Origin of the sequence: Variovorax beijingensis, from assembly GCF_003951285.1 — a bacterium.
GTDB classification, from domain to species: domain Bacteria; phylum Pseudomonadota; class Gammaproteobacteria; order Burkholderiales; family Burkholderiaceae_C; genus Variovorax; species Variovorax beijingensis.
The window spans coordinates 111334-169004 of record NZ_RXFQ01000004.1 but is presented as its reverse complement, the minus strand read 5'-3'; the positions used below and the strand labels follow the sequence as shown (position 1 = coordinate 169004).

Sequence of the window (57671 nt, the reverse complement as noted above, 5' to 3'; positions counted from 1 at the left end):
GGAGTTTTCGACCTTTCCGTCGCTGCTCCTGATTGCGACGCTGTTTCGGCTGTCGCTGAACGTGGCGGCCACGCGCCTCATTCTTTCCGATGGAGACGCGGGCCGGGTGATCGGCGCGATTGGCGCGTTCGTGGTGGGTGGCAACTATGTGATCGGCCTGATCGTGTTCTTGATTCTGATCGTGGTGCAGTACGTGGTGGTCACGAGCGGCGCGCAGCGGGTGTCCGAGGTGGCGGCGCGCTTCACGCTCGACAGCATGCCCGGCCAGCAGATGAGCATCGACGCCGACCTGAACATGGGCTTCATCGACCAGGCCGAGGCCCAGCGAAGGCGCAAGAACATCGAGAAGGAAGCCGGCTTCTACGGCGCAATGGATGGTGCGAGCAAGTTCGTGAAGGGCGACGCCATTGCCGGCATCATCATCCTGCTGATCAACATCATCGGCGGGCTGGTGATTGGCGTCATGCAGCACGGCATGCCGTGGGGGCAGGCGCTGCAGACCTACACATTGCTAACCATTGGCGACGGCATCGTGACCCAGGTGCCCGCGCTCGTGATTGCAGTGGGTACCGGCATCATCGTGACGCGCTCGTCTTCCGACGTCAATCTGAGCCGCGAGGCGCTGCGGCAGGTGAGTTCGTTCCCCAAGACGCTGCTTCTGGTTGCCATGGCCCTGGGCGGGCTGCTCTTGCTGCCCGGCATTCCGGTGTTGCCGACGCTCGTGCTTGCCATGTGCTTTCTGCTGGCCGCAACCATGCTCTACCGCGCCGCCAAGGCCAAGGAATCGAATCCCGCTTCGGCCCTGCCTGACGGCGCAGAAGGTTTGCAGCACGCCGCGGACGGTTCGACCGCCCAGGCAAGCGACGACCCCTACGCGCAGATGCAGGTCGAGCCCATCGAAGTGCATCTGGGAAGCAACTGGGTGCCGGTGGTCAACCAGCCGGGCAGCGTGTTCATGGAGCGGGTTGCCGCGTTCCGCAAGCAGCATGCGCAGGAGTTCGGCCTGGTGCTGCCGCGCGTGCGCTTCAAGGATTCGGCGCGCCTGTCCGCCGACCGCTACGAGATTCATCTGGACGGCGTGATCGTGGGCAAGGGCGAGGCACGCGCGGACCGGCTGCTTGCGATTCATCCGGCGGGCGATACCAAGTCGGTGCCCGGCGAGCCCACGCGCGATCCGACCTACGGGCTGCCGGCGCTGTGGATCGAAGAAAGCCAGCGCAGTGCCGCGAGCCAGGCAAGGTACACGCTGGTGGACGCGCCCACGGTGTTCATGACGCATCTCACAGAAATGCTGCGGCGCGAATCGGCCACGCTGCTGACGCGCGCAGAGGTCGACCGGTTGCTTGCGCGCGTGCGGCAGAGCCAGCCCGGCCTGGTCGAAGAGCTGATTCCGACCGTGCTTTCCTCCAGCGACGTACAGAAGGTGCTGCAGAACCTGCTGCGGGAGAAGGTCTCGATCCGCCATATCGAGGCCATTCTGGAAACCCTTGCCGACGCCGGCCGCACCACCCGCGACGCCAATCAGCTGACGGAGATCGTGCGCCAGCGGCTCGGCCATGCCATTTGCCAAGGCTTGCTGGGCGATTCGGCCTCGCTGCAGGTGCTCACGCTCGATCCGGCGGTGGAAAGCCAGTTCCTGCAAAGCATTCACGCGGCCACCGAGGCGGGCGGGGCGCAGCCCTTCGTTCTGGACCCGCGCATGTCCGAGCAGCTGATGAAGCGGCTGATCCAGCAGGCCGAAAGAATGATGAAGAGCAATCTCCTGCCGGTACTGCTGTGCGCGCCCGAACTGCGCCGCCACGTGCGGGCGCTGTCGGAGCGCGTGATGCCGCACCTGCGGGTGCTGTCGATGGCAGAGGTTCCTCACACCATCGAGCTGAAGTCCTTCAGCATCGTCCAACTTTGAGACACCAGAAAGCAAATCCATGAGCGACGTACTCGCCATCAGCCTGAACAGCATGCAGCAGGACATGGCACGCCTGGAGCGCATCAGCATGAACATGGCCAATGCCACCACCCCGGGCTACAAGCGCGACGTCGCCAGCTCGCTGCCGGTGGGGGCGGGGGCGTTTTCCGATGCGCTGCGCGAAGCGCGGGCGAGCACCTTGGCTGGAAGAGCGGCGGGGTCTCCCGCGGCGGGCACCTTGCTCGTGCAGACCGATGCGCGGCCGGGCAGCCTCAAGTCGACCGGCCAGAGCCTCGACGTGGCACTGACCGCAGCGGGGTTCTTCGAGGTTTCGACCGACGCCGGCCTGGCCTATACGCGGCAGGGCAGCTGGCAGCTCGATGCGCGCGGGCGCCTTGTCACGGCGCAGGGCCATCCCGTCATGGGAGTGGGCGGCGAGATTGTGCTGACTCGTCCCAACCCCGTCATCGATGCAAGCGGCCAGGTGTTCGAAAGCAAGCCCGGAGGCGGAGCGGAGCCGACGCCGGTCGGGCAACTCAAGGTGGTTCGCTTCGAGAACACCGACGACTTCCAGCGCATGGGTGGCGGGCTGATGCGCACGGAGCAGCAGCCCGCGCAAGTGGCAGAAGCCGATGTCCAGCTCCGACAGGGCTTTGTCGAGAACTCCAACGTGAGCTCCATGCAGGAAATGGCGCAGCTGATCCAGTCGATGCGGCATTTCGAATCGATGCAGCGTGTTGCGCTGGGCTACGACGAAATGATCGGTGGGGCGGTACGCAAGCTCGGCGAGCTCTCGTAAGAGCCCGCCGCCAGCCATCTTCAATCTTCAACGGAATACAACCATGTTCGATGCCCTCTACATCAGCGCGACCGGGATGCAGGCCCAGCAGCTCAACGTCGACACCATTGCCAACAATCTGGCCAACGTCAACACCACGGGGTTCAAGAAGAGCAAGGTCGGTTTTTCGGACTTGATGGTTCGCGAGGCGGGCCGCCTCGGGCAGACGCAGGAAGGAGCCGGCATTCTTGGGGCCGAGAGCCGCCTGGGTGCGGGTGTCGGGATTGCGTCGGTATCGAAGCTCTTCGACATGGGCGACCTGAAGAAGACGGAGTCGGCGTTCGATGTTGCAATCCAGGGCGAAGGCTTCCTGGAAGTGACCATGCCCGACGGGTCGAGCACCTTCACGCGCGGCGGGACTTTCAAGGTCAACCGTGACGGGCTGCTGGCAACCTCCGGCGGGTTTCCTTTGAAGTCCAACATTGCCATTCCGGACAACGCCCAGAACATGCAGATCGACGGCGACGGCCGCGTGCGTGTTCAAGTGGGCGGGCAGAGCACGCCCATCGAGGTCGGCCAGCTCGATCTCGTGCGCTTCACCAGCCCGACGGCATTGCTGCCTCAGGGCGACAACCTCTACCGATCGAGCACGGGCTCGGGAGAAGCGATTGCCGCCAAGGCCTCGGAAGATGGCATGGGCAGCTTCGCGCAGGGCTTCCTCGAAGGCTCGAACGTCAAGCTGACAGAAGAAATGGTCAACCTGATGGTGGCCCAGCGCGTGTACGAGGCCAACGTGAAGGTCATGCAGGCGTCGGACGAGATGCTGGGGATGATCAATGGCCTTCGCAAGTAGTTTGCCCGGTTGGATCGCCTCGGCCCTGGGGGCGGCGGCGATGTCGACGCTGGCGGTTGCAGGGCCTTCGCCCGACCGGGGCGCCGGGTCGGCGAGCGAGCCGTCGGTCTCCATCGAGTTGCGGCCATTGGTCCGCGTCGAACGCGCCAGTGTGCGGCTGGGCGACATCGCATTTCTTACGTCGCGCGACCTGCCGACGCTGCGCCGCCTGATGGCGTTGCCCATCGGAACAGCTCCGCGGGCGGGGTCGCCGGTCACGCTTGACCGCGACACCGTTGTGCGCTGGGTCGAGGCCCGAAGCGGCCTGCAGTTTGCGGATGGCGCCCCCGGCATCCGTTGGGGCGGTGCGAGCGAGACTTCAATCGAGACCGCTGCGCAGGAAGTGCCTGGCGAAGCCGTGGTCGAGGCCGCGCGCTCCGTGCTTCTGGGCTGGCTGTCGCAGCGCAGCGTGCGAGCCGAAGTGCAGCCGGTGTCTTCGGCGCGCGACCTGATCCTGCCCGCGGGCGTGCCGGTGCTGCGCGTGCGGCCGCTGGCAAGCCAGTCGCAACCATCCAGGCGCATGCTTGTGTGGGTCGACGCCTGGGTGGATGACCGTTTTGTGCGCACCACCGCCGTGACCTTCGAAGTCAATGCCTGGGCGCCGCTCCCGGTTGCCACGGAAAGCATGAGAAGCGGCTCCCAGGTCGATGCAGTATTGCTGCGGGGCGCCACCGAGTCGCGCGAAGTCGACCTCACGAACATCAGGCACGGCACGCCCGTGTCATCCGGTGCCGAGCTCGACGCGGGGCGGCAGCGCTTGCGCAGGCCGCTGAAGTCCGGCGAGGTGCTGACCAATGCGCACCTCGAGCCAGCGCCTGCGGTGGTGCGCGGAAACTGGGCGCATCTTCAGGCCGGCAGCGGTGCCGTGTCGGTCGAGAGCCGCGTCGAGGTTCTGCAGGATGGCCGCACCGGCCAGCTTGTTCGCGTCAAGGTTCCGGGGTCGAGCGGCGAGGTACTCGCGCGGGTCACCGGGCCTGGCCAGGTGGAGGTGCAGCCATGACGCGCAGGCATTTTCAATGCGCTCGCGCGGCCTTGGCGGCGCTGGTTGCCGGCGCGGCATTGCTCTGCACGGCGCCGGCCGTTGCCGAAAGCCTTTTCCAGGAAAACAGCTTTCGCCCTCTGACGGCGGACAACAAGGCGTTCCGGGTGGGCGATTCGCTCACCGTGCAGGTGTTCGAGAACTCGTCCGCCTCGACCAGCGCCAATACCGGCACACGGCGCGCCAATGACATCAGCGGCTCGGTCACGCAGACGGGCAATCGGGTCGTGGGGCAGCTGGGCATCGGCGTAACGGGCGAATTCGACGGCGGCGGGCGCACGCAGCGCGCCAACAAGCTGCTTGCGACGCTGACCGTCACGGTCAAGGAAGTGCTGGCCAACAACGAGCTGCGCGTTGCCGGCGAGCAATTGCTCACGGTGAACGACGAACTGCAAAAGGTCAACCTGGAGGGCCGTGTGCGCCCGCAGGACATTTCCGATGGAAACGTCGTGCTCTCCACGAGGCTCGCGGACGCCCGCATCACCTACGTGGGCGAGGGCGATGTGGCCGACCGCGCACGCCGCAGCGCATGGCGGCGGATCTTTGACTGGCTGGGACTGTGATGACCCCGATGACTTCTTTGGCGCCGATCCGCCTGCTTTGCTGCGCACTGGTGGTTGTTCTGCTGGGCATCGGTTGGCCGGGGGCTCAAGCGGCCTCGTCCGACGCTGTGCGCGTGAAGGACCTCGGCAAGCTCAAGGGCTGGCGCGACAACGCGCTTTTCGGCACCGGCATCGTGACCGGCCTTGCCGGAACAGGCGACTCGCCCTCCAACCGCACCACGCGCCAATCGCTGGCCAACGTGCTGTCGCAGTTCAACCTGACCATTGCGCCGGAGGCCGTGCAGAGCCGAAACGTCGCCGTCGTGATGGTGAGCGCCGCATTGCCGACCTTTGCCCGGGAGGGCGACACGCTCGACGTGACCGTGAGTTCCGCCGGCGATGCGCGCAGCCTGGTGGGCGGCACGCTGCTGATCACGGCGCTGAAGGGCGCCAACGGACGCGTTTACGCGCTGGCCCAGGGCGGCCTTTCGGTAGGGGGTTACCGCTACGACGCCAACGGCAACGTGGTTCAGAAGAATCACCCCACCGCAGGTTCGATTCCCAACGGCGCCACGGTGGAGGTTGGCCTCAACGCCGAGATGCTCGATGAACGGCAGAGCGTGACCTTCGTCCTGTCCGAGCCCGACTACACCACCGCGAGCCGGGTTGCCGCAGCCATCAACACCCAGCTGGGCAGCGGCATGGCAAAGGCTCGCGATGCCTCGGGCATCGAGATCGCGGTGCCGCCGGCGCAGCGCGATGAACTGGTGACCTTGTTCACGCGCATCGAGAACGTGACGGTCGAACCCGACCGGCGCGCCAAGGTGGTGATCAACGAACGCACCGGCACGGTGGTTTCCGGCGGCGACGTGCGGATATCGAAGGTGGCCATCTCGCACGGCGACATCAAGATCGCGATATCGACCCAGAACACGGCCTCGCAGCCTTTCAACATCTTGAACGGCGGGCCGGACATCCGAACGGCCATCGTCACCAATACGCGCGTCGATGTCGACGAATCCAACGGGACCGGCTTCGTGGCCGGGAGCAACACCGTCTCGGACCTCGTGCAGTCGCTGGCCCGCATGAAGACCAGCACACGCGACGTCATTTCCATCTTGCGTGCGGTCAAGGCCGCGGGCGCCCTGCATGGCGAACTCGTCGTGCAGTGATGGGTCCTGGCGCTGCATCACTCTTACCACCCCTTCATCAAGCATCCGGAGACAAGGTATGACAGACGGAATCGAAGCCGTGACCCGATCGGCGCTGGCCATGGCGCTGGACGCCGCAAGCCTGCGCCAGCAGGCGATCGCGACCAATATCGCGAATGCGAACGCCGTTGGCTATGTGCCGCAGCGCGTGAGCTTCGAAGACCAGCTTGCCGATGCACGAGGCGCGCTGGCGCAATCCGGCCGGCTCGATGCATTCGCGCTGAGCCAGGTCCGCCCGCGCATCGAGCCGGCCGCGGACGACCTGGGCGTTCCCGCGCAGGTGCAGCTCGACGCCGAAGCCGCGGACATGGCACGCAACGCCGTGCACTACCAGGCGCTGGTCAAGGGCCTGTCGCGGCATTTCGCAATTCTTTCAATGGCCGCCGGCGACGGCAGGAAATAGCCGTGGACTACACCCAATCCTTTGCCATCAGCGCCATCGGCATGAACATCGAGCGCACCCGCGTCGATGTCGCCGCGCTCAACCTGGCCAACGCCAACACCGTGCAGGGCGTTGGCGGCACCAGCTATCAACCGCTTCGCGTGATTGCCGAAGCCCGGTCGCCGGGCAGCGAGGGCGCCGCCGCATTCGGGGCGCTCGTCAGCCAGGGGCTGGATGCGGCGGATGCCGTGCAAGGCAGCCCGCTCGTGCGCGTCGTGCCGACGAACGCGCCGCCGCGGCTCGTCTACGAACCCGGGCATCCGCTGGCCAACGAGCGCGGATACGTCGCATACGCGGCGGTCGATACGGCCACCGAAATGGTCAGCATGATGAGCGCGACGCGCGCCTACGAGGCGAACGTTTCGGCCATGAACACCGCGCGCACGCTGGCGCTCAGGGCGCTCGACATCGGGAGCAACGCGTGACGGCTTTCTTGCCCATCGAGGCCTTGTCCTCACTGTCGGCGCAGGCGCAATCGCTGGTGGCGGCAGCCCAATCGCAATCGGTCGCGGGCGCCGTGCCGGGCATGCTGCCAGGCGCCTCGAGCTCCACGGGCGAATCGGTTGCCGGTTCCTTCGGGCAGATGGTGTCCGACGGCATCTCGCAGGTGAATAGCAAGCTCATCTCGAACCAGGTCGACCTGCAGAAGCTCGCGCTCGGCGATGCGCAGAACCTGCACCAGCTCATGATCAATCTCGAGGAAAGCCGCGTGTCCTTCCAGATGATGATGCAGGTGCGCAGCCGCCTGCTCGAGGCCTACCAAGACATCATGAAGATGCCAATATGAACTTCTGGCAAGGATTGACGCAGCGCGCGCGCATCGGCCTGGTCGGGGGAGTGCTGGCCATTGTGCTGGGCATGTCGGCTGCGGCATGGTGGGTGTTCCACACCGAGTACCAGGTGCTGTTCGCGGACCTGAAGCCGCAGGATGCACAGGCCATGACCACCGAGCTCGATCGGCTCAAGATTCCCTACCGCCTGGGCGACAGCGGCACGTCCATCCTGGTGGACAAGGCCACCGTGCACGCCACCCGCATCAAGCTGATGGGCAAGGAGCTTCCGCTGCAGGGCACGGTCGGCCTCGAGTTGTTCAACAACACCGACTTCGGCATGACCGAATTCGCGCAGAAGATCAACTACCAGCGCGCGCTGCAGGGCGAACTCACCCGCACGATCCAGTCGCTGTCGCAAGTGCGAGAGGTGCGCGTGCTGCTGGCCTTGCCCGAGCAGGGCTTGTTCAAGCAGGCGACATCGAAGGCCAAGGCATCGATCACGCTGACCCTGCGCCAAGGGCAGACGCTGCGCGCCGAGCAGGTGACCGGTGTTCAGCGCCTTGTGGCCGCCGCGGTGCCGGGCATGGCGACGCAGGACGTGACCATTGTCGACAGCCATGGTGTGGCGCTCACCCGGGCGGAAGGCAACAGCGCCGAACTCGAAACGAGCAGCGCGCGGCTCGATCTGAAGCGCGACACCGAGGCCTACCTGTCGCGCAAGGTCGCGGCCGTGCTCGATCGCAGCTTTGGCGCAGGGCAGGCATTGGCAAGTGTCGACGTGATGCTGAACATGGACCAGATCCGCACGACCACGGAAGACGTGCTGCCTGCGGCCACGCGCTCGGGCCTGCAGTCGACCGGGGTCGTCGTGCGCGAGCGGGAAGTGCTGCGCGACGCCGGCGCGGCGCTCGACGCCAGGGCCGGCGACGTGGGCGGACCGCGCAGCGGCAGTGCGCAGCGCGACGTCGAATACGCGGTGGGCCGGCGCGTGGAGCAGGTGGTCAGCCAGCCCGGATCGATCCGGCGCATCCAGGTGGTTGCCGTGGTGCGCAAGACGCTGGACCCGGGACAGGAAGATCAATTGCGGAAGGTGATTGCCGCCGCGGCCGGTGCATCCATCGAGCGCGGGGACACGATCGTCGTGCAATCCCTGGCTGGCGGCGCGATGCTGGCGCCTGATGCCGCCGCCGGAGCAGCGGACGGATCGCACGCGGCGCTGGCGCCCGAGGAATCGGACGAAGCGCCGGTTTCAGCCAATTCGCTGGACAAGGCCAGTCCAACGCCCGTGCAGTGGCTGCTGGGTGGCGGCTTGATTGCAATGCTGGCCGTGTGGCTGCTTCGCGCCGGACGGCGTGGTGTGGCGGTGCGTGAAACGCCTCAAGGAGCGGCGCCGCTTTCGGAAGCCGAGCGCGCGGCGGCGTTGCGCCGGGTGCGCGACTGGATGCGCGAGCCGGTGTCCTCCGCACCTGCCGGAAACCCCGCGGCACCCGGCCCGGCCGGAGCGAGGAGGCCCAGTTGATGATCCCCCGGCACGGTCCGTCGTCGAACGGGGAAGAGGGCACGGGCTTGCCTGAAACCGGCGGCGCGCGCCATGCGGCGCTGCTGCTGCACGCCATGGCGCCCGCTGATCGGGCATGGATGCTCAACGCCCTCGCGCCGTCGGAGCGGGAAGGCCTGCTGGGGCTGCTGGCCGAACTGGAGGCCCTGGGGATGGAGCGGGACCCGACGCTGATCGCGGAAGCCACGGCAGGTGCGCCGCAGCCGCCGTCGCTGCCGTTGTCGGACGAGGCGGTTCTCCTGGCACTCGAGGGATCGCAGGTGCATGAGCTGGTCGAGTGCCTGCGCGCCGAGCCACCCGGCTTGATCGCGCGTTGGCTGCACCTGGCCGATTGGCCGTGGCGGGAGGAATTGCTGGCCGCTTTGGAGCCGGCGCAGCGGCGGCGCGTCGATGCCGCCCTGTCGGCCATGAGTGCCGAAGACTCGACGCCGCCAGCCATGCGCGCCGCCTTGATCGAAGCGGTCGCAACGCAAGTGCGCGGGCCAGTCGCCGCTCGCGGGCCTGCGGGAAAGCCGTGGCGAAAGCTGAAGCATTCGTTCGACCGGCTGCTGCGTGGCCGCGGGGCGCGTTGGAGAGCCGGCGCATGACCGACAAGATGCCGCCGCAACCGGCTTCGGCGACCGAGCCCGTCGCCGGCGCGCCCGCGCGGCCGAGCGTGGTGTTGCGCGACGTCGTCATGCAGGGGCAGGTTGCGCTGACGCGGCCGCGCAGCCGCGGACCGAACGTGCAGCCGTTGCAGGTACGGGCTCCGGCGCCGAACCTGGTGCCGGTCCAGCCTGCGCGCAAACCGGAAGAGGGAGGCACGGCCGCTGCAGGGCACGGGCTCCCCCAGGCCCATGCTGCCGCGGTGGCCATGCAACCCGGCGACGAAGCCCGGCGCGGCTACGAAGAAGGGCTTGCCAAGGGCATCGCGGAGGGACGTGCACGCAGCGCAGAAGAGGCTCGACAACTGGCCACGCAGACGGCCGAGAAAGCAGAGCAGGAACTGCGCGAGCATGCCGATCGGCTGACGCAGGAACTGAAGCAGCAAGCCCAGTCGGCCTACCAGGCGCGTGTTCAGACGCTGGACAACCTGATCGCCGCGCTGCCGCCGCAGATCGAAGCGCGCCTGGCCGCCGCGCAGGAAGACATGCTGGCGCTCTGCTTCGAGGCCGTCTGCCGGATTCTGGGCGAACGCGCCGCAACGCCAGAGGCGGTGCAGGCGCACCTGGAGCATGCCGTCGGCGGGCTGCGCAGCCGCCGGCTGGTGGCGGTGCATCTGCACCCTGACGATCTGGCGGCGCTCCAGAGGGCGCAGCGCGATGCGCCGTCCGCCCGCTGGGGCAGCGAGGACGTGCAGTGGATCGCAAGCCCGGACATCGCGCTGGGCGGATGCGTGCTGCAGTCGCCCGAAGGCGGGCTCGATGCCAGGTTCGAAACCCAGCTGCATGCGCTGCGGGACCTGCTGCTCCACTCCCGCGCGTCGCTGCGATCGCAGGGCTCCTGAGATGAACGTGCTCGCCGCGAGCCGCAAGGCACTACAAGGTACCGATCTGCGTCGGCGTATCGGCTGGGTGCGCGAGATGCAGGGCCTGGCCATCGACGCGCTCGGGCCCGATGCCGCCGTGGGCGAGCTGTGCCGGATCATGGTGCGCTCGCATGGCGGCCCGGCAGAAGGCGGCGCGGCGCCGGCCAGCGTGCTGGCCGAGGTGGTGGGCCTGAAGCCCGGCCGGGTCACGCTGATGCCCTATGGGCCGGTGGAAGGCATTGCGGCAGGCTGCGAAGTGCATGCGCTCGGTGCCGATTCGCAAATAGGCGTGGGTCCCGCCATGCTCGGCCGCGTGATCGACGGGTTCGGCGAGCCGCTCGACGGTCTGCCCAAGCCAGTTGCAATCCAGCGCCGGCCACTCAAGGCGGCGCCGATCAACCCGATGCAACGCCCGCCGATCCGGCGCATCCTGGAAACGGGGGTTCGAGCCATCGACGGCCTCTTGACGCTGGGGCAGGGCCAGCGCATCGGCATCTTTGCCGGAAGCGGTGTCGGCAAGAGCACGCTGCTGGGCCTGCTGGCGCGTCACGTCAAGGCGCAGGGCGGCGCGGACGGGAGCGGCGGCATCAACGTGATCGCGCTCATCGGCGAGCGCGGCCGCGAGGTGCGCGAGTTCATCGAGAAGCAGCTCGGACCGGAAGGCCTCGCGCGTTCGGTCGTCGTGGTGGCGACCTCCGACCAGCCCGCGCTGGCCCGGCTGCGCGCGGCCTATGCGGCGCTCTCCATCGCGGAGTACTTTCGCGACGAGGGCCGAAACGTGCTGCTCACCATGGATTCGATCACCCGCTTTGCCATGGCACGGCGCGAAGTGGGGCTCTCGGCCGGCGAGCCGCCGACCGCACGCGGCTATACGCCCTCGGTGTTCGCCGAACTGCCGGAGCTTTGCGAGCGTTGCGGCATGGCGCCAGGCGGCGGGTCGATCACCGCGCTGCTCACCGTGCTGGTCGAGGGCGACGACCTCAACGAGCCGGTGTCGGATGCGCTGCGCGCCATTCTCGACGGACACATCGTGCTGTCACGGCAACTGGCGCACCGCGGACACTACCCGGCCATCGACGTGCTCAAGAGCGTGAGCCGCCTCATGCCCGAACTGGCGGACGAGGCCCAGCGCTCGCTGGCAGTGGCGGCAATGCAGCACCTGGCCGTGCTGGAGCGCAACCGCCAGATGATCGACATCGGTGCCTACGAGAAGGGTGCCAATGCCGAACTGGACCGGGCCATCGACACCGAGCCCGGGCTCCAGGCATGGCTGCGGCAAAGCGTGGGTGGCGTGGGCCGCATGGAAGCGATCCACGACCTGCGCGCCATCCTGGCGCCGGCTGCAAAACCATGAGTGCCAGCACCACGGCTCCCTCCGCGGCGGTGCGCGACGTCGACGTGCGCGGCTTTGTCTATTCGCTCGAGCCTGTTCGCCAGCGGCAGCAGTGGCGGCTGGACAAGTCGATGGCGGAACTCGCGCAGGCTCAGCAGGTGCTGGCCGGCACCGAGGCGCGGATGGCGCAGATGCTCAAGACGCATGACGAGCAGGCCCGGACGGTCGGCCAGGCGCTGCTCGAGCGCCTCGATCCCGCGGCTCACAGGCGGACCCTGGCGTATCTGGCGCAGCTGCGCGGCCAGTGGGCGCAACTCGATGCACAGCGCGAGGAACAGCGCCTGGCCCGCGACCGCTTGCGCCGGGAGTGCCTGGAGCAGCAGATGCGCCTCGAGGGGCTGACCCGGCACAAGGAGAATGCATTGACCGAATACGCGGACGAAGTGCGCCAGCGCGCCAGCAACGAGCAGGACCGCGACTGGCTTGCACGGGCGGCTTTCACACACGCTGCGACCGGAGCAGGCGAATGACGCCCGCCGACAACATCGCAGCGCCATCCGGCACGGCTTTGTCGGCGCGGCGCAACATGCCGCAGGCAGCCGCAACGGGCGACGAGGCGGCGCAGCGGCAGCTCGCCTGGCAGCGCGAGATGGAACGGGCGCAGCTGGCAGGCTGGTTCAAGCCGGGCGCGGCGGACACGCAGGAGGCTTCGGCGCCTGCCAGCAAGAGGCCGCAGCAAAGCCCCCAGGACAAGAGCCGCGAACAGCACCGCGAAAAAAGCCATGGTCCCGCACAGGAAAAAACGCTGCCGCCAGCCCTTGGCGTATCGGTGGCCGCCTTGCGACCGGCTTTGCAGGGCAGCCCGTGGATGTCCCTCAACGGCGAAACGGTTGCGGGCCTTCCGGCGCAGGGCCCGGGGGCAAGAGCTCTTGTGGAACGGCAACCCGTACCCGAGTTCGATTCGGCCGCGGAAAGCAGATTGCGCCTCGGCGTTCGAACCTTCGAACGCCTGGCGCCGCATGCCGCTGCGGCTTCTGCCCCGGAGGCCGCCGCTTCGCAGGACGAGGCGGCGGATGCCGCGGCAGCGCCCCAGGCGGCAGCCGAAACCTTGCTTGCGCCGCTTCGGCTGCATGAAGAAACGAGGCTGCGCGGGCAGGCCGTCTGGATCGCCATGCGCGCGGACGACCAGACGCTGGTTTCGATGCTGCCGCGGCTCGTGTCCGACCTCGAGCGCGGCATGCGCGAGCGCGGCCAGCGCCTGCATCAGGTGGTGTGCAACGGCCGCCTGGTCTGGCGCGACGGCGTCGCAATGCCGGGCGACAGCCACTCAAGTACGTTCGATTCAATTGACCCCAAGGAGGCGTGATGGCCATCGATGCAATTAGCGGTTCCGCTGCAACCAACCTCCAGGCCAGCAGCCTGGGCATGGAGGATTTCCTCAAGATCCTGCTCACGCAGCTCACCTACCAGGACCCCCTGAAGCCCATGGACAACCAGGAGTTCATGGCGCAGATGGCGCAGTTCACGAGCCTGGAGCAGACGCAGCAGCTCAACAACAAGATCGAGACGCTGATCACCAACCAGGCCGCGCTCCAGTCGGTGGGACTGATCGGAAAGACGGTTGACGTCAACACGCCGACCGGCGCCGTCACCGGCACGGTGAGCGCGCTTTCGCTGTCGGGCGATGCGCCTCTCTTGACCGTTCGCACGGCCGCAGGCGCCATGCTGGAAAACATCTCGCTGAGCCAGCTCGCGGCCGTGCGCTGAGCGCAGCGGCCTCAAACTTCGAAGGATGACCCATGCTTGAATCCATCTATGTCGGAATGACCGGGCTGCTGGGCTATTCGCGCGGACTGCGCGTCATTGCCAACAACACGGCCAACATCAACACGCCGGGCTTCAAGAGCTCCAGCCTCCAGTTCGCCGACATGTTCTACAGCGGCGGCAACCTGGGCGGCGGCAGCACCAGCCAGAACCGGGACCAGGTCGGCTTTGGCCTCAGCACGGCCGGAACATCGCTGTCGTTCAAGCAAGGCGAGTTGCGCCAGACCGGCAACGACCTGGACATGGCCGTCGACGGCCAGGGCCTGTTCGCCCTGCAGGACGCGAACGGGAAGACCACCTATACGCGGGCCGGCCAGTTCAAGTTCGATGCCGACGGCACGCTGGTGAGCCGGGTCAACGGCGAGAAGGTCATGGGCCTGGACGACCGCGGCGGCCTGGTGGCCATCACCCTGGCGGGCCAGATGATGAGCCTGGGCCGTCCCACTTCCCGCGTGGAGTTTTCGGGCAACCTGTCGAACACGGTCACCGAGCAGACCATCGGCGGCATCGCCGTCGTGGATGCCAGCGGTGCCAGCCACACGCTGACCATGAAATTCTCGGTCGTCAGTGCGACCCAGAGCGGCACCACGATGAAGGTCGAGCTCATGGAAGGCACCACGGTCGTGAGCACCGGGCAGATGGTATTTGTCGGCGGCAAGCCCACACCCGAGACCGCGAAGATGCAAGCGGCCTATGCCCCGGCGGGGCAGCCACCGATGGCGTTGACGCTGGATTTCAGTTCCGATGTCGTTCTTTTTGCGGGGCAGACCTCGCTCAAGGTCGATTCGCAGGACGGCATTGGCCCGGGCGCGCTGAGCGGCACCACGTTCGATGCCGACGGAAACCTCACGCTGAACTATTCGAATGGCTCGACCGTCAAGGGTGCGCGCCTGGCCCTTGCGCGCTTCGACTCGCCCGACGCCGTGGGATCGCTGGGCGACAACCAGTTCGAACAGCTGGACGAGAACGCGTGGCACTTGGGCGTGGCGGGCGAAGGCGCCTTTGGCAAGGTCAGCGCCGGGCGGGTCGAGATCTCGAACGTCGACCTGTCGCAGGAATTCAGCGACCTGGTGATCATGCAACGCGGCTACCAGGCCAGTTCGCAAATCATCTCGACGGCCAACGACATGCTGCAGGAACTGTTCTCGATGAAGAGCAAATGAACGACTCCTCACTTCTCGATCTTGCCGAGTCGGCGCGCAGGGCTCGGCCCCTGCGAAGCTGGCAAGGCAGCCAAAAGGAGGCGCTGCGCCTGCGGCTTGCCGCGCTTCATCGGGCGTGGAGCGACGAGTGGCTTCCCGCGCGCGAGGATTTGCCGGCGGAACCGGAAATCCACGTGGACGAGCCCGGCCGCACCACCGGACTGGCGGCGTCGGAAGACATGGCCTGCTGGGCGTTTGCCGCAGCGGAGCGCCGCGTGCCTGCGAGCTTGCCGGGCCTCGAAGCCATGACAGTTGCGGCGCCCGACGCATCAGCCGCAGCGCTGCGCGCCATTGCCGGCCGCATGTTCGCGTCCGACGCGGGCGGAGCCGCTGGATCGGCGCAAGGCACCGCCCGGATCGCCACTGCTGTCGCGCGGGCCGCCTGGGCCGACTGGTTGCGCCGCATCGAAGTCTTGCTGGCGGGATTCGGACTCGAGCCTCAGCAGACCGAAGGCTCGCGCGAAGGCAACGCGCTCTCCAATCCCTGGTCCGGCGCGCTCAGCGTGCATTGGCCATGGTGCGGCGGTGTCTGGCGGCTCGGCTTGCCGCATGGTGCCGTTGCAGCCGTGCTCGCAAGCGAGCCGGCGGCAGCCAGGCCGCCCCTGCGCTCCGGCGATCACCTGTTGCCGAAAGAGCCTCTGGACCAGGCCCTGGCCGATCGGCGCGTGGCGCTGCGCGTCATGCTCAAGGGGGCCGAGCTCAACCTGGGGCAGCTTCAGGAGCTGCGGGTCGACGACGTGGTTCCGCTCGAGCATCTGCTCGATGCCCCGGCGCACGTGGTCGGCGCAGATGGTGGGCGGGTATGCGACGGCTGGCTTGGGCAAAGCGACGGGCGAATGGCCATCGAGCTGGCCGTGTCCGCTCCTCCCGCAGCAGGCACGGGCCTGCGCATGAACACTCAACAATCGAAGGAAAGAGAACAATGACCCAAGCCTTGGAAGGAACCGCCACCGACAACCGTGTCGGCGCATCCACCGGCGCAGTCGAAACGCGGGGCGAGGGCAGGACGCGCGTTGCGCAAGGCGCGGGCAACCTGCCCACCGCGCAGATCATTGCGCTGCCGGACCTGCATGCCGGCGGCGAGGGCGATGCCGCCAACCAGGGCGGCGATGCGTCGATCCTCAAGGACTGGAATCCGCTTCACCAGATCAAGGCCAGGCTGCAGGTCTGCGTGGGCGAGGTCAGCCTTTCCGTCGGCGAATTGCTCGGTGCCAAGGAGCACCAGGTGCTGCGGCTCGACCGGGAGATCGACCACCCGGTGGACCTGACCATCGAGGGCAAGGTGGTCGCGCGCGGCCAGCTGGTGGCGGTCGACGGGCACTTTGCGGTTCGCATCACCGAACTGCCGGTGGCGCTGGGCCTGACGTCGGGAAGCTGAGGGATGAATCGAGCGCAGCCGCGGTTTTCCGCGGCCCATCGAGCCGTCGCGTGCCGGTGGGCCCTGGCGTGCTTGGCCGTCCTGGCGGGGCTGCTGTGCGCCGTGCCGGCCAGTGCGCAGCAAGGGCAGGGCGGCGCAGCTGCATCGAGCGGCAGCACCAGCTTGCCGTCCAGCATTCCGGTCAAGCGGGATCCGCCGGGCGCGCTGGACTCGGACGCGGGCGAGCGTTGGTGGGTCGCCATTCTTGTGGTGGGCGCAATGCTGGCGTACGGCGTGGTCGCGGTGCGCCGAAAGGCCAGGTCGACGGGAAAGCCAACCGGCAGCTGGTGGCCCCGGCTCGGCGGCCTGCTCGATACGGGGTCGTCCGCCGAGATTCAGCGCGTGTCGAGCACGTACCTGTCACCGCGCCACAGCCTTCACGTGGTGGTGTGGAACGGCAAGCGCCTGCTGCTGGGGTGCACCGATCAATCCATCCAGGTGCTTGCGGAGTCTCCATCGTCCGTGGGCGGCGATGAAGCCGCGCCGCTGGTGCCCGGGGACATTCGATGATGCACGCGGCACCCATGTGCGGCCCTCGCATGCCGCGGCTGTGGTGTTTGGTTCTTGCCGTGGCCCTGTTGATGACTGGCCTGATCGGCTGGCCTGCCGGCAACGCCATGGCGCAGACGCCCGAAGAGACGAGTTCCTCGGAGCCTGCGAACCTGCCTGCGCCCGGAACGGCGGCCGAAGCCGCACCGGAGATCGCCCCTGCGGCAGAGGCGACCTCGACAACCGCGCCGCCCACCTCGGCCTCGCCGCCTTCTACGCCAAGGCCTGCGCTGCCCGCCGCCACGCCACCGCGGCCCCGGTCCACGGCTAAGGTTGCACCGCCGGTCGTGGCCGCTGCCACGCCAGCCACCGAAACCGCCCAGGCCCTGCGCGTGGTGCTCGGGCTCACCGTGCTGGCGATCCTGCCCGCGCTGCTGGTCTGCCTCACCAGCTTTCTGCGCATCATCGTCGTGCTGTCGATGCTGCGCCATGCCATCGGCATGAACGAGACGCCGCCCAACACCGTGCTCATCGGCCTTGCGCTTTTTCTGACGCTGTTCACCATGTCCCCGGTGCTGCAGAAGGTCAACCAGGATGCGTTCGAGCCTTTCATGGCAGGCAAGCTCTCGATGCAGGACGGCTATGGCAAGGGCATTGCGCCGCTGCGCGAGTTCATGGTCCGCCAGACGCGCGAGGCCGACCTGGCGCTGATGGTCGAGCTGTCGAAGGCGCCCACGCCCAAGTCGATGGAAGACATCAGCAACGTTCAGCTCATTCCGTCGTTCATGCTGTCGGAGCTGCGTGCGGCGTTCCAGATCGGTTTCGTGATCTTTCTGCCGTTCCTCTTGATCGACCTGATCGTATCGAGCATTCTCATGGCGCTCGGCATGATGATGATGCCGCCGACCACCATTGCGTTGCCGCTCAAGATACTGATGTTCATCCTGGTCGATGGCTGGAGCCTCGTGCTCAAGGCCCTGGTGGGCAGCTTTCACTGACGCACACCGTACCGAGCCGCACCGAATCGCGCCATGTCACGCCTGAGTTCCGCACCGCCGCCCGCTGCCCAGCCGTTCTTCGGCCTGGCCGCAGATGCGGCTGCGCCTGCCGAGGCCGTGCCTGCGTCGCCCGACCTCGCAGGCGCGCTCTGGGAGCGCTGGCGCAAGGACCGCGACGACGCCGTGCGCGACGAACTCGTCAGGCACTATCTGCCCTATGCGCGAATGATGGCCGCCACCCTCTACGGGCGGCGCACCCACGACGACGTCGAGTTTGACGACTACCTGCAGCTTGCGCGCATCGGCCTCATCGAGGCGATCGACCGCTTCGACCCGGCCCAGGGGGCGCAGTTCAAGACCTTCGCCAACAAGCGCCTGCAAGGCTCGATGCTCAACGGGCTGATCCGCCTCACCGAGAAGAACCAGCAGATCAACGTCAGGATGCGCCTGCGCCAGGAGCGGATGGACGCAATCAAGGAAGCGGCCGCGGACGAGGCGCAAGAAACGGGCGAGAAGGCAGAGGCAGGCGCGGCCGCGTCGCCGCGCAGCCCTGACAAGCTCTTCAAGTACCTGGCTGAAGTCGGCATTGGCATTGCGCTGGGCGTGCTGCTCGAAGGCACCGGCATGGTCGACGCCGAGGCGTTCGACGACCAGGACCACGCCTGCGCACCTTCGCCCGAAGTGAGCTACTTCCGCAAGACCGAGATCCTTCAGTTGGGCACCGTGCTGCGCGGCCTGTTGGACCGGCTCAGCGAACAGCAGAAGACGGTCATCGACCAGCACTACCTGAAAGATGTGCCGTTCGACGAAATCGCAACGCTCATGAAAGTCACGCGCGGCCGCGTTTCGCAGTTGCACCGCCAGGGGCTGCTGCGCCTGCGCGAGTTGCTGAGCAAAGATGGACGCCTGGACGTCTCGTGGTGACACGAGCGCCTGGCCCGGACAACCCCATTCATTCCTTCCCATGACAGACACCACCGCAACCACTGCTGCCTCCCCCTCGCTGCGGGACGATCCACGCGTCGTGGCCGCGCTCCGGCGCCTCGACCGGCTCGACGGCTTTCTGCGCGAAGACCCGTCGAACAATGCGCTGCTCATCGATGCCTTCGAGACTGCGCTGTCCTGCGGTGAATGGGAGCGCGCGGAATTTCATCTGCGGCATGCCCAATCGCTGCAGGCCGACACGCTGGCATGGCGCCTGCGCGAAGGCGATTTCTGGCTCGCCCAGCAACGCTACGACGAGGCGCTGGCCGTGCTCGAGGCCTTGGCCGGCACGCCCCAGCCGCCGCCCGGTTTTGCAGACGTGCTGCTGCACAACCTGGCCTTCATCGAACTGAGGCGAGGCCGCCACGCGGAATGCGTCACTCGCCTTGCGCCGGCGCTCGAGGCGCAGGCTGCGCCGTCGACGAGCGATGCCCCCGTTGCGGCACGCGCCCTGCAGCAGCTGTGGCTGCGTTCGCTGCATCACGACAGCCAGCTCGAGCGTGCAATGGCCTGGACCGCTGGCGCCGAGCAACAAGGCCGGCTCGATCCGCAGGCGGCAGGCATTGCAAGCCTGATCGCCATCGACGCCTCGGACTTTGCCGCCGCCGAGCGCTGGTCGAATGCCAGCCTTGCCGCGGGAACACCTGCCGAGCAGCCGGTGGAGGCCTTTGTCACCAAGGCCTCGCTGGCGCTGGCCGCACGCGATGCCGCTGGCGCCAGCCAGTTTGCCGATGCCGCCCTGCAGCGCCATCCGGGTGACGGCCGTGCCTGGTCGACGCGCGGGTTTGCCGCCTTGCTGGCGGGCGACCTGAACGGTGCGCACAGCGCTTTCCGGCAGGCGCTGGCCGTCATGGCGCAGCACATCGGCACCTGGCATGGCCTGGGATGGACGCAGATCCTGCAGGGCGATCTGGCGGGTGCGCGCGAGAGCTTCGAGACCGCGCTGGTGCTCGACCGCAACTTTGCGGAAAGCCACGGCGGCCTCGCGGTCGTGCTGGCCATGCAGTCGCTGCGCACGGAAGCGCAAGAGCACGCCGAGTTCGCACTGCGGCTCGACAAGGCCAACCTGTCGGGGCGCTATGCCCAGGCGCTGCTGAGCGGCGAAGTCAAGGACGCGAAGGACGTGCAGCGCTTTGCGCGGCGCTTGATGGGGGGAAGACCCGGCCCGCTTGGCGGGGACATGGGCGACCTGTTCGCATCGTCCGATGCGCCACCGGAAGCGAACGACTGATGGATTGATTCGCGCGCGGTCGCGATCGCGACCGCGCCGGCCGAAACGCTAGCGCGAGGGGCCTGGCCCAGGCTGTGCATCCGCCAGCAGAAGATCGCCCGCTTCGCGCAAGGCGGCGTGCAGCTCGGCATCGCCTTCCATCCGCTCCAGAACCGCGTCGACCATCTGGTCGAATCCCCTGTCGTCGAGCCGCTCGCGGCCGAACGCCTGCATCAGCACCGATTCGAGAAACAGCCGGAAGGCCTTGCGCTGCCGCTGCGGATCGTCTGGCGACAGCGCACGTACGCGCAGCGCCACCATCTGCTGGATCTCTGCGTCGCTGCTGTTCGATGCGGGGGAGGGCGACTGCGGCTGCAGCTTGCCGCCGGCCGTTGTCCGCGCATCGTGGGGGGCTTCGCGCCCGGCCACGCCGCGCTCCCTGGCCTGGGCCTGCGCCCGAAACTGCGCGCCGAACTGCGCACGAATCATCGCGGCGAGCTGCGTCGTTGGATCGATCATGGCCAAGGCGTGCAGATGCGTTGCAGATCAATCAATGCGCGCGGCCCTGCTGATGGTAGTTGGCCAGCAGCACGTGGTTCGAGGCCTCGTCGTCGGCCGTGCCGGCATCGGGCGCCGCGGCGGCGGAACTCTCGACCAGGGCCTTGATGCCAGCCACGACTTTTTCGATATCGCCCGACAGTGCTTCGTTCGTGGTGTTGAGCGCCAGCCCTTGTTCGTAGTGCCGGAGGGCTTCGTCGAAACGGTCTTGCGCAAGGGCCGCAAAGCCATTGACGAAATGCGGCAGGGGATCGGCAGCCGGCAGATCGAGCAGCGGCTGCCAGGTGAGCAGCGCGATGGCTGCGCGGCCGGAGCTGAACTGCAGAAGGCCGAGCTGGTAGCGAGCCATCGGGAAGCCAGGAGCCAGCCGCGTTGCATTGGCAAAAGCGGCTTCGGCCTGCGTCATGTCGCCCAGCGCCGCGAACTCCGCACCCAGCAGAAACTGGGGCAGGGCGGCGCCCGGGTCGGCAGCGCTGGCCTGCTGGAACAAATCGATGGCTTGCGGGCCGTCATTGACCTGGCTTGCTGCCATGGCGCTGGACATCAGGGCATCGAACGAATTCAGTTCTGAGCTTTGCATCGATCGGTCTTCGGTTGGTTGTTGTGCATCGAGCATTCACGGTTGGCGAGGTGTCGAGGCAGGAAATTCGCAAGCGGTGCGGCCGCCGCAGGGTGGATTGTCGCGCGGAGTTGGGTGTGGGCAAAGCCTTCGGTTGATGAAGGGTAGTGCGAGTGCGGTGCCGGTGATCTCGATCATCGCAAAGGCTTGCGTTGGCAACACGGCGTGGCGACCAGCCTCCGATGCTTCTGGCTGTCGAACACGTCCTAGCGCGTGATCTGGCCGTTGGCGTTGTAGGCGCTGATGCGCGTCTCGCTGCCCGTGCCCGCCAGGGTCTGGCCGTTCCAGGTGGTGCCCAGCAGGGCGTTGACATAGCCCACGGGCAGGGTGCCCGCGGGGCCGGTCTGCACCACGCGGCTGGCGCCGTCGTACAGGCGCACGTCGGTCTGCACGCCGTCGCGCACCACGCTGGCCAGGCGAGCGAGCGCGTCGTAGCGGTAGGCCTCGGTGGTGTAGCCCTGGCTGGTGACGTATTGCTTGGCGGTGGTGCTGTAGATGGCCGCGCCGGCCTCGTCGTAGCCGATGATCTGGCTCTGGCCGTCCACCGTGAGCACGCGGTTGCCCCACCAGGTGTCGCTGGTGCGGTTGCCGTTGTGGTCGTAGGCGATGCGGTGGCCCTGGCCGCCCAGGTTGCCGGCGGCATCGACCGCGTTGACCACCGTCTGGCGGTTCATCGCGTCGTACTGGAAGTACAGGTCGCTGTCCAGGCTGGTGTCCTGGTCGAGCACGTGGGTCTTGATGCGGGTGCGGTTGCCGACCTTGTCGTACTCGATGTTCACGAACGCGCGCCCGTCGGCCACCCAGCGCATGCGGCCCAGGGCGTCGTAGGCGATGTGGTTGTCCTTGTAGACCACGCCGCCCTGGGCGAACCACTCGCGCACGCGGTTGCCGGCCAGGTCGTACTCGTAGCGGGCGTCCTGGCCCGTGGTGCGGTCGTAGGTGCGTGCCAGCAGGCCTTCGATGTTGTAGGTGTAGCGGATGGTCTCCGTTGCCCCAGCAAGGCTGTCTCCCAATGCACTGCCAACGGCATTTAGTACTCGCGCGTGCAATCGCAGTTCTAGTGGCCGAAGGAGCAGCGGGCCCTGCATACCCGCCGTATCGAGGCCTTTGCGTTACAAAGCTGAGCGTCGAGCAAGACCTGAGGTACAACCGAAGAGCCGCTTTCCCGAGAAAGGAACCTCCTCATGACTGTCATCGAATCACGCCTGCTTGAACGCCTTAAGCAACTCTCGCCTGACACGGCGAGCCATCCGAAGGCCAGCCTTATTCCCCACCAGCAAATCCGCGCGACATACGACGCCAGCACGATTCGGGTCTACCAAGCGTTTTCGGATGAGATAGCCGATTCTGCATTGGCTCACGGCACTTTCGTTTCGCCACCATTCAAGATGGAGCGAATGACGTGGATCAAGCCCTCCTTTCTTTGGATGATGTATCGGTCCGGCTGGGGATTGAAGGACGAGGATCAGAAGCGCATTCTGGCGATCGACATTACGCGCGAAGGGTTCGAGTGGGCTCTATCCAACAGTTGCTTGAGCCACCCCGATAGGTTCATGAGCAAGGAGGAGTGGGTCAAGTTGAAGAGCAATTCACCCGTGCGTATCCAATGGGACCCGGAGCGTGATGTGCTCTTGCAACCGCTTGAGCATCGTGCCATTCAAATTGGACTAAATAAGGACGCGGTAGAGCTATATGTGCGACAGTGGATTCGAAAGATTACCGATGCAACCGCGCTCGCTCATCGCGTCCATTCATTAGTTCTGGCCCAAGAAATAAGCGCGGCATATGCCGAGCTGCCCGAGGAACGGCCGTACCCGGACTTGAAGATAGTCAAATTGGAGGAGAAGATTTAGATTGCTAGGCACGAGCAGCAAAAGGAATCGGCGCGTCGATTGGATACCTGAAGATAAGCTGACTTTTGCAATCAATTTCGATGAAAATTTAGCCTTTAGCTGTATGAGCCAAATGGACCATACACAATTTGACCCTCTTTGATTGCCTTCTCAAATTCGGCTTGAGTAGGCAAAGATGCAGAAAATGCATTCCATTTTTCATCGACGTGTCGAGTCCAGTCCTTCGAATCCATTACATGAATTGGTTGCAAAATTTCTTCTGGATGAAGTCCGTCTGAAATAAGCTTTTTAAGCGATTTTTCCGAGGCCTCGATGTAGTTATCGCCAGCAACATAGCAGCTGACATATGCCGCCTTGAGATTGGAGGGCATGATTGAGGTTTCCATTCTTTTGACGTGAAATGGAATGATAAAAACCTTGGTCAATTTTTTCCTTTATTTTAAATCTCGAGGGTCAATTATTCTGATTGTAGAAGGCCTGAGGGTATCTCTCAACCATTGGATCTGTTCCGATGTTCGTAGGCCAAACTGATCTGGAGCCTTATTTATATCCACCCTCAAAGGTGCGGTTGGATTTAATCTTGCGGCGTCACTCTTGTCGTAAACAGCGGTAGACCTCAATTTTTCGAGAAGCGAAGCGTCGACTTCTACTGCCGTAATGGTGGCATTACCACCTCTATTTATTAATGCAAACTCTTGAGCCCTGAGTGGCTGTCCAATGTTGACAAACAAGGCCCGTTCATTTCCTGCACCGGTAGTCACAACAGGGATTGCGCCATCCGCAGAGATGCGCGGCGCAAAGCCTGCGTCATCTACTCTGTAGAGCGTGACTGTATTACTCCCGCGTAAACTGGCCACCGCCCCAGCACCGGCCACTGTAGTGTTGAAAGCCTGCGCCCCTACGTTGCCCCAGTCTCGATTTGGAGCATAGAGAGAACCGACGAGGCCGATCCCAGGCGCATTGCGCACTGTACCAACGATGCCACCGCCCACCGTGCCGGCTAGACCATTGCGCTGAATGCTCTGAATCAGACCGCTGCTCGGCTGATATGGAATCGACTCGCCGGTGAGCACACTGCGTTGCGGGAAGAGCGCATTGCTGGCATAGCCCACGGCATCGCCCGCCAGTTTGCCCACACCAATCACCGCCCTTGGCAAGGCCGTCCACGCGTCATACGCGGTGCTGGCCGCGCCCTTGGCGAATCGACCTGCAGGATTAAAGGTAAAGAAACCTTCGACCGGGCCTGTTGGCGTGGCGGTGCTTGTGGATATGGACGTCGGACCAAATGGCCCAAGACCGTTTTCAGCATCGAATGCTGCCATCTCAGCTGCGGTCATGCGACGGCTTTCGACATGGGTCACGCCCCGACTGTCCATGTACACGTTGTCGCCGTCGCCCGTGATCGGCGTCACCGTCTCACGGATGTCGCCTGCACCAGCTGCATACATGGCCGAACTGGACAGTTCGCCACGTCCGACAGTGCCGCGCGAGCCGATACTTCCACCTCCAGACCCCGGCGTGCTGCCGTCCCCAATCACGATGACGCGTGTGCCATCGGGTTTGACGTAGACGCGCATGGAATCGGCGGCATTGGGCCCCGAACTGAGCGACAACCTGTCAGCCGTCGGATCGAACGAGTTCACTGGCCCGTACGCATCGCTCACCGTCTGCCCGGTCTGCAAGCGCTGTTCTGCGGCCATCGACAAGCCGTGGTTCTGTCCCGCTGCTGCACCGTAATTGCCTAGGGCCGGCCTGTCAGCAAAGTACCCCATGATGCGCGACCTTTCTTCGGCACCGACCGGGCCTGGAATGCTGCTGTTGGCCGCTGCCAGGCTATCGCCGATGATGTTCCCGAAGGCATCCGCAGCCACCTGGGCGCCACTGACCTTGCCCCCGCGAACCACTGCCGAAGTCAGCGCCCCGCCAAAGCCCGACACGAAGCTCTTGCCGAAGTCGAAAGGCATGGTCTTGAGGTCATACCCCATGGCCGAATTCAACCCTTGTGCCACGCCCCCGCCGATGGCGGAGGCCGCGACGCTCTTCCAGTCGAACTTCGACTGCAGCCCTGTGACCACCGCAATGCCCTGGCTTGCCGCATTGCTGACCGCGCCTCGGATCGCACCGTTGAGGAAGGCGCTCTCCGTTTGAGGCAGCAAGCCGGCGCCACTGAGGCCACCGGCCACACCGCCACCGATGGCCCCCAGCGCGACGCCCTTCCAACTGAAACTGTCCTGCGCGCCAATCGCAACACCTACCACCTGGCTTGCAATCGAACCGACCGCACCGGCCACAGCCCCGGCGGCCGCCAGGCTGCCGTATGCACCGGCGCCGATCGCAGCAGCGGTGCTCCCGTAGCCCGCGACATTCACCAAGTACCACTGCTGGGTGAAGAATGCGACGACAACCGCCACAACCGCGACGATGATCTGCCCCAACCCCCCGCATCCACCGCCTTCCTTGGCCTGCGGCATCGGCATGTTCGGATTGGTATCCCCCACCACCATGCTCGGGTCATACGGCTTGAAGCTGTTCGCGTTGTTCGCCGCCCCCACCTTGGTGGGAATCGTCAGCACCTGGCCCGACTTCAGGTCCGCATTGCCCGACAGCCCGTTGGCATCCGCGATCAGGTACCACAGCCCCTCGTCGCCATAGGCCCCGCGCGCAATGCTCTGCAGCGTGTCGCCCGCGCTCACCGCGTACGTGCCCGGGCTGGCCGACGGATAGCTCCCATCGATCGGCCGGTACCCGAAATTGAACTCCGCCTTCGTCTGGAACAGCGGCACCCCGTTGGGCGCGCTCGGGTTGTTCGCATCGCGGATGCGCCCGTACTGCCCCAGCACCTCGCCATTGACCACCAGCTGGCGCTGCTCCTCGCCCGAGGCCAGGTAGCGCGAGGACAGGATGTTGCCCTCCATGTCGCTCACGAACGTGCGGTTGTTCAGCGGCTGCGTCACGTCGCCCACGCCTGTCAGCTCGTTGCCGTTGCCGTAGTACCAGTTCGTGCCCCCCGGCAGGGTCACGTTGCTCGTGCCCACGGTGGCCGTCTGGCGGTAGCCCTCGGCGCGCGAGTAGGTGTTGGCGTAGTTCGTCACGCTGCTCTGGCCCAGGAAATTCCACACCGTGTAGCCCAGCAGGTTGCCCGCGCCGTCGTAGCCGCCGGCCGTGCCCATGCCCGGCACGATCGGCGCGGCCAGCGCGCCGTAGCCGATGGTGTACTTGCGCGCGTTCTGGCTGTCGAACACGTCCTGGCGCGTGATCTGGCCGTTGGCGTTGTAGGCGCTGATGCGCGTCTCGCTGCCCGTGCCCGCCAGGGTCTGGCCGTTCCAGGTGGTGCCCAGCAGGGCGTTGACATAGCCCACGGGCAGGGTGCCCGCGGGGCCGGTCTGCACCACGCGGCTGGCGCCGTCGTACAGGCGCACGTCGGTCTGCACGCCGTCGCGCACCACGCTGGCCAGGCGAGCGAGCGCGTCGTAGCGGTAGGCCTCGGTGGTGTAGCCCTGGCTGGTGACGTACTGCTTGGCGGTGGTGCTGTAGATGGCCGCGCCGGCCTCGTCGAAGCCCACGATCTGGCTCTGGCCGTCCACCGTGAGCACGCGGTTGCCCCACCAGGTGTCGCTGGTGCGGTTGCCGTTGTGGTCGTAGGCGATGCGGTGGCCCTGGCCGCCCAGGTTGCCGGCGGCATCGACCGCGTTGACCACCGTCTGGCGGTTCATCGCGTCGTACTGGAAGTACAGGTCGCTGTCCAGGCTGGTGTCCTGGTCGAGCACGTGGGTCTTGATGCGGGTGCGGTTGCCGACCTTGTCGTACTCGATGTTCACGAACGCGCGCCCGTCGGCCACCCAGCGCATGCGGCCCAGGGCGTCGTAGGCGATGTGGTTGTCCTTGTAGACCACGCCGCCCTGGGCGAACCACTCGCGCACGCGGTTGCCGGCCAGGTCGTACTCGTAGCGGGCGTCCTGGCCCGTGGTGCGGTCGTAGGTGCGCGCCAGCAGGCCTTCGATGTTGTAGGTGTACTCGCGGTTGGCGCCGCTGTCGAAGGTGAGCTGGCCGGCCTTGTCGTAGGTGTAGGTGTAGGCACGGCCGCCGAAGTCGGTGTGCGTGAGCACCTTGCCGAAGTAGCTGTAGCTCCAGGTGGCCATGTAGCCGTTGCCGTCGACCTCGGCGATCTTGTTGCCCAGCGCGTCGTAGGCCGTCTTGGTGCTCTGGCCCATGGGCTGGATGGTGCGCACCACGCGGCCCTGCAGGTCGTAGGCGTAGCGGATGGTCTCTCCGTTGCCATTGGTCTGGCTGAGCTTGCGGCCGGCCTGGTCCCAGGTGCTGGACTCGACGATGGCCCGGGTGTCGACCAGCTGCGGGATGTTGTTGGCCGTGTTGGCGTTGAAGACCTGCACCACGCCGCGCGTGGTGGTGAGCAGGCGGCCCAGGTTGTCGTAGGCGAAGCGGGTGAGGGTGGGGTTGCTCGCGAGCGCGTCGGTGGCCGAGACCTTGTCGCCGAAGACGTTGTAGCTGTTGCGGATCACGCCGCCGTCGGCATGCAGCTCCTGCACGAGGTTGCCGCGCGCGTCGTAGACCTGGCCCTGGATCTTGCCGTTGGCATCCTTGACGGCCACCTGGCGTCCCATCTTGTCGTAGAACAGCTGGGTCACGGCGGCGCCCGAGGTGCCCTGGACGCCGTTGGCGTCGGTCTGTTTCTGCTCGATGAGCTGATTGTTGGCGTTGTAGCGGTAGGTGGTGACCCAGCCGGCCGAGCGCGGGTCGCTGATCGAGACCACGTTGCCCCAGCGGTCGGTGTTCTGGTTGACCACGGGACGCGGCGAGCTGCTGGTGCCCTGCGTGGCCGGCGTCTGTACCGCGTCGGCGCCGTTGGTGTTGTTCTGGCTGACCGCCGCGCTGCCCGCCACCGTGGTGGTGCTCGAGGCAAAGAGCGCGGGAATGAGCGGCACCCAGTAGCCCGCCGTGTAGGGCGGGGTGTTGTCCTGGACCGATGGCGCCGTCGTGCCGACCTGCACCTCGTAGGTGTAGGGCACGTACTGGTAGCGGGTTTCATACCGAGGCTGGTAGCCGAGGATGATGGGCTTCTGCACCGGAACCTGGACCGGGTAGGTCACGTTCTGCCAGCCGGTGATGACCAGGTAGTTGTCGTAGACGGTTCGATAGCGCGTCTCGTAGACGGTGGTGTACTGGATGTTGCCCCACGCATCCCGCACGACGACGACGTTGCCCGACTCGTCGGTGGTTGTCTGGGGCGGGCCTTGCACCGCCACCTGGTAGGCCTCGGTGCGCGGCACCTGCACCCACCCGTAGACCGGATCGGTTCGGGTCTGGTACTGCGTTTCCCAGACCGTCTCGTAGATGATGTTGCCGTTCTCGTCGAGCGAGTAGATCGGATCGGATCCGACCTGGACCAGGTACGGCACCACGTTCACGCCCGAGCGCGTTTCCATGATGGGCGTTTTCTGGTTGTCCAGGATGCCCGTTGCCTGGCCGACCGATTGCGTGGTTGTACCCGAGGTGAGCGTTGCCAGAATGCGGTATTCGTAGCGTCCGGCGGCGAGGTTGGTGATGTCGACCCGCTGCGCGCCGATCGGGAAACTCGACTCGTTGCTGCCGGCCAGGTTGACCACGGGCAGCGAACTCCAGGCGCTGCCGCCCACCGGCCGGTACTGGAAGGTCACGCCGTTGCCGGCGTTGAGGACGGACGAGTAGGGCCACTCGATGACCGTGAGCGGGGTGCCGATCGGGGCGCCCGATTCGTCATTGCCGCCGGTGCCGACGGTGCGTATCGCGGCGCCGGTGATCACCGGCAGGTTGACCGGCGGGACCCATCTCGGAGGCGTGATTCCGCTCGAGGCGATCTGGCCCGTTGCGTGGGCGTACGGCACGCCTTCGCCCGCATGGGTCCAGAGCAGTTCGTAGTCGTAGGTGCCCGCGGCCAGCGCCGTGACATCCACGCCGTCCCTGCCGTTGCCCCGGGCTGCGACGGGCTGCGTTATCCAGGCGCCCGTGCTGCCGGCCAGCCGGTAGCGGAAGACCTGCTCCACGGATGTGCCGGGCGATGACCAGGTGAACAGGCCGCCGCTCGCGGGCCCCATCTGGTAGAAGGCCATCGGAACGCTGATGAGAGACAGCGGCGGCGAGGTCAGGGTCACGGTGCCGCTGGCAGTGACGCTGGCCACGCCGGCCGTGGTGGTCTGCGTCACGCGGTACTGGTAGCTGCCCGGCGGCAGGGCGCTGGCGTTGTAGCGCAGCAGGTCGCCGAAGTTCAGCAGAGGCGCATCGACCCAGCCCGTGTCGCCGGCGCTGCCTGCCGGACGGATCTGCATGCGCATGCTGGTGCTGAGGTCGTCCGGCGCATCGACGTCGATGACCTGGCCGCTGTAGCCCAGCGATCCCTCGGTGATGACGGGCTGCCAGTTGCCGTACACATCCTTCTTGTAGATGGTCAGCTTTGTGACGCGCCCGATGCCGCCGTTCGCGTCGTTCCAGGCGTCCTCCCAGGTCATCGTGAGGCTGTTGGTGTTCTCCGCCGCATTGGTGACGATGCGGGTCTGCTCGCGAGTCTGGCCGCCGGCCATCTGTGGCGGAGGCAAGGGGTTGCCCGATTCGTCGGTCGTGACCGGATTGCCGTTGGCGTCCAGCACCGGCGGGGTCAGCGGATAGACCTGGGTCGTGTACTGCATGACGACCTTGATGTCGCCGCTGCCGAGGCTGCGCACCGGCGACCAGGCGAGGCTGACCGTGTTCGTGCCCGAGCGTCCGTTGACCATGCCGCTCTCGTCGCGGGTCGGGTTGCTCGACCCGGCGACGGAGCCCTGGCTGAACAGGCGGCTGATCTGGGCGCCGCCCGTCCATTCGCTGCGCCGGGGAGCGATGGTCGAGGTGACGCGGCCGAGCACGTCGTAGATCGTGTCGGTGCGGCGCAGGTCGGCCACGGCCACCGAGTCGGGGTTGGTGAAGGCGCGCAGGTCCGCATTGCCCGAGGCCGTGCCGTAGCTGGTGATCTGGGCGGTCTGGTTGCCCAGGAGGTCGTACAGCGCAACCTTGTCGACGCCGTCGCCCGAATTGGTCCGCCAGACGCGGCCGGCATTGTCGTAGTCGAAGTATTCCTGGCGCCCGCCGCCCACGCCCTTGGCAGTCATTTCGCCGAAGGCGTTGTACTCCATGGCCGTGTCGACGAGCCCGGCCTGTGCCTGCGTGACGATGGTGACCGTTCCGCCGCTGACCTTGCTCCTGGAGGCCGGGTCGATGACGTGCGTCTGCTGTCCGAGCTTGTCGTACTGGTAGGCGCGAAAGAGGGTGCTCGAGACGTTGTCGCCGTCGGTGACCAGCTGCCATTCCTTGGCGATGTTGCCCAGGGCGTCGTAGGAGCTGTAGTGGTTGAAGCCCGCGGCGTCCGTGCTCTGCGTGGCGTGGCCGAGCTTGTCGTACTGGGTGTACGTGACGCGGTCGGGGTTGATCTGCGAGTTGTTGTCCGTGGCGTTCAGATGCCACACCGGCGCATTGCTTGCGGTGTAGAGCACGAGGTTGCCGTCGCCCTGCATGACCAGCTGCGTGCCGCCTTGGCCAGCCTTGTTGATCGTCCAGACGGCCTGGGTGCCGGCAAACAGGACCAGGTTGCCATCGGCCTGAAAGGTGAACTTGTCGGCGCCGCTGCCCGCGGTCTGCGAGTTCCACAACGCCTGCATGTTGTCGTGGCGGTCGTACACGACGAGGTTGCCGTCGGTCTGCAGCGTGAACAGGTAGCGGCCGTCGGGCGAATAGATGCCCTGGCCGGGTGTCAGGCTCTGGCCCGGGGTGAGCGTGGTGGGCCCGGGGGCCGCAAGCGCATCGGCGCCGGTGCTGGACTTGTAGACGTGTGTCTCGGTCTTGACGGCCACGTTGCCGTAGGCGTCGCGCTGGTACTTGGTGACGGCCGTCAGGAGCCCGTTGCTCGTCGAAGGCGCGGCCGTGGCGCGCACGCGGCCCAGGGCGTCGTAGTAGCTGTACGTGGCGGCGCCCGATGCGTCGGTTGTCCGCGTGAGGTTGCCGACCGCGTCGTAGGCGAAACTGGTGACGAGGTTGGCGCGCGCGCTGGTGCCGTTGCTGCTCGCGCTGAATTCCACGCTGACGCGGGTCTCGCTGGTCTTGCGGCCTGCGCGGTCGAACGCAAAGATGGTCTGGCGGTCGTTGGCGGCATCCGCCACTGCCGTGGGCACCGCGGCGGGCGCGCTGGCCGGGTTCCATGCCGCGACGGCCTTGGCAAACTCGGTGCGCACCGTCATGTTGCCCGCGCCGTCGAAGGCCTGGGTCGTCAGGTAGCCCAGCGCGTCGACGCTTGCGACCTGCTGGCTCTTCTGGTTGTAGTAGTTGTTGGTGTAGACCCAGGTGTTCTGCCCGGCATTCTTGAGCAGGCCGATGCGCGTGAGGTCGCCGAAGGCGTTGTAGGTGTTGACGGTCGTGCGGCCTGCCGTGGCGTACTGCGCGCCCAGCGCTGCGGAGGAGTCGTAGGTATAGGCCGACGATTCGACGACCTTGGCCGCGCGGCCGGCCCGGTCGTACGAGGTGGTGAGCGTGCGGTCGGCGCCGTGATTCACGCCCGCGGCATTGACCGCGGCGCTGACCTGGGCGGCGCTCAGGCTTGCGGGATTGCCGCTGGTGAGCGTGGTCCCGACGCCAAAGCGCTTGAGCTCGGTGACCTCGCCCCATGCGTTGTACTGGTAGCCCGTGACGAAGCCCAGTGCATCGACCTCGTAGCCGACCCGGCCGAGAAGATCGTAGGTCTTGTAGCTGAAGCTGCCTGCCACGTCGCGGTTGGCGATCGCCTCGCCGAAGACGTTGTAGGTCGTCAGGGTGTCGAGCGTCCTGGTCAGCTCGGTGCGGCTGGCCAGGCCGCCGGCCCCATTGGTCGTGAGGGCGTCGCCCGCCGGGTTGTAGACGCCGACGGGCGGGTAGATCACCCGGACCTGGTGGCCGACGGCATCGTATTCGTAGCTGGTGGTGCGCTGCTCGGCGCGTCCGACCGCCTCCGTGCGCGACGTCAGGTTGCCCAGCGCGTCGTACGTCATCTGGGTCACGATGCCGGCGCTGCCCGAACGGGTCGGGTCGACCACGAGCTTGCCGCTGGCGTCGGGAATCACGGTGGTGACCTCGACAGCGGGCGAGGTCTCCTTCGTCAGCCGCCCGCCCGCATCGTAGGCGTAGGTCCAGACGGAACCCTTCCTGTTGGTGAAGGTGACCTTCTGTCCGAGGCCGTTGTAGCCGTAGCTTTCGGTGAGGCCGAGGGCGTCGATGCTGCTGAGCAGCCGGCTTGCGGCGTCGTAGGTGAAGCTGTTGGTGCGGTCCTGCGCCGCCTGCAGCACGATGGCCGCGGCAATGGCCTCGGCGGTGTTGGCCGTGGCGGCGGGAATCGCCAGCGAGTATTCCGTGGTCTGGACGATGCGGCTCAGGCCGTCGTAGGCCGTGCGCGTGACGAAGCCCATGGGATCGACGCTGTAGGCCAGGCGGCCGGCCGCGTCGAAGCTGCGCTTCACGACCCGGTCGGTAGCCGTGTTTGCGGTGATCAGGGCACGCAGGGTGGTGGCGCTGGCCGTCCAGTTGCCCTGCAGCGAGGTGAGATTGACCAGCGTTGCGTAGCTGGTGCTGCGAACCGCATTGCCGGCGGCGTCGAAGCTCGTCTCGGTGACCGCGCCGGTGGCATCGACGCCGAGGATCTTGCGGTCTGCCGCGTCGAACGCGGCGCGCTCCACGCGGTCGGCGCCCGCGTAGTCGTAGACGCGCGCCGCCTTCGCCTGCGCTTCGGTCAGCTTGCTGGCGGCCGTGGGCACGGCAATGCGCGTGGCATAGCTGTAGCGCGTGGTGACGTTGCCGTTCTTGTCGTAGACCGCTTCGGTCAGTGCCCCCGTGGCATCGATCACGAAGGTCTGGCGATTGGCCTGGTCGTACACCCGGTCGGTGATGCGGTCGCCGGCGGAGGCTGCGACGGAAGACGGGACCATGCCGCCCGAGATTGCGGTGGCGTACTGGACCGTCTTGAGCAGGTTGCCGTTCTTGTCGTAGACCTGCTTGGTGACCGCACCCACGCCGTCTGCGAGCCAGATGAGCCGGTCCGCGCGGTCGTAGATGAATCGCTCGCGTGTGCCGCTCGCCACATGGGCGACGGGTGTGGTGGTGGTCGGGGTGTAGGTGCTGGCGGCGTTGGCTTGGTCGAGCTGGTAGCCGCTTACGCGGAAGGCGCGGGTGTCGTTTCCGGCATATTTGATGGCACCGAAGTAAACCACCGAGTACGAGTGCGCCCCCGGCGCCGGTGCTACGCCAGTGACCGACACGCGATAACGCCCACCGCCGAGGTTCTGCACAGCATAGTTGGTCGGATTGGTCGCGCCCGAGAAGAGCGCGAGTCCAAACGAATTTGCGGCGCTCGAGGCGGATGCATTCGCAAAAGATGGCGGCTGACCATCCTCCATCTCCACAATTACCGACAGCGTGTAGGTCTCACCGGGAATCGTTGTGAACGACTTGTAGGCATAGCTGCTGACCGTGTCGGACGCAAGCCGGATTGCGCCTGCGAACCCGGTCATCGCAGCGGCCGTCGCGGCACCGCCTCTTGCCGACGCGTCGCCTACGCCATTGGCAAACTCGCTCTGCGTGAGCAGGTTGCTGCCCGCTTGCTGCGGGTTGGTGGCCAGCGCGACAGCCGCTGCCAGCGCTGCGGCGGTGGCGGCCGTGGCGACGGGCACGGGGACCGCGTAGGCGATGCGCTCGACGACGTTGCCCTTGGCATCGTAGAACGTGCGCTTGACCGCGCCCACGCCGTCGATCGTATAGATGGCGCGGTTGAGCTGGTCGTAGACCGAGCGCAGGCGCAGGTCGCGCGCAGCATCGGCGGTGGGCGCGGGCACCGTGCCTGCGGTCCAACTGGCCATGACGATGCGGTTGGCATAAGCCACGCGTTCGATCACGTTGCCATTGGCGTCATAGGTGTACTTGACCACTTCGCCGAGGCCGTTGACGGTGGCCACCTGGCGGCCGTCCTTGTCGAGCACGCGGTGCTCGACGCTGTCGCGCGCGGCGTTGACCACCACCTTGGCATCGAGCTGCGCAATGGTCGGCGCCGCCGGCAAGCCCGTCGCGTCGATGGCGGTTGCGTATCCGATGGTCTGGACGACGCGGCCCTCGGCGTCGTAGCGGATGCGCTGCAGGCCGCCCACCGGATCGAGCGTGTACGCCAGCCTGTTCTCGGCGTCGTAGGCGTAGCGGGTCACCTGGCCATTCGCGCCGGTGCTGCTGGTGAGGTTGCCGTTCTTGTCGTAGGCGTAGCTGCGGGTGATGTTCAGCCCGGCGGGATCGATGCGCTCCTGGGTGCGCCGGCCCAGCTTGTCGTAGCTGTACTGGGTGGTGGCGCCGTTCGGATTGACGACCGTGAGCGTGTGGCCGGCAGCGTCATAGGTGTACTGCGTGACGAGGTTCAGGCCCGCGGGATCGATGGCCTGGCTGGTCACCTGTCCCTTGAGGTCGTAGACGATGCGCGTGAGCGTTCCGTTGGGATCGGTGACTTCGATCTGCCGGCCCTTGGCGTCGTACTTGTAGGTGGTGGCCAGGGCGAGGCCGGTTGGGTCGACGGTGCGCGTGAGCAGCCGGTTGGCCGCGTCATAGGCGAGCGTCACGACGTTGCCGTTGGCGTCCCTCGTTTGCGACAGGCGGCCCGACCGGTCATAGCTGCTGGTGGCGGTCGCCAGCGCGGTGGCGGTGCTCAGCAGGTTGCCGTTCCTGTCGTAGCTGTAGCTCGTCGTGTTGCCGTTGCCGTCGACCACGGTCTGCTTCTGGCCGAGGCGCGTATACACCGTGGCAACGCTGATGTTCTCCGGCGTCTTGATCACGACGCGCCGCAGCGTCTTGTCGTAGGTGTAGGTCGTGACCCGCCCGAGCGCGTCGGTCTGGGTCATCACGCGGTCGAAGGCGTCGTAGCTGGTGGAGCGCACGCCCGAGAGCGCATCGGTCGTGGTGATCGTGCGGCCGAGCCGGTCGAAGCTCTGCTGGCGAACGTTGCCGTTCGCGTCGGTGCTGCGCGTGAGCCGTCCGAATGCGTCGTAGATGGCACTCGTGATGGCGTTGATGCCCGACGCGTCCTGCACCGTGCCCGTGACCAGGCCGCGGCGGTCCACCGACATCGACTGGACCAGTTGCGACCCGCCTCCGAGCGCCTGCGTGCGGCCGGTCAGGTCGCCGAAGGCGTTGTAGCTGGACTGGGTGAGATTGCCGAGTTCGTCGGTGCTGCTCGCGAGTTTTCCGGTGACCGCGTAGGTGAAGCTCTGCTTGCTGTCGAGCGCGGCATTCCTGATGCCGTCGATTGCGGTCGCCAGCGCCGCGGTGACCAGCCCGCCGGCCAGGCCGGCCGTGCTGCCGAGCCGGGTGCCGTAGCGGATGGTCGCGCTGAGCTGGCCCAGCGTGTCGTACTGCTGCTCGGTCACTTCTCCGAGCGCGTTGACGCTGTGGGTGAGGCGTCCGTTCAGGTCGTAGAAGAACAGCGTTCTGTTGCCGTAGGCATCGGTGGTGCCGAGGCGCCGGCCGGCCGCGTCGTACGCATGCGTGAGCCCGTATTGCGACCAGACGGCATCGATCTGTGCCTGGGTCTGGCCGGCGACGAGCAGCGCGCCGCCTTCGGCGGTGAGTTCGCCCGTAAGGCGCCCCTGGAGGTCGTAGCGCGCGTTGATCGTCTGGACTTCGGTCGTGCCGACGGCATTGGTGGTCTTCACCAGGTTGCCGGCGCTGTCGTACTCGTAGCGGGAGACGGTTCCCTCATGGTTCGTGCGCTGCGTGACACGGTTGAGCTTGTCGTAGACGATCGCGGTCGTCTGGAACCCGGCACTGGAAGCCGGGCGCAGCGCCGCCACCGTGGTGGCCGTTGTCATCTGCGAGAGCAGGGTGGCATCGACGCGGACCACATAGCGCGTGGAAGACGCGACGTTGCCGTTGCCGTCGTACACGTTCTCGGTCATGTGGCCTTCGGCGTCGATCTGCGCCAGGACCCGGCCCTGGGCGTCGTAGAGCCAGCGCGAAGTCTGGTCCTGCGCATTCGCTGCCGGAATCAGTTGCGCGAGCGTGCCGGTCGCGCGCAGGGCGGCGGCGGTGGCCGTTGCGTAGGAAACCTGCGTGACCAGGCGGCCCTCGGCGTCGTAGCGCGACTCCGTCAGGTAGCCCTCCGCATCGAGGGTGGCCAGCAGCAGCCCGTCGTTGTCGTAGAAGCGGCGTGTGACCCGGTCGCTGGCGGCATTGGCCGTTGGTGCGGTTGTGGCAAGCGTTGGTGCCGTGCCAAGGGTGGCCGTGGCGATGAGCTGGCTGTATTGCGTGGTGCCCACGAGGCGCGACCCACCGTCATAGCGCAGGTCGGTGACTGCGCCAGCCGCATCGATCGTTCGGGCGAGCCGCCCGGCGCTGTCGTAGACGCGCCAGGACTTCTGGTCGGACGCGCTGCTGGCAGGCCGGATGGCGCTCAACCGGTTGACCGGCGCGCTGTTCGGGTCGGTGAAGTAGGCCGTGACCGCAGGTGCGTTGGCTGCCGTGGCGTAGACGATCTTCTGGGTGAGCTGGTTGTTCTTGTCGTAGACGTATTCGGTCACCCGGTTGTTGCCGTCGATCTCGGCAACCAGGCGCCCCGCCTCGTCATAGAGGCGTCCCGTGCGCGCACCCGTGGGGTCGACCTGCTGGTAGAGGCGTCCGCTCTTGTCGTAGTAGTTGGTGGTGGTGCCCAGATTCGCGTTCAGCGCGGAGCCCTGGGTCACGCTCACCAGGCGGCCGTTCTTGTCGTAGGCGCTGGTCGTGGTCAGGCCATTGGCCAGGGTGACCACGGTCTTGTTGTTCGCATCGTCGTAGCTGGTGAGCGTGGTCTGGCTCAGCGCGTTCTGCGCCGAGAGCTGCCGGCCCTTGCCGTCATAGGTGTACTGGGTGGTGCCGGCCGTGGCGCTGATGCTGCTGAGCAGCAGTCCGGCACGGTCGTAGACGTACTGCGTGACCGACTGGCTGCCATCGGCAATGCCGTTGCCGGCGGCATCGACCTTGCTGAAGACAGTGTTCTTCTGCACCTGGCCCCGCGCGTCATAGACCGTGTCGGTGCGGCTCGCCTGGGTGCGGTCCTGCGCGGCGCTCCAGGTGGCCAGCACGGCCTCGGTCGGCGCGGCGGCGGTGCCGAGTGCCGAGACATCGTACTTGCCGGCCGCGTACTGGAGTGCGGACGTGCGCTGGCCGTAGCTGTCGTAGCGGTATTCGGTGACCCGGCCCTCCGGGCTCAGCACGAATCTCAGCTGGTTCTTGCCCGTGCTGTCGTACACGTAGCGCGTCGTGGCAGGCTGGCTCGGCTGCGCGGTGCCGGCACCATCCGGATCGGGCGCAAGGTAGACCGTCTCGGTGAGCAGTTGGTTGCGTGCGTCGAAGGTGCGGGTGACCGTGTTGCCCGCGGCGTCGCGTTGCAGCGTCTGGTTGCCGTAGGCGTCGTACTGCATCGTCACCGCAAAGCCCTGCGGGTCCGTGACCAGGGTGACGTTGCCGCTGGCGTCATAGCTGAACAGCGTGAGCTGCGACACGCCGCCCACCGGCGGGGCCTTGATCTGGGTCAGTTGTCCGGCAGCGTCGTAGCTGTAGACGCTGACCAGGCCCAGCGGGTCGGTGACTGTTGTGCTGCGCGCCGTGGTGTCGTACGTGTAGCTGGTGGTCTGGCCCAGTCCGTCCTTGACCGTCGCAACGCGGTAGTCGGCCCCGACCAGCACATAGGTGAAGGCCAGGCTCGTGCCGTCTTTCTGGGTGACCGAGGCGACGCGCTTGCTCGTGCCGTCGTAGGTGTAGGTGGTGACGTAGGTCTGGCCGTCGGCAATGCTGTTGTCTTCGGGGCTGAGATCGACCGTGACGGTCGAGAGCCGGTTGGCGCTGTCGTAGGCATAGCGCACGCGCGTGAGCGCGGCACCGCCGTTGGCCGCGCTGGCCACAGTGCGGATCTGCGTGAGGTTGGTGCCGGTGTAGTCGAAGTAGGTCGTCTCGCCATTGGCGTCGACCATGCTCTGCAGCGTGCCGTTGGTGTTGTAGGCGTAGGTCAGCGTGTTGCCGGCGGGGTCGCTTGCCAGCAGAAGGCGGCCCTGGCCGGTGGACTCGTAGCGCTCCAGCAGGCCCGTGCTGCCGTCGGTCCAGGTGAACCGCAGCGCCGCGGAGTCGTAGGCGATGGTGTCGAACGCGCCGGCACCGGCCGGGCTGACATAGAGGCTGCGCGCGACGTCCCAGGTGTAGGTGGCGCTCGCGCCGTCGCGATCGGTGCGCGTCAGGGTGCTGCCGGCGGCTGCGACCGTGCCCGCGAGCTGGACCCGCTGGCCATAGGCGCCCACGATCCAGTTGTCCGCGTTGTCGTCGTTCAGCAGGCCCTGGCTGTTGTAGGTGCGCACGGCCTGGATGTCCAGGCCCCGCCCGACCAGCTTGTCGTCGAAGTCCTGCAGCACCAGGTTGCCGTTGGCGATGTTGACGAAGGCCTGCTCGCCATTGCGGCCCTGGCCGGCAGTCCCCTGGGTGCCGCGCTGCCCGAGGGTGGCCAAGGACGCCAAACTCAATCCGAGGCTGTTGCCGCTGACGATCGCTACCATTTTTTGTGCCCGTCTGTCTATGTATGTAGAAGCGAACCGCGCTCGCAAGGCCCCCTCCTGCCGGAGGGCGGCGCACGGCTCTTGGGCAATACATCCAGAGATTTGCGAATTTGTTTAGCGGACAGTTAACTTTTTTTGCCCGGGGGCTAAACAAATTTGATTTCGGCTGGATATGTTGTCGGGGCGGCCACGTTGGACGCCTCCGAACGAGGTACTTGTGTCTTACATAGCTGTCACCCTGAATCACTTCCGGGCTCTTCAAGAGTGGGCGGTCCAGCACCAGGCCGACGTGCGCCTGGATGTGGCGACCTTTCGGGTGGATGTGCGGCTGGGTGCGGCGCGCTTCGCCCTTCACCCTCAGTTCCTGAACACAACGGAGGCCGGACTGAACTACTCGTCGGCGTTGAGTCCGGCTGCCACCGGCTTCATCGGCTGGCTTCCATACCGGCCCATCCGTTGGCAACTCTCGAACGACAAGCTGGACTTCAAGGGTTTTTTGCGCCGCTGCGGCCTGCGGGTGCCGGCGATCTGGCCCGCGGACGGTGACATCGACCAGGACTATGTACTGAAGCTTCCGGTGGGTTCGTTCGGGCAGGCGGTGTTCGGCCCTTACCGCAAGGGTTTCGACGCAGGATCGCTGCCGGAACACCAAAGCCGCTTCCAAGCTCGAATTTTTGCGGAGCAGTTCATCACTGGCCGCAATGTCAAGATCTGGTTCTGGGGCGGCATCCCGTTCCATGCGCATCTCCATGCGTATCCCACGATCCGCGGCGACGGCGTATCGCGGATCGACGATCTGATCGCTCACAAGCTTGGCAGTCCCGGCGGCGTGATTCCCGAGAATTCCGACAAGCCATGGATCATTTCCTCGCTCGTATATCAAGGCTGGAAGCCCTCCGACGTGATCCCGGAGGGTGAGGAAGTCTGGATCGAATACCGATACGGCCGAAGGTATGTCGCCGATCCCGTGCAAGCTCGCTCGGACAACATGCTGTCTGAATTCTCGACTCCTGCCGGCAAACAGATTCGAGCAGCAGGCACCGTGCTGCATGAAGAGCTCATGAAGGAACTTCACGTTCCGGTGTTGTTTGCGCTGGACGGCGTCCTGGATTCCAGTGACCAGATCTGGTGGCTCGAGGCCAACTCGAACCCGATATTCCCCCCCACCGGGTATAGGCCGATGCTGGCATCGCTCTTCGAGATCGCGGATTCGCCGAATGGCGCGGAAAGCCCGCAGCGGACCGCTGCGGTGGCTTAGAACGAACATGGTCTCGATGCTGAAGAAACGCCCAACACCGCGGCTGCCGATCGCCGTCGGCCACTGGATTCATCAAAAGGGTGGAATGCTCTGCCGCCTTCCGCTGAAGAGGCTGCGTGTCACTGCACCTTCCGAGTTCCTTCGGGCTGTGCAGAGCAGTTGCGACGGCAAGACAGCATGGGCAGAGGTGCGGGATCGATTGAGCGCCCGTTGGCCGGCTGATGAAGTCGATGCATGCCTGTCGACGCTGTTGGAGAAGGGTGCGCTTGCCGAGGCCGCGCATTCTCTTGCGCTTCACGCCCAGATCGGCTGGACGCCGCAGCCGCTCGCTGCGCCGCTCACGCAGGCAGAGGATCTTTACGCAATGAAAGAGGAAGTCCGGCGTCGGTTGGAGGAGGATTCGGATGGAGCATCCAGGCTTCGTCCGGCGAAGACGCCCTTGATGGAACTGTTGCTCGAGCGGGGAAGTGTCCGAACATTCGACGACAAGGCGTTGCCATTGCAGTCGATGATCAACATTCTGTGGGCCTTGTATGGGGTTTCCCGCGAGGATGCAGAGTCAGTCCGCCGAACTGTCCCGTCCGGCGGGGCGCTCTATGGGCTGCGCTGGTTCGTCGCGTTGATGAAACCCCTTGAAGGCCATTCGAGCGGCCTGTATGAAATCAAGTATCACGCGACTGGCGCAGAGGGTGGCGAGCTGTCGCTTTGCCAGCGTCCGGGACAGGCAGCGGGCGCCTGGAGCACCCTGTTGACTCCAGCGGTGCTGAGCCACGCCCACGCCGTGATCTATCCGGTGGTCGACCTTCATTTCATCGGCAAGAAGTACGGCAATCGGGCGCTGACATTGGCGCTGATCGAGGCCGGGCATGCATTGCAGAACGGCGCCTTGGCGGCCCAATACGAGGATGCGGCGACCATCGTGCGCGGGGACACCGTTGAATTGGAAGTGCTTTCTCTTTTCGGACTCGATGAAGCACTTTATCCCTTGCCCGCAATGGCGCTTGGGACGCGTCCCTCTGCAGAACAGAAACACTTGGCAAACGCCGCCAGCGAATCTGTCCCGGTCCGATCGGTGCCCAATCACTCCCAGCTGTTGCCCTTGCAGACGCGCATTGCCGTTGCGGGCCCGATTCAGATCGGCCGGAACGCCGATTATCTCGGGTGGGCGGCAGGCCGCTCCGAGGATGCCCGTCTTGCGACGGTGAAGGCTGAGGCCGAGGCATGGGAGCGGATAGGGTGGTCGACACCTCCGGCATCGTTGCAGCGCGCGAGATTCGATGAACTCGACAATGCGGTCGACCCGCGCCGCCTCGTTGGCTATTCCCCGCAGCAGTACGCCCGCGAAGGCTTTCCATACGCGCCTTTTTCCTTGCGCAGGCGCTACCCCTGGACCAAGGGCGTCAGCGCCAAGGATGGCGCTGAAGTCTCCGTCATGGCGCAGTGCGTCTATGCACTGAGTTCGCTGGATGCGGCCGATGCGCGGCTGCCATATACCAATGCCAGCACTTCCGGCGTGGCGGCTTACACGGACATGCAGGCAGCCCGGTGCCGGGCGCTCATCGAACTGGTGGAAAGGGATGCCTTCTCACGCGCCTGGCTGGCTCGCGTTCCACCTGATCTGATCGAAGAGTCCGACCTGCCCGTGTCGTTCCGGCAACGCCTCGGTCGATTGCGGCAGGCCGGATACACGGTGTCCCTCCATGTCCTGGAGTCGAGGCACCTGCCTGTCGCGGCGATCTTCGTCCAGCACCGCCAGGCGGTCTTCACGGCGCTGACCACAGGGGCAGGGTTCCAACTGGAGGAGTCGCTGGAGTCGGCGCTTTCCGAAGCGGAAAGCCGCGTGCAGCAGCAACACGGAAAGCCGCAGCCGGCTGCCCAGATCCAGCCTGAAGAAATGCGACTGGCCGAGCATCACGGCGACTACTTTCGGACGCGGCACGGTTTGCGAAAGGCTGACTGGTTTGCCGCCGCTGAGAGGCGGCCCGCGGCGTCCGTGAAAAATGCGGCAGGCCGGTTTCCAACTTCGGGCACGGCGTTGCTCGATCATTTCCTCGATCAGGGACAGCAGGTCTATTTCTGCGATCTGACGCCGCCTGCGGCCTCGATAGACCAGGGCCGTACGCCACTGTACGTGGCAAGAGCATTGGTGCCCGGCCTGATTCCCCTCTGGTTCGGCTATGGCACCGAACCGCTGGGATCATGGGGCGACACCGCGGCCGGCAAGGCGTCCCCTGAAGTTGGCAGTCTGCAGCGAATCCATCCTTGCACCTAACCAAACAAGGAGATTGCCATCGAGAGCATTCCTGAATCTTCAGTCCCGTGTTTTTGTCGTTTTTTAGAAGGAGTTCATATGAAGAATAGTCAAGGCAAGCAGGCACCGAGCCGTCGTTCCAATGCGGGGCCCGCGCTGAACTGCAATGTGGAAGTAGAGCCTTCCAGCATCGATTTCCTCAATGAGGGAGCCGTTTTCGTGGCCGGTTCGACCAGCGACTGCGGTTGCTTCATCTCGCCAATGCCTGAGCCCAAGAAGGGGCATCGCCGCAGCCCCGCAGGAACCAAGCGCTGATGCCTGGCCGCTGACGGAGCATCCCGGATATGTTCATCCTTCATTGCACCGATGCAGCCGGGATGCCCGTCAGCCTGCGGTATGCGCCGCACTCCAGCGCGTTGACAAACCTTGACGGCACACCGGTTCTCGCGACTCGGCAAGTCGCGCAGCAACCCGCTTGGGAGGACGCTGTGCGCATCAATCCGGGGCAGCCAGGCCTGAAAGCCGCCAATCCGTCCGTACTCAAGATCCAGCTCGGCCTGGGTTGCAACTACACCTGTTCGTATTGCAACCAGTCGAGCCAGGTCGAATCAATGGCCATGACCAGGACGGCGGATGCCCAGGCCTTCCTGCATGACCTCGACAAGTGGATGGAAGGGGCACCATCCGAGATCGAACTGTGGGGCGGAGAGCCCCTGCTGTACTTCAGAAAGCTCCAGGTCCTTGTGCCCGAGCTCGATCGCAGGTTTCCCGATGCGGAGATCTCGATGGTTACCAATGGGAGCCTCTTGACGCAGGAGATCCTGGATTTCATCGCTTTCTACGACATACGCATCACCGTGTCGCACGACGGACCCGGACAGCACCTGCGTGGCGAGGATCCTTTCGACGACCCCATCCGCTCTGCCCTGCTGATGGCGCTGTGGCGCGAGCGCAGGGCCGAGAACCGCATGATCTTCAGTTCGGTATTGACGCCGGCGAACAGCGATCCGGCCGCAATACGGCAATGGTTCGTCAATCGCCTGGATGACGAGTCGGTCGTTACGTCGCTTGAAGGCATCGTCGCGACACACGATGACAAGGCGTTGGCCGGACCTGGCGTCTGGAGCAACGCGCAATACCAGCGGCTGAGAGAGTCCATCGCGTCCTCATTCGAAACGGGCGAGGCCCTCAGGATTCCTGCCTTGGTGCAAAAAGCGAGGGGCTTCCTCCAATCCGCCATGGAGGGCACGCCGTCTACGTCCATGGGCCAGAAATGCGGGATGGACCGCAGCGATCATGTGGCCGTTGACCTGCACTCCAACGTGCTGACCTGCCACAACACCGGGGCAAACGCCGAACACGGGCTGGGTTCTGCCCTGGAAATGGATGCCATCCGGCTGACTACTTCCACGCATTGGTCCTTTCGCGAATGCTGCAGCCATTGCCCGGTTCTTCAACTGTGTGGCGGATCATGCATGTATCTCGAGGGAGAACAGTTCGCCCAATCCTGTGAAAACGAATACCAGTTCGGCATGGGCGTTCTGGACGGCGCCCTGCGCCGCGCCTTGGGACTCAAGCTTGAAACCATCGAGGGCGACATCCGCCGCCCGACTCGCCGAAAGATGATTCCGATCGTCGCTCGCCAGTAGCAGATTCTTGAAGGAGCCCGATGCTCATTGCACAGCTGTCCGACCCGCACATCCGCGCCGAAGGCGAGCTGTACCAGGGCGTCGTTGACTCCAACAGGATGTTCGCCGAAGCGCTCGCACATCTGCACGCGCTCGATCGCCGCCCCGACCTGCTGGTGATCACCGGCGACCTCGTCGACGAGGGCCGCACCGACGAATACCAGATGGCGCGCACGCTGCTCTCGGCTTCGCGCATTCCGTTTCTCGTGATACCCGGCAACCACGACCATCGCGAGAACTTTCGCGCCGCGTTCAGCGGTGACCACGCCTATCTGCCCAAGGCGGGGCCGCTGCACTGGTGCGTGGACGACCATGCGGTGCGCATCATCGGGCTCGACTCGTGCGTTGCCGGCAAGCACCACGGCCACATCGACGCCGAAGGCCTCGCCTGGCTTGCGCGCACGCTGGCGAAAGACACCGTCAAGCCCACCCTGCTGATGCTGCACCACCCGCCCTTCATGAGCGGCATCCCCTACATGGACGCCTATCGCTGCATGGAGGCGCAGCCGCTCGAAGACGTGGTGCGAAGCGCACCGAATGTCGAGCTGGTGCTGTGCGGGCATGTGCACCGCACGATGCTGCGCTGCTGGGGCGGCACGGTGATCTGTTCATGCCCGAGCACCACGACGGAAATCGACCTGCAGCTGCGCGCCGATGCGCAGCCGCAGTCGCACGTGGGGCCGCGCGGCTGCATGCTGCACCTGTGGGACGAGCGGCACGGCATGCTCAGCCACCTGAGCCATATCGGAGACTTTGCCGGTCCGTACGCGTTCGCCTGAACAACGTGCCTTGCGCTTTCACGAAAGCGGGGCGCTGCCCGCATCGCCGTGCAAGAGCCGCTCGAACACGTCATGGGCGCCCATCTGGCCGCCCTTGAGCATGATCTCCGTGCCGTCTAGCGTGGCATCGTCGCTGTGCACGCGGCACAGCGACGCGCCGGCGCCCATGTCGGCCACGTAGGAAAGCCCCCAGGCGTCGAGCGCCTGCACGGCGTGGCTCGAGGTGTCGCCGCCGGCAATGCCGACGCGCTGGAGCGGCGCCATGGCCAGCACCCTTGCGAGCAAGTCTCCGCCGGCGCGCGAGAGGGCCTGGGCATCGACCTTGTTGTCGCCCTCGGTGGGCGCCTCTTCAGCGGGCAGGGTGCAGGCCAGCATGCTGCGGCCGCGGGCGAGGCCCTGCGCGATGTCGCGGGCATGACGCTCCAGCGTGGCCGCGTCGCGCTGCGCGAGGCGCGGCGCGTCGAGCCACACGGTGTCGAATGAGCGCGCCGCCGCCACCTGGCGCGCGGTGACGGGCGAAAGGCTTCCGGCAAGTACGAGCACAGGGCCGCGCGCGGGAGCGACGTGGCGCGGGGCGGCTTGCGCATCGCTGCGCGTGCCGAGCGCGCCGGCCAGCGCATCGACCACGCTGCTCGGACCCACGGCCAGCAGCGGGGCGCGTCGGGCTTCAGCCCACAGCACCTGGCCGATGGCGGCGAGCTGCGGTGCATCGGCCACGTCGAACAGCACGGCTTCGGTGTTGCCGGCGTCCGGGCGCAGCGCGCGCCGCAGTGCCTCGCCGAGCGCATCCGGGCCCTGCGAGGCGGCCGTGAAAGGAATGGAGCGCACGCCGGCCAGGCCCTGCTTCGCCAAGTGCAATCTCAGGTCCGCCTCGTGCATCGGCGTGACCGGATGCCGGCTCATCGTCGGATGGCGGTCGATGCGGAACACCTCGCCGCCCGCGCCGGCCGCGGCGAACAGGTTGCCGAACAGGCAGTGCCGGCCGATGTTGGGCTGGCCGCCGACGATCGCGGTCCAGGGCTGTTCGACGGCGCCGCGGAGTGCGCGCACGGCCGCGCCGATGGAGCCGATGTGCGGCGCGCTGTCGAAGGTGGAGCAGGTCTTGTAGTGCAGTACGCGTGCGCCGAGCGAGCGGAATAGTGCGGCGACCGGGGCCAATTCGGCCTGCATGGCTTCGGGCGCCATGGCGCGCGCGGCGCCTGCGATGCCCAGCACGTCGAGCGGCCCGGCCTGCGCGAGCCGCGCGGCGCCGGGCGTTTTCAGGAACAGCAAGGCACGCAGGCCTGCGCGCGCCGCGGTGCCGAGGGTGTCGGTGGCGCCGGTGAAGTCGTCGCCGTAGTAGACGATGGCCGGTGCTTGCGTGGCCGGCATCACGGCCTGCCGAAGAAGGCCAGTGCGCGCGCCAGCTCGGGCGCGCCGCGGGCGGCTTCCTGCAGCGCGGTGCCGGCACGCGCAGCCGACCAGGCCTGGCGGATGCTGGTGACCCCGGCCGCCGCGCCATCGGGATGCGCGAGGATGCCGCCGCCGGCCATGAAGAGCAGGTCGTCGCTGCCGATGGCGGCCCAGGTGGCGGGCACGGTGCCGGCCCACTGGCCGGACGAAAAGGCCGGCATCACGCGGTCGTCTGCGGCATCGGTCAGCGGCGTGAAGCAGTCGCGCGCCGATTCGATGACTTCGCTGTCGGGCTGCGAGAACTTGCCCTGCAGGCCGTGCACGTGCATGTGGTCGACGCCCGCTAGCCGCCAGAGCGTTTGATAGGCCTGGAACGAAATGCCCAGCAGCGGATGGCGCGACAGCGCGCCGTAGCCGTTGCGGTGGCCGTGCAGCGCCAGGCCGGTGTGGCGGCGCAGCGTCTGCATGCCCGAGTGGCCGCACCAGTTGAGGCTGGCCATCACGCACGATCCGCCTTCGCGCTCGACGAGGTCGGCATGCCGCTTCATCGCATCGGTTTCGTCGGTGATGTTGAAGGCCACCATCACGTGTTTGCCGGTGCGCTCCTGGTGCGCGCGCACCACGCCCATCACCGCGGGCACGCGGTCGGCGAGCGGCGCATGCGCGGGGTCGGCGCAGACCTCGTCGTCCTTGATGAAGTCGACGCCTGCGGCGCAGAGCCTGGCGACCAGCTCGGCGGTCTCGCCGGCGGACAGTCCCACGTTGGGCTTGATGATGGTGCCGACCAGCGCGCCGCTCGCCACGCCGGTGGCGCGCCGCGTGCCCGCGATGCCGACGCGCGGCATCTCGAACTGCGCGCGGTAGGGGGCAGGAAGCTGCAGCGATTCGAGCCGCAGGCCCGTGACTTCGCCCAGGTCGTAGAGGTTGCCCGACACCGTGGCCGCGAGCGTCGGCAGGTTGGCGCCGATGTTCGCTGCGGGAAACGAGATGTCGATGTGCGCACGCCGCCACGGGCCGCGCGTGCCCTTGCGTTCGAGCAGGGCGTTGGGCAGGCTCGGCGCCTCGGCCGGCGCCATCTCGGTGATGGCCTCGACCGTGGCGCGCGCGCGTTCGCGCAGCGCATCGGTCTCGCCCTCGACGCGCGTGAAGGTGCCGCACGACTGTTCGCCGACCATCACCTCGGCCACGGCGGCCGGGTCCAGCGGCGTCTCGATGAGGTAGCGCGCGCGGATGCGTTCGGCCATGGTCACAGCTTGCTCAGGTCGGGAAAGGGCCGCACCGGCTCGCTGCCGTCCCAGCCTTCGGAGGCGCTGCGGATCAGGTCGAACATCTTGCCCTTGGGCCCCGCCACTTCGGACAGCTCGATCACCGTGCCCGGGTGGTACTCGGTGTCGAAGTAGATGAAGCGCCCGCGCTCGCCCACTTCGCCGCTCATCACGGGCTTGAAGCCCTGCGCGGTCAGGCGCGCGAGGTCGGCGTCGTAGTCGGCCGTCCAGTAGGCGACGTGCTGCAGCCCGGTGCGGCCGGCCTGCAGGAAGTCGCGGTACATCGAGGGCACGTCGTTGCGCGTCTGGATCAGCTCGACCTGCACATAGCCCGAGTTGGCCAGCGCCACCGAGTTGTGGGGCTCGTGCGGCTGGCCGTTGTAGCGGTAGTTCCTGATCGGCACCTTGGGGTTGTAGAACCACGGGCCCACGCCCAGCGTGGTGCTCCAGTAGTCCATGGCGGCCTCGATGTCGTGCACGACATAGCCCAGCTGGCGAATCTCGCCGAGGAATCGACTCATTGCGGTTGGCTCCGTTGATGTGAGTGTGTTGTTGTGATCAGAACTTGAGAAAACCGGTCGAGAACCACGGGAACGCGGCCACGATCACCAGGCCCACCAGCATTGCGGCGATGTAGCCCCAGATGTGGCGGATGCCCTCGTCGGGGTTGACCTTGCTCACGGCGCAGGCGCCGTAGTAGCCCACGCCGAAGGGCGGCGCGAACAGGCCGATGCCCATCGCAAAGATCACCACCATGGCGTAGTGCACCTCGTGCACGCCCACCGCCTTGGCAATGGGAAAGAGCAGCGGCCCGAACAGCACGATGGCCGGAATGCCCTCGAGCACGCTGCCCAGCACGATGAAGGCGACGATCGACACGGCCAGGAAGCCATAGGCGCCGCCCGGCAGGGCGCCCATGACGCGCGCCAGGTCTTGCGAGAAGCCCGACTGCGTGAGGCCCCAGGCCATGGCCGTGGCGCAGCCGACAATGAAGATGATGGCGCCCGAGAGCGAGGCCGTGTCGACCAGCATCGGCTTGAGCCGCTTCCAGTCGAACTGCCGGTACACGAAGAGCCCGACGATGGCCGAGTAGACGATGCCGATGGTCGACACCTCGGTGGCCGTGGCCACGCCCTCGACCACGGCGGCGCGGATCACGAAGGGCAGCAGCACCGCGGGCAGCGCCACCAGCAGCAGCTTGCCGATCTCGCGCTTGCTGTGGCGCGCAACGCCGCTCAGGTCTTCGCGCCGGTAGCGCCACCACACCACCATGCACAGCGCGGCGCCCAGCACCACGGCCGGCAGCAGGCCGCCCGTGAACAGCGCCGCGATGGAGATGCCCGTGACCGAGCCGATGGTGATGAGCACGATCGATGGCGGAATGGTCTCGGTCTGCGCGCCCGTGGCCGACAGCAGCGCCACCAGGTCCCCGGGCTTGGCGCCGCGCTTGACCATCTCGGGGAACAGCACGGGCGCAATGGCCGCCATGTCGGCGATCTTGGAGCCCGAGATGCCCGACACCAGGTACATCGCACCGATCAGCACGTACGAGAGGCCGCCGCGCACGTGGCCCAGCAGGCTCGCAAGGAACTGGATCATGGCGCGCGCCATGCCCGCCATCTCGATCAGCGCGCCCAGGAAGATGAAGAGCGGCACCGCGAGCAGGATCAGGTGCGACATGCCTTCGTCCAGGCGCCCCACCATCACCAGCAGCGGCGTGCGCGTGGTGAGCGCCAGGTAGCCGAAGGTGGCCAGCGCGAACGAGAACGCGATGGGCACGCCCGAAAGCACGGTGGCCGCCACCACCACCACGAAGAAGATCACCAGGTTGAACTTGCCGAGCGCGGCAAAAAGCGGCGCCGCAAGCCAGAAGGCCGCCACCAGCGCGGCCATGCCGAGCACCGCGACGGCGATCTGCCGCCCGGTGCACACCCGCACGAGCCGCAGCAGCGCCATCGCCAGCATGATGACGATGCCGGCCGGAATGGCCGCGGCGCGCCAGGCGTTGCTGATCTCCAGTGCGGGCGTGACGATGAACGACTCTTCGTGCGCATAGTCGATCGACGGCCAGACGATCAGCACCAGGAACGTGATCGAAGCCGCAATGGCAAAGGCGTCGAGCATGGCGCGCGTCGAAGGCTGCACCTTCTGCAGCAGCGCCGTCATGCGCATGTGCTCGCCGCGGCGCAGCGCCACCACCGCGCCCAGCATCGAGAGCCACAGAAAGAGGATGGACGCGAGCTCGTCCGACCACACCAGCGGCGCGTGGAACACATAGCGCGACACCACGCCCGCGAACAGCACGCAGATCTCGGCCAGCACCAGCAGCGCGGCCACGGCCTCGACCAGGCCGCCCAGCACGCGGTCGGCGCGCCCGGCCGCGCCGCTCAGTGCGTTGGCGGACGGCCCGGCGCCCACGAACGGGGCCGCCTCGAAAGTGGATTCATGCACCATGGCCGGTCAGGCCAGCTTGCCGACGGCGCCTTCGAGCAGGGCCCACGCCTCGGGGCCGAAGCGGCCTTTCCACTCGCCGTAGAAGCCCGATTCGCGCAGCTTGGCGCGAAAGCTCTCGGCCACCGGGCGGTTGATGCTGAGGCCCTTGGCCTGCAGGTCGCCGACCACCGATTCGTTGAGCTTCCTGATGTCTTCGCGCTGCTGCATGCCGGCGTCGTTGATGGCGCGCGCCACGATGGCCTTGAGGTCGTCGGGCAGTGCCTCCCAGGCGCGGCCATTGGCAATGAACCAGTAGCCGTCCCAGATGTGGTTGGTGAGCGAGCAGAACTTCTGCACCTCGAACAGCTTGGCCACCTGGATGATCGGCAGCGGGTTCTCCTGCGCGTCGACGATCTTCGTTTGCAGGGCCGAGTACACCTCGCTGAACTGCAGGCTCGCGGGCGCGGCGCCGAGGCCCTTGAACATCGAGATCGACAGCGGGCTCACGGGCACGCGGATCTTCAGGCCGTCCATGTCCTTCGCATTCGCGACCGCGGCCTTGCTGCTGGTGGTCTGGCGAAAGCCGTTGTCCCACATCTTCTCGAAGGCGTAGAGGCGCGACTTGGCGATGGCGCCGCGCACATGCGCGCCGAGCTTGCCGTCCATGGCGCCCCACACCTGGCTGTAGTCGTTGAACGCAAAGCCCACCGCGTTGATGGCGGCCACCGGCACCAGCGTGGCAATCACCAGCGCCGAGGGTGTGAAGAACTCGATGCCGCCCGAGCGCACCTGCGCCAGCATGTCGGTGTCGCCGCCGAGCTGGTTGTTGGGGAAGATCTTGATCTCGACACGGCCCTTGGTTTCCTTGGCGATGCGGTCGGCCGCCTCTTGCGCGCGGATGTTCAGCGGATGGCTGAGCGGCAGGTTGTTGCCGTACTTGTACGAGAACTCCGCGGCGCGCGCGATGCGCGGCACGGCCGACACGATGCCGGCGGCGGGGAGGGCGGAAAGCGTGCGCAAGGCACCGCGGCGGTTCAGGCGAGTGAGCGAGGTCATGTCTTTTGTCTCCAGGATCTTCGGAATGCGGCTGATGCAATCTGATGCACCATTGGATTCGAGCCACAGCGAAGATAAAAGCATGCATGATCCGGGTCAAACTCGATATTGATGGTTTTTGATGTATGCGGGATAACCCTTCACCTCCTGCCGATGCGCGGCGCGCGCGCGTGGTCGACATCGCGCGTGCGGCGCAGGTGTCGACCGCCACCGTCGACCGCGTGCTCAACCGCCGCCCGGGGGTGCGCGACGCCACGGTGCAGCGCGTGCTCAAGGCCGCGGGCGAGCTCGACTACCTGCCGGGGCCCGAGCTCTATGCCGCGCTCACGCCGCCGCCTTTGCGGCTGGTGTTCCTGCTGCCGGCCGGCACCAACCGCTTCATCCGCATGCTGGGCGACATGGTGGGCTATTCGCAGGAGCACTGGGCGCCGTTCAACGTGCAGTGCCGCACGGTGTTCATCGAGAGCTTCAATCCGCACGAACTGGCCGATGCGCTGCGGCGCCACGGCCAGCGCTGCGACGGCATCGCGATGATGGCGCTGGAGCACCCGGCGGTGCGCGAGGCGGTGGCGGCGCTGGCGGCGCGCGGGCTGCCGGTGGTCACGCTGATCTCGGACCTGTCGAATTCGGAGCGCGCCGCCTTCGTGGGGCTGGACAACCGCGCGGCCGGCCGCACCGCGGGCTACCTCATCGGCCGCTTCATCGGCGCGCGCGCCGCGAAGGTGGCGCTCATCGCGGGCAGCCTGAGCTACAAGGCCCACGAAGAGCGCGAGGCCGGCTTCCTGCACGTGATCGACGAAATGTTCCCGCGGCTCGAGGTGGTGGGCCTGCGCGAAGGCCAGGACGACGCGGGCAAGAACTACCGGCAGACGCGCGCGCTGCTGGAGCAGCATCCCGACATGGGCGGCATCTACAACATTGGCGGTGCGTCCGACGGCGTGGCGCGCGCGCTGAAGGAGGCAGGGCGCGAGCAGAAGGTGGTGTTCATCGGACACGGACTCACGCCCGACACGCGCACGCTGCTGATCGACGGCAGCATGGACGCGGTGATCACGCAGAGCCCGCACACCACGCTGATGAACTGCGTGCGCATCTTTGCCAACCTGCGCGACGGGCGCGAGGCGCTCGGCGGCGTGGAAACCACCCGCAGCCAGGTGATCTTCCGCGAGAACCTGCCGTAGCTTTTTCTCGCGCCGAAGTCTTCGATCAGTAGGCCGCGCGCGGCGCGGGCTCTTCGGCCGGCGGCGCACCGCTGAAGTCGGCGGCGAGCTTGCGGGCCGCGCCCGCATACAGCAGCACGTCGACACCGACCGCGATAAAGGTGCAGCCCAGTTCCAGGTAGCGCCGGGCCAGCTTCGGGTCGGAGGTCAGCGTGCCCGCGGCCTTGCCCGAGGCCACGATGGTGCGCATGGCGGCCTCGATGGCAGCCTGCACCTCCGGATGGCCGGGACGGCCCCGGTGGCCCATCGACGCGGCCAGGTCGGCCGGGCCGATGAAGACGCCGTCGATGCCGTCCACGGCGCAGATCTGCGCCAGGTTGGAGAGCGCCGCCACGGTTTCCGCCTGCACCAGCAGACAGACCTCCGCATCGGCGACGTCGAGGTAGTCGGTGCGCGCGCTCCACTGCGACGCACGGCCCACGGCGCTGCCGACGCCGCGGATGCCCAGCGGCGGATAGCGCGTGGCCGACACCAGTGCGCGCGCCTGTTCGGCCGTGTCGACCATGGGCACCAGCAGGTTCTTCGCGCCGATGTCGAGCAGCTGCTTGATGAGCGCCGTGTCGCCCTGTACCGCGCGCACCACCGGCTGGGCGCGGTGGGGTGCCACGGACTGCAATGCGGCCAGGGTCGAGCGCAGGTCGTTGGGCGCGTGCTCGCCGTCGATCAGCAGCCAGTCGAAGCCGGCGGTGGCGCTCACCTCGGCCATGTAGGGGTCGGCCATCGAGAGCCAGAGGCCGATCTGCGGCTGCCTGGCGGCCAGGGCTGTCTTGAAAGCGTTGAGGGCGGGCATGTTTCTTCCGTTGGATGTGTGGGGTGTGCGCCTGGCGTCAGTCCAACTGGCCCTGGCAGACGTATTTGGTATGCAGGTAGTCGTCCAGGCCGTGGACCGAGCCTTCGCGGCCGTAGCCCGAATCCTTCACGCCGCCGAAGGGCGCGGCCTCCGCGGCCAGGGCGCCTTCATTGATGCCGACGATGCCGGCTTCGAGCGCATCCGCCACGCGCCAGATGCGGCGCACGTCGCACGAGTAGAAGTACGCGGCCAGGCCGAAGGGCGTGTCGTTGGCCTGGGCCACCACCTCGGCTTCATCCGCGAAGCGCGTCAGCGGAACGACGGGGCCGAAGGTCTCTTCGCAGGCGCAGGCCATGGTGGCGTCGGCGTTCACGAGCACGGTGGGCGCGAAGTAGTTCGGCCCGAGCGCGGGCAGCCGCGCGCCGCCGGCGAGCACGCGTGCGCCGCGCGAAACGGCGTCCTGCACATGGCGCTCGATCTTCTCGATGGCGCGTGCATTGATCATCGGGCCGATCTGCGAGGCGGGGTCGCTGGCCGGGCCGACGTGCAGCGCCGAAACACGTGCGGCCAGCAGCTCGGCAAATTCATCATGCACGACCTCGTGCACGAACACGCGGTTCGGGCACACGCAGGTCTGGCCGCCGTTGCGGAACTTGGCGGCCATCAGGCCGTCGACCGCGGCGTGCAGGTCGGCATCCTCGAACACGATGAAGGGCGCATTGCCGCCCAGTTCGAGCGACAGCTTCTTGAGCGTGTCGGCCGAGCGGCGCGCCAGGTGCTTGCCGACCGGTGTCGACCCGGTGAAGGTGATCTTGCGCACGCGGGCATCGTCCAGCCAGGCGTCGACCACCTCGGGCGTGCGCTCGCGCGAGGCCGTCACGATGTTGAGCACGCCCCCGGGCACGCCGGCCTGCGCGGCCAGCGCCACCAACGCGAGCGAGGTGAGCGGCGTGTCCTCGGCCGGCTTGCACACCACGGTGCAGCCCGCCGCAAGCGCCGGCGCGATCTTGCGCGCGATCATCGCGGCCGGAAAATTCCACGGCGTGATCGCGGCCACCACGCCCACCGGCTCCTTGATGGCGAACATGCGCCGGCCCGGAACGGGCGCCGGAATCACGTCGCCGTTGGCGCGCGTGGCCTCTTCGGCAAACCACTCGATGTAGCTGGCCGCGTAGGCGACCTCGCCGATGCCTTCGGCCAGCGGCTTGCCCTGTTCGCGCGAGATCAGGCGGCCCAGGTCGTCCTGATGCGCGAGCACCAGGTCGTTCCAGCGCTTGAGGATCTGCGCGCGCTGCTTGGCCGGCGTGCGGCGCCAGGCGGGGAAGGCGGCGTGCGCGGCATCGGCGGCGGCACGCGCGGCTTCGGCGCCGGAGTCGGGCACCTGCGCGATGAGCGCGCCGGTGGCGGGGTCGGTCACGTCCAGCGTGCGGCTGGTGGCGCTGCACCATTCGCCGCCGATGAAGTTGGCGGTGCGCTGCAGGTCGGGGTGGGCGAGGGTAAGAGGCATGTCCGTCGGTATCAAAAGAAAGTCAGCTCACGATGCCGAGGTGCCACGGCACGAACTCGTGGTCGCCCAGGCCCAGCGCTTCGCTGCGGGTCCGTTCGCCGGAGGCATGGCGCAGGATCTGCTCGAAGATCCGTTGGCCGAGTTCGGGCACCGAGAGCTCGCCGTCGATCACCACGCCGCAGTTGATGTCCATGTCTTCCTCGAGGCGCTTGAACATCGGCGTGTTGCTGGCCAGCTTGATGGTCGGCGCGGGCTTGCTGCCGAACATCGAGCCGCGTCCGGTGGTGAAGCAGATCAGCTGCGCGCCGCTCGCGATCTGCCCGGTCACCGCCACCGGGTCGTAGCCTGGCGAATCCATGAAGACGAAGCCGGCCTGGTCGATGGGCTCCGCGTATTCGTACACGGCCTGCAGCGGCGTGGTGCCGCCCTTCATGGCCGAGCCGAGCGATTTCTCGAAGATGTTGGCCAGCCCGCCGGCCTGGTTGCCATGCCCCACCACGCCGTTGAACTGCGCGTTCTGGCCCGCGGCATAGCGCTCCCACCAGGCCAGCCGGTCGAGCAGCTTCTGGCCGACCTCGGGCGTGGCGGCGCGCCGCGTGAGCATGAATTCGACGCCGTGGATCTCGGGCGTCTCGGAAAGAATGGCGGTGCCGCCGTGGCGCACCAGCACGTCCATGGCCGCGCCCAGCGCGGGGTTGGCCGTGATGCCCGAGAAGCCGTCGGAGCCGCCGCACTCCAGGCCGATCTTCAGGTGGTTGGCGCCCACGCGGGTGCGCTGCGCGGCATTGGCCTCGGGCAGCATTTCTTCCACGGCGCGGATGCCGGCCTCGATGGTCTGGCGCGTGCCGCCCACATCCTGCATGACCATCGTGCGCATGAGGCGGCCCTGCTTCAGGCCCTGCGAGTCGACCAGCGCATCGACCTGGTTGCGCTCGCAGCCCAGGCCCACGATCAGCACGCCGGCCAGGTTGGGATGGCGCGCATAGCCGGCCAGCGTGCGGCGCAGCACGTCGAAATGCTCGCTCGGCGACGACATGCCGCAGCCGCTGGTCTGCGCGAAGGCAGCCACGCCGTCCACGTTGGGAAAGGCCGCGAGGCGCTCGGGCGTGAAGTGTGCGGCAATGCGCTTGATGACGGTGGCCGAGCAGTTGACCGACGACAGGATGCCGATGAAGTTGCGCGTGCCCACGCGGCCGTCGGCCCGCACAAAGCCCATGAAGGTGGCGCGCTCGGCCTCGGGCACGTAGGCCACCGGCCGCACGTCCTGGCAGAAGGCCGGGTCGCGGTAGGAGTCCACCAGCGTGAGGTTGTGGCTGTGCACGTAGTCGCCGGCCTCCAGGTCGCGCGAGGCCACGCCGATGACGGTGTCGTACTTCTTCACCTGCTCGCCGGCCGCGATGGCGCGCGACGCGATCTTGTGCCCCGCCGGAATCTGCGCGCGCGCCCGCACGCCGAACTCGGCAATCGTTTCGCCCAGGGCGATGGGGGTCTTGGCAACCAGCACGTTGTCGTGCGGGTGCAGGCGAAGCAGGGGGCTGTCGGCCATCAACCTTTCTCCATCAGTTCCTTGAGATTGAGCTTGCGGATCAGCTCGGTCTCCTGCCGGTAGACGGCTTCGACGTACTTGCGGTAGTCGGGGCCGTCCTGGTACATGACCGGCGCGTCGATGCTGTCGGCCACCTTCTTGAATTCTTCGCTGGCAACGGCCACGCGGAACGCATCGCGCAGCTTCTTTTCCACTGCCGGCGGCAGCCCGCGCGGCGCGCCGATGCCGTTGGGTGCTTCCACCACCACGTCGTAGCCCAGCTCCCTGAGCGTGGGCGTGTCCTTGAAGCGCGGCGTGCGCGCCTCGCCCCAGGTGGCAAGCAGGCGCAGCTTGCCGCTTTCGACGTGCGGCGCCCAGGAGCTGCTGTCGGCCAGCATGTCGACCTGTTCGCCCAGCACGTCCTGCAGCGCGGCCGAGCCGCCCTTGTAGGCAATGGCGTTGAACTTGACGCCGGCCGCCTGCGCGAACTGCTCCATGCCCACGTGGGTGGCGCCGCCCACGCCGGCATGCGCGTAGCTAATGACGCCCGGCTTGGCCTTGGCCTGCGCCACCATGTCGCGCAGCGACTTGAAGGGCGAGCTGGCCGGCACCGCGATGCCGAAGGTCTGGCCCGAGGTGCGCGCCAGGTAGCTCAGGTCCTTGAGCGGATCGATCTGCACGGTGCCGATCTGCGCAAAGCGCGTCACCGAGATGGGGATCTGCCCGATCGTGTAGCCGTCCGGCCGGGCCGAGGCCAGCGCCTTGGTGCCGATCATTCCCGAAGCGCCGGCGCGGTTCTCCAGCGCAATGGGCTGGCCGAGCTCGCGCGCGGCAATCTGGCAGATGGCGCGCATCGAACGGTCGGCGGTGCCGCCGGCGGGCCAGGGGCAGATGAAGGTGATGGGGCGTTCGGGGTAGTCGGCCGCGAAGGCGCGGCCGGTGGCGGTGGCGAGCGCGGCGGCGCCAAGGCCGCCCAGCACCAGTTGGCGCCGCTGCAGGGTGCGATGCAAGGTCATGCGTGTGTCTCCGACGATTGTTGTTCGAGAAAGCTGGACGCATTCTTCGGTAGACAATCATTGCAATCCAATGAAATAGCGGACTCTCTTCATAGCCTGGAGGTTATGAAGAGGAAACAGCCGCACACACCACGATGAGCCAGATCGACCGCGTCCTGCGTTCCAACCTCAAGTTGCGCCACCTGCAGATGCTGGTGGCGCTCGACCAGTTCCGCCACCTGGGCCGCGCGGCCGAATTCCTGTCGGTCACGCAGCCTGCGGTGTCCAAGTCGCTGGTGGAGATCGAACGCATGTTCGGCCTTGCGCTGTTCGAGCGCTCCACGCGCGGTACGGAGCCCACGCCCTATGGCGAGAGCGTGGTGCGCTTCGCGCGCTCGGTGCTGGCCGACTACGACCGCACGCGCGACGAGATCGCCGCCGTGGCCAGCGGCGCCGCGGGCCGCACCAGCGTGGGCGCCATGGTGGTGGCCATGCCGGTGCTGCTGGCGCGCGCGGTCGAAATGCTCAAGGCCAACTCCTCGCAGACCACGGTGCTGGTGGAGGAGGGCGACCTCACGCGTCTCTTGCCCAAGCTGCGCCTGGGCGAGCTCGACCTGTTCGTGGGGCGGCTGGAGCCCGGCTACGCCGCGCCCGACCTCGAAACCGAGGCGCTGCACGCCGAGCCCATGCAGGTGGTGGTGCGGCCGGGGCATGCGCTGGCCGCGAAGCGCCGGCTGGGCTGGCCCGACCTGGCCAGGGAGCGCTGCGTGATGCCGCCGCC

45 protein-coding genes (2 of these 45 only partly in view) are annotated in these 57671 nt (G+C 66.8%); 31 read left to right on the top strand and 14 right to left on the bottom strand.

What is annotated here, in order from left to right; genetic code table 11:
• The 23 genes from flhA to EJO66_RS08045 all read left to right on the top strand — a co-directional run.
• On the top strand, positions 1-1906 hold the 3' portion of the coding sequence (gene flhA / locus EJO66_RS08155; RefSeq protein WP_125964966.1) for a flagellar biosynthesis protein FlhA. The gene continues 182 nt to the left of window position 1, outside the view; only the last 1906 of its 2088 coding nucleotides appear in the window; its start codon lies beyond the left edge, outside the window; the stop codon is at positions 1904-1906.
• A gap of 19 nt (positions 1907-1925) precedes the next feature.
• The gene (locus EJO66_RS08150; RefSeq protein WP_125964965.1) at positions 1926-2705 is read left to right on the top strand and encodes a flagellar hook-basal body protein; all 780 of its coding nucleotides are present in this window, start codon (positions 1926-1928) and stop codon (positions 2703-2705) included.
• 43 nt (positions 2706-2748) lie between these two features.
• Positions 2749-3537 (top strand): flagellar basal-body rod protein FlgG, encoded by a 789-nt coding sequence (flgG, locus tag EJO66_RS08145; protein ID WP_125964964.1) that lies wholly within the window; start codon positions 2749-2751, stop codon positions 3535-3537.
• Positions 3521-4576 carry a flagellar basal body P-ring formation chaperone FlgA gene (gene flgA / locus EJO66_RS08140; RefSeq protein ID WP_125964963.1) on the top strand — a complete coding sequence of 352 codons (1056 nt, stop codon included), beginning with the start codon at positions 3521-3523 and terminating at the stop codon, positions 4574-4576. The genes flgG and flgA overlap by 17 nt, the downstream gene beginning before the upstream one ends.
• Positions 4573-5178 (top strand): flagellar basal body L-ring protein FlgH, encoded by a 606-nt coding sequence (locus tag EJO66_RS08135; RefSeq protein ID WP_125964962.1) that lies wholly within the window; start codon positions 4573-4575, stop codon positions 5176-5178. The genes flgA and EJO66_RS08135 overlap by 4 nt, the downstream gene beginning before the upstream one ends.
• An 8-nt stretch (positions 5179-5186) precedes the next feature.
• The gene (locus EJO66_RS08130) at positions 5187-6329 is read left to right on the top strand and encodes a flagellar basal body P-ring protein FlgI (RefSeq protein WP_240648542.1); all 1143 of its coding nucleotides are present in this window, start codon (positions 5187-5189) and stop codon (positions 6327-6329) included.
• A gap of 58 nt (positions 6330-6387) precedes the next feature.
• Positions 6388-6771, top strand: a complete 384-nt coding sequence (locus EJO66_RS08125) for a flagellar basal body rod protein FlgB (RefSeq protein WP_125964960.1) — start codon at positions 6388-6390, stop codon at positions 6769-6771.
• Between the two features lie 2 nt (positions 6772-6773).
• On the top strand, positions 6774-7235 hold the full coding sequence (gene flgC, locus EJO66_RS08120; protein WP_125964959.1) for a flagellar basal body rod protein FlgC: 462 nt from the start codon (positions 6774-6776) through the stop codon (positions 7233-7235).
• The gene (fliE, locus tag EJO66_RS08115) at positions 7232-7597 is read left to right on the top strand and encodes a flagellar hook-basal body complex protein FliE (RefSeq protein ID WP_125964958.1); all 366 of its coding nucleotides are present in this window, start codon (positions 7232-7234) and stop codon (positions 7595-7597) included. Before flgC ends, fliE begins: the two co-directional genes overlap by 4 nt.
• Positions 7594-9102 (top strand): flagellar basal-body MS-ring/collar protein FliF, encoded by a 1509-nt coding sequence (fliF, locus tag EJO66_RS08110; RefSeq protein WP_125964957.1) that lies wholly within the window; start codon positions 7594-7596, stop codon positions 9100-9102. The genes fliE and fliF overlap by 4 nt, the downstream gene beginning before the upstream one ends.
• Positions 9102-9728, top strand: coding sequence for a hypothetical protein (locus EJO66_RS08105; protein WP_125964956.1), 627 nt, complete (start codon positions 9102-9104; stop codon positions 9726-9728). Before fliF ends, EJO66_RS08105 begins: the two co-directional genes overlap by 1 nt.
• On the top strand, positions 9725-10627 hold the full coding sequence (locus EJO66_RS08100) for a FliH/SctL family protein (RefSeq protein ID WP_125964955.1): 903 nt from the start codon (positions 9725-9727) through the stop codon (positions 10625-10627). The genes EJO66_RS08105 and EJO66_RS08100 overlap by 4 nt, the downstream gene beginning before the upstream one ends.
• A 1-nt stretch (position 10628) precedes the next feature.
• Positions 10629-12002 carry a FliI/YscN family ATPase gene (locus tag EJO66_RS08095; RefSeq protein ID WP_125964954.1) on the top strand — a complete coding sequence of 458 codons (1374 nt, stop codon included), beginning with the start codon at positions 10629-10631 and terminating at the stop codon, positions 12000-12002.
• The gene (locus EJO66_RS08090) at positions 11999-12511 is read left to right on the top strand and encodes a hypothetical protein (RefSeq protein WP_125964953.1); all 513 of its coding nucleotides are present in this window, start codon (positions 11999-12001) and stop codon (positions 12509-12511) included. Before EJO66_RS08095 ends, EJO66_RS08090 begins: the two co-directional genes overlap by 4 nt.
• Positions 12508-13347 carry a hypothetical protein gene (locus EJO66_RS08085; protein ID WP_125964952.1) on the top strand — a complete coding sequence of 280 codons (840 nt, stop codon included), beginning with the start codon at positions 12508-12510 and terminating at the stop codon, positions 13345-13347. Before EJO66_RS08090 ends, EJO66_RS08085 begins: the two co-directional genes overlap by 4 nt.
• Positions 13347-13748 (top strand): flagellar hook assembly protein FlgD, encoded by a 402-nt coding sequence (locus EJO66_RS08080; RefSeq protein WP_125964951.1) that lies wholly within the window; start codon positions 13347-13349, stop codon positions 13746-13748. Before EJO66_RS08085 ends, EJO66_RS08080 begins: the two co-directional genes overlap by 1 nt.
• Positions 13749-13780: 32 nt before the next feature.
• The gene (locus EJO66_RS08075) at positions 13781-14968 is read left to right on the top strand and encodes a flagellar hook protein FlgE (protein ID WP_125964950.1); all 1188 of its coding nucleotides are present in this window, start codon (positions 13781-13783) and stop codon (positions 14966-14968) included.
• Positions 14965-15933 carry a FliM/FliN family flagellar motor C-terminal domain-containing protein gene (locus EJO66_RS08070; RefSeq protein ID WP_125964949.1) on the top strand — a complete coding sequence of 323 codons (969 nt, stop codon included), beginning with the start codon at positions 14965-14967 and terminating at the stop codon, positions 15931-15933. The genes EJO66_RS08075 and EJO66_RS08070 overlap by 4 nt, the downstream gene beginning before the upstream one ends.
• The gene (locus EJO66_RS08065; RefSeq protein ID WP_125964948.1) at positions 15930-16385 is read left to right on the top strand and encodes a FliM/FliN family flagellar motor switch protein; all 456 of its coding nucleotides are present in this window, start codon (positions 15930-15932) and stop codon (positions 16383-16385) included. Before EJO66_RS08070 ends, EJO66_RS08065 begins: the two co-directional genes overlap by 4 nt.
• A 72-nt stretch (positions 16386-16457) precedes the next feature.
• The gene (locus EJO66_RS08060; protein ID WP_164547787.1) at positions 16458-16934 is read left to right on the top strand and encodes a flagellar biosynthetic protein FliO; all 477 of its coding nucleotides are present in this window, start codon (positions 16458-16460) and stop codon (positions 16932-16934) included.
• A 71-nt stretch (positions 16935-17005) separates the two neighbouring features.
• Positions 17006-17911 (top strand): flagellar type III secretion system pore protein FliP, encoded by a 906-nt coding sequence (gene fliP / locus EJO66_RS08055; RefSeq protein WP_240648541.1) that lies wholly within the window; start codon positions 17006-17008, stop codon positions 17909-17911.
• A 33-nt stretch (positions 17912-17944) separates the two neighbouring features.
• Positions 17945-18835 carry a sigma-70 family RNA polymerase sigma factor gene (locus EJO66_RS08050; protein WP_125964946.1) on the top strand — a complete coding sequence of 297 codons (891 nt, stop codon included), beginning with the start codon at positions 17945-17947 and terminating at the stop codon, positions 18833-18835.
• Positions 18836-18875: 40 nt separating this feature from the next.
• Positions 18876-20126, top strand: coding sequence for a tetratricopeptide repeat protein (locus tag EJO66_RS08045; protein WP_125964945.1), 1251 nt, complete (start codon positions 18876-18878; stop codon positions 20124-20126).
• 48 nt (positions 20127-20174) lie between these two features.
• Here the strand turns inward: EJO66_RS08045 and EJO66_RS08040 are convergent, their stop codons facing one another.
• The 3 genes from EJO66_RS08040 to EJO66_RS08030 all read right to left on the bottom strand — a co-directional run bounded on the left by EJO66_RS08040 (position 20175) and on the right by EJO66_RS08030 (position 22295).
• Positions 20175-20624, bottom strand: coding sequence for a hypothetical protein (locus EJO66_RS08040; RefSeq protein WP_125964944.1), 450 nt, complete (start codon positions 20622-20624; stop codon positions 20175-20177).
• A 31-nt stretch (positions 20625-20655) separates the two neighbouring features.
• A complete protein-coding gene (locus EJO66_RS08035; protein ID WP_240648540.1) occupies positions 20656-21279 on the bottom strand; it encodes a tetratricopeptide repeat protein in 624 nt (207 codons plus the stop codon).
• A gap of 209 nt (positions 21280-21488) precedes the next feature.
• Positions 21489-22295: a hypothetical protein gene (locus tag EJO66_RS08030; protein ID WP_125964943.1), complete on the bottom strand. Its 807-nt coding sequence runs from the start codon at positions 22293-22295 to the stop codon at positions 21489-21491.
• Positions 22296-22466: 171 nt separating this feature from the next.
• Between EJO66_RS08030 and EJO66_RS08025 the strand changes: the two genes are divergently transcribed.
• Positions 22467-23135, top strand: a complete 669-nt coding sequence (locus EJO66_RS08025) for a DUF4291 domain-containing protein (protein ID WP_125964942.1) — start codon at positions 22467-22469, stop codon at positions 23133-23135.
• Between the two features lie 95 nt (positions 23136-23230).
• Here EJO66_RS08025 and EJO66_RS08020 read toward each other — a convergent pair whose 3' ends face one another.
• Together EJO66_RS08020 and EJO66_RS08015 are read right to left on the bottom strand one after the other, a co-directional pair.
• Positions 23231-23506: a hypothetical protein gene (locus EJO66_RS08020; RefSeq protein WP_206168838.1), complete on the bottom strand. Its 276-nt coding sequence runs from the start codon at positions 23504-23506 to the stop codon at positions 23231-23233.
• 63 nt (positions 23507-23569) lie between these two features.
• Positions 23570-38731 (bottom strand): LysM peptidoglycan-binding domain-containing protein, encoded by a 15162-nt coding sequence (locus tag EJO66_RS08015; protein WP_125964940.1) that lies wholly within the window; start codon positions 38729-38731, stop codon positions 23570-23572.
• A gap of 217 nt (positions 38732-38948) precedes the next feature.
• Here EJO66_RS08015 and EJO66_RS08010 point away from each other — a divergent pair, with 217 nt between their 5' ends.
• The 5 genes from EJO66_RS08010 (at position 38949) to EJO66_RS07990 (ending at position 44707) form a co-directional block, all read left to right on the top strand.
• The gene (locus EJO66_RS08010) at positions 38949-39989 is read left to right on the top strand and encodes a hypothetical protein (protein ID WP_125964939.1); all 1041 of its coding nucleotides are present in this window, start codon (positions 38949-38951) and stop codon (positions 39987-39989) included.
• Positions 39990-40005: 16 nt separating this feature from the next.
• A complete protein-coding gene (locus EJO66_RS08005; RefSeq protein WP_164547786.1) occupies positions 40006-42261 on the top strand; it encodes a YcaO-like family protein in 2256 nt (751 codons plus the stop codon).
• 78 nt (positions 42262-42339) lie between these two features.
• Positions 42340-42555, top strand: coding sequence for a hypothetical protein (locus tag EJO66_RS08000; RefSeq protein WP_125964937.1), 216 nt, complete (start codon positions 42340-42342; stop codon positions 42553-42555).
• Between the two features lie 29 nt (positions 42556-42584).
• The gene (locus tag EJO66_RS07995) at positions 42585-43889 is read left to right on the top strand and encodes a radical SAM protein (RefSeq protein WP_125964936.1); all 1305 of its coding nucleotides are present in this window, start codon (positions 42585-42587) and stop codon (positions 43887-43889) included.
• A gap of 20 nt (positions 43890-43909) precedes the next feature.
• Complete coding sequence (locus tag EJO66_RS07990; RefSeq protein ID WP_125964935.1) at positions 43910-44707, top strand: phosphodiesterase; 798 nt, start codon at positions 43910-43912, stop codon at positions 44705-44707.
• Positions 44708-44725: 18 nt separating this feature from the next.
• Here the strand turns inward: EJO66_RS07990 and EJO66_RS07985 are convergent, their stop codons facing one another.
• The 5 genes from EJO66_RS07985 to EJO66_RS07965 are packed head-to-tail and all read right to left on the bottom strand — an operon-like array spanning position 44726 to position 50853.
• Positions 44726-46078, bottom strand: a complete 1353-nt coding sequence (locus EJO66_RS07985; protein ID WP_125964934.1) for a four-carbon acid sugar kinase family protein — start codon at positions 46076-46078, stop codon at positions 44726-44728.
• On the bottom strand, positions 46078-47343 hold the full coding sequence (locus tag EJO66_RS07980) for a ribulose-bisphosphate carboxylase large subunit family protein (RefSeq protein ID WP_206168837.1): 1266 nt from the start codon (positions 47341-47343) through the stop codon (positions 46078-46080). Before EJO66_RS07980 ends, EJO66_RS07985 begins: the two co-directional genes overlap by 1 nt.
• A gap of 2 nt (positions 47344-47345) precedes the next feature.
• Positions 47346-47885 (bottom strand): VOC family protein, encoded by a 540-nt coding sequence (locus EJO66_RS07975; protein ID WP_124959382.1) that lies wholly within the window; start codon positions 47883-47885, stop codon positions 47346-47348.
• A gap of 37 nt (positions 47886-47922) precedes the next feature.
• Positions 47923-49818, bottom strand: a complete 1896-nt coding sequence (locus tag EJO66_RS07970) for a TRAP transporter large permease (protein ID WP_125964932.1) — start codon at positions 49816-49818, stop codon at positions 47923-47925.
• A 6-nt stretch (positions 49819-49824) separates the two neighbouring features.
• Positions 49825-50853 carry a TRAP transporter substrate-binding protein gene (locus EJO66_RS07965; protein WP_125964931.1) on the bottom strand — a complete coding sequence of 343 codons (1029 nt, stop codon included), beginning with the start codon at positions 50851-50853 and terminating at the stop codon, positions 49825-49827.
• A 125-nt stretch (positions 50854-50978) separates the two neighbouring features.
• Between EJO66_RS07965 and EJO66_RS07960 the strand changes: the two genes are divergently transcribed.
• Positions 50979-52034, top strand: coding sequence for a LacI family DNA-binding transcriptional regulator (locus EJO66_RS07960; protein ID WP_125964930.1), 1056 nt, complete (start codon positions 50979-50981; stop codon positions 52032-52034).
• 25 nt (positions 52035-52059) lie between these two features.
• Here EJO66_RS07960 and hpaI read toward each other — a convergent pair whose 3' ends face one another.
• The 4 genes from hpaI to EJO66_RS07940 are packed head-to-tail and all read right to left on the bottom strand — an operon-like array spanning position 52060 to position 56911.
• On the bottom strand, positions 52060-52863 hold the full coding sequence (gene hpaI, locus EJO66_RS07955; protein WP_125964929.1) for a 4-hydroxy-2-oxoheptanedioate aldolase: 804 nt from the start codon (positions 52861-52863) through the stop codon (positions 52060-52062).
• 37 nt (positions 52864-52900) lie between these two features.
• A complete protein-coding gene (locus tag EJO66_RS07950) occupies positions 52901-54370 on the bottom strand; it encodes an NAD-dependent succinate-semialdehyde dehydrogenase (protein ID WP_125964928.1) in 1470 nt (489 codons plus the stop codon).
• 22 nt (positions 54371-54392) lie between these two features.
• Positions 54393-55916 carry a UxaA family hydrolase gene (locus tag EJO66_RS07945; protein ID WP_125964927.1) on the bottom strand — a complete coding sequence of 508 codons (1524 nt, stop codon included), beginning with the start codon at positions 55914-55916 and terminating at the stop codon, positions 54393-54395.
• The gene (locus EJO66_RS07940) at positions 55916-56911 is read right to left on the bottom strand and encodes a tripartite tricarboxylate transporter substrate binding protein (protein WP_125964926.1); all 996 of its coding nucleotides are present in this window, start codon (positions 56909-56911) and stop codon (positions 55916-55918) included. Before EJO66_RS07940 ends, EJO66_RS07945 begins: the two co-directional genes overlap by 1 nt.
• 134 nt (positions 56912-57045) lie before the next feature.
• On the opposite strand from EJO66_RS07940, the gene EJO66_RS07935 reads away from it, so the two are divergent.
• Positions 57046-57671: the 5' portion of a LysR substrate-binding domain-containing protein gene (locus tag EJO66_RS07935; RefSeq protein ID WP_125964925.1), read on the top strand. 316 nt of this gene lie beyond the right edge of the window; only the first 626 of its 942 coding nucleotides appear in the window; it begins with the start codon at positions 57046-57048; its stop codon lies off the right edge, out of view.

Excerpts from the sequence above, each read along its gene's own strand:
- EJO66_RS08150 (WP_125964965.1), top strand. The coding sequence starts at position 1,926 with ATGAGCGACGTACTCGCCATCAGCCTGAACAGCATGCAGCAGGACATG.
- flgG (WP_125964964.1), top strand. The coding sequence starts at position 2,749 with ATGTTCGATGCCCTCTACATCAGCGCGACCGGGATGCAGGCCCAGCAG.
- flgA (WP_125964963.1), top strand. The coding sequence starts at position 3,521 with ATGGCCTTCGCAAGTAGTTTGCCCGGTTGGATCGCCTCGGCCCTGGGG.
- EJO66_RS08135 (WP_125964962.1), top strand. The coding sequence starts at position 4,573 with ATGACGCGCAGGCATTTTCAATGCGCTCGCGCGGCCTTGGCGGCGCTG.
- EJO66_RS08130 (WP_240648542.1), top strand. The coding sequence starts at position 5,187 with ATGACTTCTTTGGCGCCGATCCGCCTGCTTTGCTGCGCACTGGTGGTT.
- EJO66_RS08125 (WP_125964960.1), top strand. The coding sequence starts at position 6,388 with ATGACAGACGGAATCGAAGCCGTGACCCGATCGGCGCTGGCCATGGCG.
- fliF (WP_125964957.1), top strand. The coding sequence starts at position 7,594 with ATGAACTTCTGGCAAGGATTGACGCAGCGCGCGCGCATCGGCCTGGTC.
- EJO66_RS08105 (WP_125964956.1), top strand. The coding sequence starts at position 9,102 with ATGATCCCCCGGCACGGTCCGTCGTCGAACGGGGAAGAGGGCACGGGC.
- EJO66_RS08100 (WP_125964955.1), top strand. The coding sequence starts at position 9,725 with ATGACCGACAAGATGCCGCCGCAACCGGCTTCGGCGACCGAGCCCGTC.
- EJO66_RS08095 (WP_125964954.1), top strand. The coding sequence starts at position 10,629 with ATGAACGTGCTCGCCGCGAGCCGCAAGGCACTACAAGGTACCGATCTG.
- EJO66_RS08090 (WP_125964953.1), top strand. The coding sequence starts at position 11,999 with ATGAGTGCCAGCACCACGGCTCCCTCCGCGGCGGTGCGCGACGTCGAC.
- EJO66_RS08085 (WP_125964952.1), top strand. The coding sequence starts at position 12,508 with ATGACGCCCGCCGACAACATCGCAGCGCCATCCGGCACGGCTTTGTCG.
- EJO66_RS08080 (WP_125964951.1), top strand. The coding sequence starts at position 13,347 with ATGGCCATCGATGCAATTAGCGGTTCCGCTGCAACCAACCTCCAGGCC.
- EJO66_RS08075 (WP_125964950.1), top strand. The coding sequence starts at position 13,781 with ATGCTTGAATCCATCTATGTCGGAATGACCGGGCTGCTGGGCTATTCG.
- EJO66_RS08070 (WP_125964949.1), top strand. The coding sequence starts at position 14,965 with ATGAACGACTCCTCACTTCTCGATCTTGCCGAGTCGGCGCGCAGGGCT.
- EJO66_RS08065 (WP_125964948.1), top strand. The coding sequence starts at position 15,930 with ATGACCCAAGCCTTGGAAGGAACCGCCACCGACAACCGTGTCGGCGCA.
- fliP (WP_240648541.1), top strand. The coding sequence starts at position 17,006 with ATGACTGGCCTGATCGGCTGGCCTGCCGGCAACGCCATGGCGCAGACG.
- EJO66_RS08050 (WP_125964946.1), top strand. The coding sequence starts at position 17,945 with ATGTCACGCCTGAGTTCCGCACCGCCGCCCGCTGCCCAGCCGTTCTTC.
- EJO66_RS08045 (WP_125964945.1), top strand. The coding sequence starts at position 18,876 with ATGACAGACACCACCGCAACCACTGCTGCCTCCCCCTCGCTGCGGGAC.
- EJO66_RS08040 (WP_125964944.1), bottom strand. The coding sequence starts at position 20,624 with ATGATCGATCCAACGACGCAGCTCGCCGCGATGATTCGTGCGCAGTTC.
- EJO66_RS08035 (WP_240648540.1), bottom strand. The coding sequence starts at position 21,279 with ATGCTCGATGCACAACAACCAACCGAAGACCGATCGATGCAAAGCTCA.
- EJO66_RS08025 (WP_125964942.1), top strand. The coding sequence starts at position 22,467 with ATGACTGTCATCGAATCACGCCTGCTTGAACGCCTTAAGCAACTCTCG.
- EJO66_RS08020 (WP_206168838.1), bottom strand. The coding sequence starts at position 23,506 with ATGCCCTCCAATCTCAAGGCGGCATATGTCAGCTGCTATGTTGCTGGC.
- EJO66_RS08015 (WP_125964940.1), bottom strand. The coding sequence starts at position 38,731 with ATGGTAGCGATCGTCAGCGGCAACAGCCTCGGATTGAGTTTGGCGTCC.
- EJO66_RS08005 (WP_164547786.1), top strand. The coding sequence starts at position 40,006 with ATGCTGAAGAAACGCCCAACACCGCGGCTGCCGATCGCCGTCGGCCAC.
- EJO66_RS08000 (WP_125964937.1), top strand. The coding sequence starts at position 42,340 with ATGAAGAATAGTCAAGGCAAGCAGGCACCGAGCCGTCGTTCCAATGCG.
- EJO66_RS07995 (WP_125964936.1), top strand. The coding sequence starts at position 42,585 with ATGTTCATCCTTCATTGCACCGATGCAGCCGGGATGCCCGTCAGCCTG.
- EJO66_RS07990 (WP_125964935.1), top strand. The coding sequence starts at position 43,910 with ATGCTCATTGCACAGCTGTCCGACCCGCACATCCGCGCCGAAGGCGAG.
- EJO66_RS07985 (WP_125964934.1), bottom strand. The coding sequence starts at position 46,078 with ATGCCGGCCACGCAAGCACCGGCCATCGTCTACTACGGCGACGACTTC.
- EJO66_RS07980 (WP_206168837.1), bottom strand. The coding sequence starts at position 47,343 with ATGGCCGAACGCATCCGCGCGCGCTACCTCATCGAGACGCCGCTGGAC.
- EJO66_RS07975 (WP_124959382.1), bottom strand. The coding sequence starts at position 47,885 with ATGAGTCGATTCCTCGGCGAGATTCGCCAGCTGGGCTATGTCGTGCAC.
- EJO66_RS07970 (WP_125964932.1), bottom strand. The coding sequence starts at position 49,818 with ATGGTGCATGAATCCACTTTCGAGGCGGCCCCGTTCGTGGGCGCCGGG.
- EJO66_RS07965 (WP_125964931.1), bottom strand. The coding sequence starts at position 50,853 with ATGACCTCGCTCACTCGCCTGAACCGCCGCGGTGCCTTGCGCACGCTT.
- EJO66_RS07960 (WP_125964930.1), top strand. The coding sequence starts at position 50,979 with ATGCGGGATAACCCTTCACCTCCTGCCGATGCGCGGCGCGCGCGCGTG.
- hpaI (WP_125964929.1), bottom strand. The coding sequence starts at position 52,863 with ATGCCCGCCCTCAACGCTTTCAAGACAGCCCTGGCCGCCAGGCAGCCG.
- EJO66_RS07950 (WP_125964928.1), bottom strand. The coding sequence starts at position 54,370 with ATGCCTCTTACCCTCGCCCACCCCGACCTGCAGCGCACCGCCAACTTC.
- EJO66_RS07945 (WP_125964927.1), bottom strand. The coding sequence starts at position 55,916 with ATGGCCGACAGCCCCCTGCTTCGCCTGCACCCGCACGACAACGTGCTG.
- EJO66_RS07940 (WP_125964926.1), bottom strand. The coding sequence starts at position 56,911 with ATGACCTTGCATCGCACCCTGCAGCGGCGCCAACTGGTGCTGGGCGGC.